The organism is Schaalia georgiae DSM 6843 (assembly GCF_000429245.1).
GTDB classification, from domain to species: Bacteria; Actinomycetota; Actinomycetes; order Actinomycetales; family Actinomycetaceae; genus Pauljensenia; species Pauljensenia georgiae.
Genome location: NZ_AUBM01000007.1, coordinates 103834 through 161504 on the forward strand (window position 1 = coordinate 103834; position 57671 = coordinate 161504).

Annotated in this window: 40 protein-coding genes and 3 tRNA genes (1 of these 43 running past the window's edge); 21 read left to right on the forward strand and 22 right to left on the reverse strand. The window is 70.2% G+C overall.

The features are described from left to right. Positions 1-250 precede the first annotated feature (250 nt). Positions 251-4348, reverse strand: coding sequence for a pullulanase-type alpha-1,6-glucosidase (gene pulA / locus G447_RS0102520; RefSeq protein WP_051226213.1), 4098 nt, complete (start codon positions 4346-4348; stop codon positions 251-253). A 242-nt stretch (positions 4349-4590) separates the two neighbouring features. On the opposite strand from pulA, the gene G447_RS0102525 reads away from it, so the two are divergent. Next, entirely contained in the window at positions 4591-5196 is a 606-nt protein-coding gene (locus tag G447_RS0102525) for a TetR/AcrR family transcriptional regulator (protein WP_026429920.1), read from the forward strand. Positions 5197-5324: 128 nt separating this feature from the next. Then, positions 5325-6194, forward strand: coding sequence for an SDR family oxidoreductase (locus tag G447_RS0102530; RefSeq protein ID WP_026429921.1), 870 nt, complete (start codon positions 5325-5327; stop codon positions 6192-6194). A gap of 215 nt (positions 6195-6409) precedes the next feature. Here G447_RS0102530 and G447_RS0102535 read toward each other — a convergent pair. The 4 genes from G447_RS0102535 to gltX form a co-directional block, all read right to left on the reverse strand. Continuing rightward, a tRNA-Glu gene (locus G447_RS0102535) sits at positions 6410-6482 on the reverse strand. 32 nt (positions 6483-6514) lie between these two features. Beyond that, a tRNA-Glu gene (locus G447_RS0102540) sits at positions 6515-6587 on the reverse strand. Positions 6588-6610: 23 nt separating this feature from the next. Continuing rightward, positions 6611-6685 (reverse strand) — tRNA-Gln (locus G447_RS0102545). Positions 6686-6788: 103 nt separating this feature from the next. Further along, positions 6789-8300: a glutamate--tRNA ligase gene (gltX, locus tag G447_RS0102550; protein WP_026429922.1), complete on the reverse strand. Its 1512-nt coding sequence runs from the start codon at positions 8298-8300 to the stop codon at positions 6789-6791. A gap of 121 nt (positions 8301-8421) precedes the next feature. Here gltX and G447_RS0102555 point away from each other — a divergent pair, with 121 nt between their 5' ends. After that, positions 8422-9603, forward strand: coding sequence for a MalY/PatB family protein (locus tag G447_RS0102555; protein WP_026429923.1), 1182 nt, complete (start codon positions 8422-8424; stop codon positions 9601-9603). Positions 9604-10071: 468 nt separating this feature from the next. Here G447_RS0102555 and G447_RS0102560 read toward each other — a convergent pair whose 3' ends face one another. From G447_RS0102560 to G447_RS0102575, 4 genes are all read right to left on the reverse strand, one after another. Further along, on the reverse strand, positions 10072-10881 hold the full coding sequence (locus G447_RS0102560) for a purine-nucleoside phosphorylase (RefSeq protein ID WP_026429924.1): 810 nt from the start codon (positions 10879-10881) through the stop codon (positions 10072-10074). Beyond that, positions 10878-12380 carry a purine-cytosine permease family protein gene (locus G447_RS0102565; RefSeq protein ID WP_026429925.1) on the reverse strand — a complete coding sequence of 501 codons (1503 nt, stop codon included), beginning with the start codon at positions 12378-12380 and terminating at the stop codon, positions 10878-10880. The genes G447_RS0102560 and G447_RS0102565 overlap by 4 nt, the downstream gene beginning before the upstream one ends. 352 nt (positions 12381-12732) lie before the next feature. Then, on the reverse strand, positions 12733-13500 hold the full coding sequence (locus G447_RS0102570; protein ID WP_026429926.1) for a fumarylacetoacetate hydrolase family protein: 768 nt from the start codon (positions 13498-13500) through the stop codon (positions 12733-12735). Positions 13501-13509: 9 nt separating this feature from the next. Beyond that, positions 13510-15015 (reverse strand): alanine/glycine:cation symporter family protein, encoded by a 1506-nt coding sequence (locus tag G447_RS0102575; RefSeq protein ID WP_026429927.1) that lies wholly within the window; start codon positions 15013-15015, stop codon positions 13510-13512. 178 nt (positions 15016-15193) lie between these two features. On the opposite strand from G447_RS0102575, the gene G447_RS0102580 reads away from it, so the two are divergent. After that, complete coding sequence (locus G447_RS0102580) at positions 15194-17953, forward strand: DEAD/DEAH box helicase (protein ID WP_026429928.1); 2760 nt, start codon at positions 15194-15196, stop codon at positions 17951-17953. A gap of 934 nt (positions 17954-18887) precedes the next feature. Here G447_RS0102580 and G447_RS0102585 read toward each other — a convergent pair. The 5 genes from G447_RS0102585 to G447_RS0102605 all read right to left on the reverse strand — a co-directional run bounded on the left by G447_RS0102585 (position 18888) and on the right by G447_RS0102605 (position 21643). Continuing rightward, entirely contained in the window at positions 18888-19595 is a 708-nt protein-coding gene (locus G447_RS0102585) for a Pr6Pr family membrane protein (RefSeq protein WP_026429929.1), read from the reverse strand. Between the two features lie 43 nt (positions 19596-19638). Beyond that, entirely contained in the window at positions 19639-20073 is a 435-nt protein-coding gene (locus tag G447_RS0102590; protein ID WP_005869647.1) for a bleomycin resistance protein, read from the reverse strand. Between the two features lie 113 nt (positions 20074-20186). Beyond that, on the reverse strand, positions 20187-20630 hold the full coding sequence (locus G447_RS12560; RefSeq protein WP_243442285.1) for a type II toxin-antitoxin system RelB/DinJ family antitoxin: 444 nt from the start codon (positions 20628-20630) through the stop codon (positions 20187-20189). Between the two features lie 95 nt (positions 20631-20725). Then, positions 20726-21235, reverse strand: a complete 510-nt coding sequence (gene ybaK / locus G447_RS0102600) for a Cys-tRNA(Pro) deacylase (protein WP_026429931.1) — start codon at positions 21233-21235, stop codon at positions 20726-20728. Between the two features lie 18 nt (positions 21236-21253). After that, a complete protein-coding gene (locus G447_RS0102605) occupies positions 21254-21643 on the reverse strand; it encodes a YccF domain-containing protein (RefSeq protein WP_005869625.1) in 390 nt (129 codons plus the stop codon). Positions 21644-21963: 320 nt separating this feature from the next. Between G447_RS0102605 and G447_RS0102610 the strand changes: the two genes are divergently transcribed. Both G447_RS0102610 and G447_RS0102615 read left to right on the forward strand, forming a co-directional pair. Beyond that, positions 21964-22656 carry a YggS family pyridoxal phosphate-dependent enzyme gene (locus tag G447_RS0102610; protein WP_026429932.1) on the forward strand — a complete coding sequence of 231 codons (693 nt, stop codon included), beginning with the start codon at positions 21964-21966 and terminating at the stop codon, positions 22654-22656. Positions 22657-22752: 96 nt separating this feature from the next. Continuing rightward, complete coding sequence (locus tag G447_RS0102615) at positions 22753-23373, forward strand: MarC family protein (RefSeq protein ID WP_005869622.1); 621 nt, start codon at positions 22753-22755, stop codon at positions 23371-23373. A gap of 73 nt (positions 23374-23446) precedes the next feature. On the opposite strand, the gene G447_RS10925 is transcribed toward G447_RS0102615, so the two are convergent. The 6 genes from G447_RS10925 to leuA all read right to left on the reverse strand — a co-directional run bounded on the left by G447_RS10925 (position 23447) and on the right by leuA (position 30742). Then, positions 23447-24721, reverse strand: a complete 1275-nt coding sequence (locus G447_RS10925; RefSeq protein ID WP_051226215.1) for a type II toxin-antitoxin system HipA family toxin — start codon at positions 24719-24721, stop codon at positions 23447-23449. Then, positions 24718-26346 (reverse strand): DUF262 domain-containing protein, encoded by a 1629-nt coding sequence (locus G447_RS10930; protein WP_051226216.1) that lies wholly within the window; start codon positions 26344-26346, stop codon positions 24718-24720. Before G447_RS10930 ends, G447_RS10925 begins: the two co-directional genes overlap by 4 nt. Before the next feature lie 155 nt (positions 26347-26501). Further along, positions 26502-27551, reverse strand: a complete 1050-nt coding sequence (gene lplAB / locus G447_RS0102630; protein WP_026429933.1) for a lipoate-protein ligase LplAB — start codon at positions 27549-27551, stop codon at positions 26502-26504. A gap of 224 nt (positions 27552-27775) precedes the next feature. After that, the gene (locus G447_RS0102635; protein ID WP_026429934.1) at positions 27776-28276 is read right to left on the reverse strand and encodes a hypothetical protein; all 501 of its coding nucleotides are present in this window, start codon (positions 28274-28276) and stop codon (positions 27776-27778) included. 141 nt (positions 28277-28417) lie between these two features. Then, entirely contained in the window at positions 28418-28975 is a 558-nt protein-coding gene (locus G447_RS0102640; RefSeq protein WP_051226217.1) for a nucleotidyltransferase domain-containing protein, read from the reverse strand. 54 nt (positions 28976-29029) lie between these two features. Further along, a complete protein-coding gene (gene leuA / locus G447_RS0102645) occupies positions 29030-30742 on the reverse strand; it encodes a 2-isopropylmalate synthase (protein ID WP_207382532.1) in 1713 nt (570 codons plus the stop codon). Positions 30743-30964: 222 nt separating this feature from the next. Between leuA and G447_RS0102650 the strand changes: the two genes are divergently transcribed. The 15 genes from G447_RS0102650 (at position 30965) to G447_RS0102715 (ending at position 53375) form a co-directional block, all read left to right on the forward strand. After that, positions 30965-32635, forward strand: a complete 1671-nt coding sequence (locus G447_RS0102650) for an L-lactate permease (protein WP_026429937.1) — start codon at positions 30965-30967, stop codon at positions 32633-32635. Positions 32636-32792: 157 nt separating this feature from the next. Beyond that, positions 32793-33338, forward strand: coding sequence for a hypothetical protein (locus G447_RS0102655; RefSeq protein ID WP_026429938.1), 546 nt, complete (start codon positions 32793-32795; stop codon positions 33336-33338). A 183-nt stretch (positions 33339-33521) separates the two neighbouring features. Continuing rightward, positions 33522-33794 (forward strand): hypothetical protein, encoded by a 273-nt coding sequence (locus tag G447_RS0102660; RefSeq protein WP_026429939.1) that lies wholly within the window; start codon positions 33522-33524, stop codon positions 33792-33794. Positions 33795-33819: 25 nt separating this feature from the next. After that, a complete protein-coding gene (locus G447_RS0102665; RefSeq protein ID WP_026429940.1) occupies positions 33820-34122 on the forward strand; it encodes a hypothetical protein in 303 nt (100 codons plus the stop codon). Between the two features lie 104 nt (positions 34123-34226). Continuing rightward, entirely contained in the window at positions 34227-35072 is an 846-nt protein-coding gene (locus G447_RS0102670) for a DUF4132 domain-containing protein (protein ID WP_026429941.1), read from the forward strand. 33 nt (positions 35073-35105) lie between these two features. Further along, a complete protein-coding gene (locus G447_RS10935; RefSeq protein ID WP_034476119.1) occupies positions 35106-39653 on the forward strand; it encodes a hypothetical protein in 4548 nt (1515 codons plus the stop codon). Positions 39654-39664: 11 nt separating this feature from the next. After that, positions 39665-40765: an ATP-binding protein gene (locus G447_RS0102680; RefSeq protein WP_026429942.1), complete on the forward strand. Its 1101-nt coding sequence runs from the start codon at positions 39665-39667 to the stop codon at positions 40763-40765. A 10-nt stretch (positions 40766-40775) separates the two neighbouring features. Next, positions 40776-44243: a DUF5682 family protein gene (locus G447_RS0102685; RefSeq protein ID WP_026429943.1), complete on the forward strand. Its 3468-nt coding sequence runs from the start codon at positions 40776-40778 to the stop codon at positions 44241-44243. Continuing rightward, positions 44240-45934: a hypothetical protein gene (locus tag G447_RS0102690; protein ID WP_026429944.1), complete on the forward strand. Its 1695-nt coding sequence runs from the start codon at positions 44240-44242 to the stop codon at positions 45932-45934. Before G447_RS0102685 ends, G447_RS0102690 begins: the two co-directional genes overlap by 4 nt. A 180-nt stretch (positions 45935-46114) precedes the next feature. Further along, complete coding sequence (locus G447_RS10940; protein WP_034476203.1) at positions 46115-46861, forward strand: orthopoxovirus protein, PF05708 family; 747 nt, start codon at positions 46115-46117, stop codon at positions 46859-46861. 727 nt (positions 46862-47588) lie between these two features. Further along, on the forward strand, positions 47589-48176 hold the full coding sequence (locus G447_RS12565; protein ID WP_243442286.1) for a hypothetical protein: 588 nt from the start codon (positions 47589-47591) through the stop codon (positions 48174-48176). A 414-nt stretch (positions 48177-48590) separates the two neighbouring features. After that, positions 48591-49388, forward strand: a complete 798-nt coding sequence (locus G447_RS0102700) for a (Fe-S)-binding protein (protein ID WP_005870922.1) — start codon at positions 48591-48593, stop codon at positions 49386-49388. Positions 49389-49390: 2 nt separating this feature from the next. Then, positions 49391-51019: a LutB/LldF family L-lactate oxidation iron-sulfur protein gene (locus G447_RS0102705; protein ID WP_026429945.1), complete on the forward strand. Its 1629-nt coding sequence runs from the start codon at positions 49391-49393 to the stop codon at positions 51017-51019. Positions 51020-51029: 10 nt separating this feature from the next. Beyond that, the gene (locus G447_RS0102710; protein ID WP_026429946.1) at positions 51030-51683 is read left to right on the forward strand and encodes a LutC/YkgG family protein; all 654 of its coding nucleotides are present in this window, start codon (positions 51030-51032) and stop codon (positions 51681-51683) included. A gap of 240 nt (positions 51684-51923) precedes the next feature. Then, complete coding sequence (locus G447_RS0102715) at positions 51924-53375, forward strand: mannitol dehydrogenase family protein (protein ID WP_026429947.1); 1452 nt, start codon at positions 51924-51926, stop codon at positions 53373-53375. Between the two features lie 185 nt (positions 53376-53560). On the opposite strand, the gene G447_RS0102720 is transcribed toward G447_RS0102715, so the two are convergent. Both G447_RS0102720 and G447_RS0102725 read right to left on the reverse strand, forming a co-directional pair. Next, positions 53561-55930 carry an excinuclease ABC subunit UvrA gene (locus tag G447_RS0102720; protein WP_026429948.1) on the reverse strand — a complete coding sequence of 790 codons (2370 nt, stop codon included), beginning with the start codon at positions 55928-55930 and terminating at the stop codon, positions 53561-53563. A 961-nt stretch (positions 55931-56891) separates the two neighbouring features. After that, on the reverse strand, positions 56892-57671 hold the end of the coding sequence (locus G447_RS0102725; protein WP_026429949.1) for a PTS sugar transporter subunit IIABC. Its footprint extends 1329 nt past the window's final position; 780 of the gene's 2109 nt are visible here — the last part of the coding sequence; its start codon lies beyond the right edge, outside the window; it ends in the stop codon at positions 56892-56894.

Genomic DNA, 57671 nt, shown 5'->3' on the forward strand with positions numbered 1-57671 from the left:
CAGGACGGCATCCCGACCCGGAAGGCGTGGAACACGGAGGTCCCCGGGCGCGGACGAGTATTTTCTCTCTCCCCCCGACCCGGAAGGCGTAGAACACGGAAGCCCCCCTGGCGCGGACGAGCCCCCGACCCAGCTCAACACGGAACGGGGTACGCCCCAGCACGACACAGGCCGGCATCGACCCAGCACGACACAGAACGGGGCCCGCGACCTCCTGGTCGCGGGCCCCGTCCGCCTTCGCACCGGCGTGTCAGCCGATCCACCGCCCTGATGAGGAGAAGCGGTAGGTGGTGCCGTCGATGACCTGGGTTCCGGTGGCCATGACGCCGGAGGCGTGCATGTAGTACCAGGACCCGTCAACGGGGACCCAGCCGATGGCCATCGCACCCGAGTCCGTGAGGTAGAACCAGGAGCCGCGCACGTACAGCCACCCGCGGTCCATGGCGCCCGAGGGGGCGAAGTGGTACCACTGGCCATCGATCCTGGCCCAGCCGGTCGCCATCGCGCCCGACGGCGCCAGGTGGTACCAGGTGCCGCCCAGTTCCAGCCATCCTGTGGCCATGGCCTTGGTGGCCGGATCCAGGTAGTACCAGGAGCCGCCGTCGTGCAGCCAGCCCGAAACAGCGGCACCGGAGGAGCCGTAGTAGCGCCACTGCCCGTCCGTGCTGTCCCAGCCGGTCACCATCCAGCCCTGCGCGTCGAAGGCGTAGTCCTTGCCGTCGATCGTGAGCCGGGTCGACCTCGGGTACGTGCCATCGGAGTAGCGGTACCACCAGCGGGATCCGTCCTTCACCCACTGCCCGGTGAGCGGCTGGGGCCCGACCCCGCCAGTGGCCTGGGTGAACACGGCGACTGTGCGCGCCGGAACAGTCACTGTGCCGGTCGCCGCGTCGAACGTGGCTCCCTTGACGACCTCGTCCGATCCGCCCGCCTGGACGCTGCTGAGCTGGAACGCCCTCCCGGCCAGAGCGCCGACCGTCTGGGTCAGGGGCTTGTCCGAGGCGTTGAACACCGCGAGCACGCCGTCCAGGGCGGGATCGGCGTCGGCCCCCACTGTGTCGTCAACGAGCATCGTGAGAGAGCCGGGCACCGCGCCGCCGCCCGGGAAGGACACCTTCTGCCCGATGAGGTCCGCCGAGCCCAGGGCGAACAGCGGCGTCGAGGCGCGCAGGCGCAGCAGGTCCATGGCTTGGCCGTTGGCCGACGCGATGTCGGCGGGGGTCGGCTTGAGGGAGGCGTTCTCGAGGAGCGGCCTCATGATCGGCCACTTGTCGCCGTTCTTCGAGGCGACGGGCAGGCCCGCGCCGAAGCCGTTGTCCTGCCCGGTCCAGTCGATGGCGTTGAAGTGGTCGCCCGAGTTGTACGAGTCGCGGTCCAGGGACTTCGAGCGCAGGAGCTCCGTGCCCGACGACCAGAAGGAGGGCGACTGGCCGAGGGCCACGGTCGCCAGCGACAGGGTGTTCATGCGCACCCTGTCGCCCATCGGCACGGACGTGGGCAGCTTGTACGTGAGCAGGTCGAAGAGCGTCTCATTGTCGTGGGCATCGACGTAGTTCACGGACTCGGCGGGCTGGGAGGCGTAGCCCGCCCCCTGGCCGTTGTAGTCCAGCTGCTTGCCGGTCACAGAGCGCCCGTCGTAGGTGGTCATCGCGTAGCCCTTGAGGTTGCCGGCGAGACTGAGCTTGACCAGGTCCACCCTGTGCTGGTAATCGGCCTGGCGCTCCGCGTCGCTCCTGGTGTCGAGCCCGTTGGGGTCGGAGAACGCCCCCGAGCCGAATCCCTGGTAGACGCGGTGGTCCTCGTCGAAGGGGCCGCCGCCGTGGACGGCGTCGCGGATCCGGTCGTTGAAGGCGCCGATCCCGGTGCCGTCGAGCTGGCCCTGCGTGGCCTGGGTGAACAGCGCGTTGTTCGCGACCTCGCCGAAGTTCCAGCCCTCCCCGTACAGGTAGAGGCTGGACCCATCGACCCCGTCGGCCTCCAGCGTCAGCTGGGACAGGGCGGCCTTGGCGCGCTCCATGGTCTGGCGCGAGTGGTGGCCCATGAGGTCGAAGCGGAATCCGTCGACGTGGTAGTGGCGCGCCCACATCACCAGGGAGTCGATCATGAGCTGTTCGCTCATCGCGTTCTCAGTGGCCACGTTGGAGCAGCACGTGGAGTTCTCCACCCCGCCCGAGGCGTTGAGGCGCTGGTAGTAGCCGGGAACGATCCTGTCGAGCACGGACTTGGGGTCCTGACCGGAGGCCGTCGTGTGGTTGTACACCTGGTCGAGCACCACCTGCAGTCCGGTGGCGTGCAGAGCGCCCACCATCTCGCGGAACTCGACGGTGCGCCCCCCGCCGTTCTGGTTGGCGTCAGTGGCGTAGGAGCCCTCCGGGGCCATCCAGTGCAGCGGGTCGTAGCCCCAGTTGAAGGCGTCCTGGTCGGCGACAGCGCTCACGGCGGCCTGCTGCTCCTCCGAGGCGGGCCCCGCGCCCTCGGGGATCTGCGGGGTCTTCTGCTCGGCGCGCTTCTCGGGGATGGTCGCGATGTCGAAGGTGGGCAGCAGGTGGATGGTGTTCATCCCGGCCCCCGCCAGTTCTCCCAGGTGCCTCATGCCCGCCGAGCCGGAGACGGTGAACGCCTTGTAGGTGCCCCTCATCTCCTCGGGCACGGACTGGTCCTTGGCGGAGAAGTCGCGCACGTGCAGCTCGTAGATGGCGCGCGAGGCGTCGTTGCGGACCTTGGGAGCGGGGGTGGAGGCCCATTGGGCGGGCGCGAGCGCCCCGTCCGACAGGTCGATGGCCACTGAGCGCGTCGAGTCGACGGTCAGGGCAACGGAGTAGGGGTCGGTGACGGTGTTCGTCTCGACTTTGCCGGTGGAGGGCACGTAGACCTCGACCTCCCACTGGAACTGGGCGCCCTTGGTGATCGCGCCGTCCGCGTTCGCCACCCGCCAGGTGCCGTCCGCTCCGGCTTGGGCCTCGGTGCGCACGGCCTCGCCTGCGGCCTCGGCCGCAGAGCCGGTCGGGTCGGAGGTGTTCCACGTCAGCAGCGACACCTTCCGCGCGGTGGGGGCCCACAGCGCGAAGGAGGGGACGTCGCCGGCCCAGGTGACGCCGAGGGCGCCGTCGCGCGCAGTGGCGGCGTAGAGCTCGTCGAGGACGGGCGCCAGCTGGACGCCGGTGAAGGCGTTGAGCGCGCCACCGCTTCGGGCCTGCGTGACGGCGACCTGGCCGCGCAGCGCCTCGCGCACCTGCTCGGAGGTGAGGGAGTCGCCGATGCCGAGGGCCAGGTAGCCCCGCAGGTTCGGGTGGGCGTCAGTCACCTGAGAAGGCAGGTCCCCGATCACCGTCAGGGGGTGGCTGTCGCCGCCGGTGACCGCGCCCCCGTCCACGCCGGCGCCCCCGTCGGGAGCGGTGACGAGCGTGTAGGCCAGTCCGGCCTCGCCGGAGATCACTTGGTCGCGACTGACGCCGTCGGGCAGCAGGGAGACGGGCCAGGCGAGGGTCTTCTCACCCACCCAGTAGGCGCGCTGCTCGCCCACGCCCTTGAGGGGGGCGTCGGCGACATCGATGTCGAGTTTGTGGGTGGCGAGCGTGTACGTGAATGTCACGAGATTGCCGGCCTTCGTGTTGAATGAGTAGTTCGCGCCGCCCGGGGCGCCATCGACCCCGTAGTTCTCGTTCCACGAGAGCCCGTGGGCGACCTTGAGCTCGTAGGAGCCCGCGGGCAGCCTATCGGTCGAGTAGGTCCACGTCCCGTCGCCGCGCGGCACCATGAGGGGGGCGAGGCAGTCGGGCGCCCAGTCGCCGCCGTTGTCGCCGCGGGTGCAGCCCAGTTCGGACTGGAGGGAGCCGGGCAGAGTGATGACGGGGCCGTCGGTGGTGTTCCACACGCGGTGGGTGACCGGGTCGTAGTAGAAGGTCACCGTGGTCGCCTCGGTGGTGGAGTAGGCGATGTTCGCCCCGCCGGGGATCCCGCCCGCGCCGTAGCTCACATCCCAGGTCCCCCCTATGGCGACCTTGTACTCCCAGTCGCCCTTGGGCAGGTTGAAGGAAGCGGTGTACAGGCCGGACTCGGGGTCGCGCGCCAGGGCGGCGCTGGAGCAGTCGGGCTGCCACTGCGAGGCGCAGCCCATCGCGGTGTTGTGCGAGCCGGGGATGGTGACGAGGTCGGGCGCGGCCTCGGCGGACGCCCCTGATTGGGCGCCGGTGGGCGGGGCGTCTGCCGCCATGGTGGGCGCGCCCAGCAACGAGAGGCCGCCCAGGGCCAGCGAGACCGCGGCGGCGAGGGCGGCGCTTACCGACGCCCGGTGTTTTCTCCTGTGTTTCCAGCGGATGAGAGTGCGCACGAAGACTCCTTCGTCCATTGTGTTGGTCGCCCCGGGGGATGGGGGTGCCTCCACTTTAGAAGCCCCGGATTTGTTTCTGCAAGGTTTCTGCAAAAGTGCGGCACGCCCACCGATAGCGCCTGCCACCTGCGGGAGCGCGCTCCTGGGGCATCCCGGCGGCCGACGACCGGCGATTCCCAGAGCGGCGACGGGGGTGGGAACCCGCCCCTCGGGTAGCCTGGTGCCCAACGACCCGATCCCCACCACTGCGGAGGCAAACGATGGCGCGTCCCCGCAAACCCATCGACAGCGACCGGCGGGGCGCCCTCATGCGCGAGGCGCGCTCCTCCTTCGCGCGCCTGGGGTACGCGGGGACCTCGTTGAGCTCCGTCCTGCGCGCCTCCGGCTTCCCCCGCAGCTCCTTCTACTACTTCTTCGACGGGAAGGAGGCACTGCTCGACGAGGCATTCGCCGATGGCCTGTCCCGCCTCGCCATGTGCGCCCCGCCCCCCAACCCGGGCGCCCTGACCGCCACGACCTTCTGGCCCCGCCTGTTCGGCTTCGTCGACGCGCTGGCCGCCGCGGGCGCCGACCCGGATCTGGCGGCGACCGCGCGCCTCTTCCACATGCCCGACGCCCCCGCCTCAGCGAGGCGCGCGTCCTTCGAGCGCGGGGCGAGGCGGTGGTGCGCCGAGGTCGTGCGCGTCGGCCGCCGCCTCGGCGCACTCGACGAAGAGCTCCCCGAAGAGCTCCACGCCGAACTCGTGTGGGCGGTCGCGGCCGCCCTGGACCGGTGGATGGCTTCGCGCGCCGAGGTGCCCGCCGACTCCCACGCCCTCGTGCGCGCGGTGATGGTGCGGCTCCTGGGCGCGCCCGGCGCCCCCTGAGCGCCCGCGCCCCCCGATCCGGATTCCGGTCCCCAATTCATGGACACACCTGTCCACGAATTGGTAGACTGGGAACGCGCAGACGGCCCCGCACGCGGGCACTCACGACGAAGTGGAGGGAAGAGCAGATGAGCACAATCACAATCGCCGGGGCGACCGGGTACCTCGGGCGGCACCTCGTCGCGGAGTTCCACCGCCGCGGCCACACGACCACAGCAATAGTGCGGGACGCCGAACGCGCGCGCTCCGCCGGACCATGGGGCGCCCCACCCCTGGACGGCCTCGTGGACCACTGGATCGTCGGCGACGTCACCGACCCCCGGACCACGGCCGGAGCCGCCGCCGGGAGCGACCACGTCGTCTCAGCACTCGGTGTGACCAGGCAGAACGCGGATCCGTGGACGATCGACAACCTCGCCAACAAAGCGATCCTCGCCTCGGCCCTGCGCCACGGGGCCAACTCGTTCACCTACGTCAACGCACTCGGCGCCGAGCACTGCCCCACCCGCCTCACCCGCGCCAAAACCGCCTTCGCGCGCGCCCTCGCCGGCTCCAGGATCACCGCGCAGATCATCAACCCGCCCGCCTACTTCTCCGACATGATGGCCCTCCTGTCGATGGCCCGCCACGGCATGGTCGCCGTCATGAGGCGGGAGGCGCGGATCAACCCCGTGCACGGGGCGGACCTGGCCCGCTACATCGCCGACCGCGTGGAATCGGGGGACGCCGGGCAGTGGGACGTGGGCGGCCCCGACACCCTCACGTGGGAGCAGTGGGCGCGCACGGCGTTCCACGTCCTGGGCAGGCGGGCGCGCGTCGTCACCGCGCCCCAATGGCTCGTCGGCCCCGCGATCCGGGCCACAGCCATGGCCAGCCCCCGCAAGGGCGATACCGCCCGCTTCGCGGTGTGGAACATGCTCCACGACTGCGTCGCGCCCGCCACGGGGACGCACCGCCTGGCCGACTTCTACGCCGAGCACGCGCGCGGGCCGCGCTGAGGGCCGGATGCGGGGGCCGCGGCGGAGCCGGAGGGGCAGTAGCGGCCATCCGCTAGCCCGACCGAACACGCGGGCCGGGCGCGGGCGACCACGGCGCACCTGAGGACCGAGGGCAGAATGCGAGGGCCGGGCGCTACACGGGGGCAGAGCGCACACTCCGGGCGCGGCGGCGGGACAACGAGAAGCGGGAGGGCCGCAAGACCCTCCCGCAGGAGTACCCCCAACCGGATTTGAACCGGTGTTAACGCCGTGAGAGGGCGTCGTCCTAGGCCGCTAGACGATGGGGGCCCATCACCCGGAACCCATTCGGGACCGAGTCGTACCCCCAACCGGATTTGAACCGGTGTTAACGCCGTGAGAGGGCGTCGTCCTAGGCCGCTAGACGATGGGGGCCTTCCCGGCGATCACTCGCCGAGTGGCTGGGGTACCAGGACTCGAACCTAGAATGGCTGAACCAGAATCAGCTGTGTTGCCAATTACACCATACCCCAATGTGGGATCGCCGCTTCCCTTGCGAGCCGCGGGCGACAGGTAGAAACCTTAGCGCACCCCCACAGTGAAACCAAATCCACAGGAAGTGGCACCCCTCACGGATCAGGCGAGCGCCTCGCGGAGCGCACGCAAACGCGCCAACGACGACTCCCTGCCCAGGATCTCCATCGACTCGAAGAGCGGCGGGGACACCTGGCGGCCCGTAATGGCCACGCGCAGGGGCCCGAAGGCCAGCCGCGGCTTGATGCCCATCCCATCGACGATCCTCTGGCGCAGCCCCGCCTCGAGGCGGTCCGTGGCGAACTCCTCCGCCCCTATGCCCTCAACGAAGGCGATGGCCTCGTCGAGCACCTCCCCCGCGTTGTCCTTGAGCTTGGCGACCGCCTTGGCGTCCACCTCCAACCCGGAGTCGGCGACGAAGAGGAATCCGAGCATCCCCGGCGCCTCGGAGAGCACCTGGATGCGCGTCTGGACCAGGGGGGCCGCCTCGGAGAGCACCTGCTGCTCGCGGGGGGCCAGGGCCCCGAAGGAATCGGCGGACACGAACCCGTCGCGGCGCAGGAAGGGCACCAGGCGGTCGCGGAAGTCCGCCCCGTCCAGCAGGCGGATCTGCTCGGCGTTGATGGCGACGGCCTTCTTGTGGTCGAAGCGCGCTGGATTCGGGTTCACATCCGAAATGTCGAAGGCACCGACCATCTCCCGCATCGAGAAGACATCTCGGTCGGGGGCGATCGACCAGCCCAACAGGGCGAGGTAGTTGTTCAGGCCCTCGGGGATCATCCCCGCTTCCTTGTGGAGCAGCAGGTTCGACTCGGGGTCGCGCTTGGACAGCTTCTTGTTCCCCTCGCCCATGACGTAGGGCAGGTGCCCGAAGCGGGGCATGGCCTCGGCGACACCGATGGCCTCGAGGGCCCGGTAGAGCGCGATCTGGCGGGGGGTCGACGACAGCAGGTCCTCGCCGCGCAGCACGTGGGTGATCCCCATGAGGGCGTCGTCCACGGGGTTCACCAGCGTGTACAGGGGGTGGCCGTTGGCGCGCACGATGACGTAGTCGGGGACTGACCCCGCCTTGAAGGTGATCTCACCGCGAATCAGGTCCGTGAAGGCGATGTCCTCGTCGGGCATGCGCAGGCGCAGCACCGGCTGGCGCCCCTGGGCGCGGAAGGCTGCGACCTGCTCCTCGCTCAGGTCCCGGTCGAAGCCGTCGTAGCCGAGTTTGGGGTCCTCGCCCTTGGCGCGGTGGCGCTCCTCGACCTCCTCGGGCGTCGAGTAGGACTCGTAGGCGTACCCGGCCTCGAGCAGGCGGGCGGCGACATCGCGGTAGATGCCCATGCGCTCGGACTGGCGGTAGGGGCCGTGGGGGCCGCCCTTGCCGACGCCCTCGTCCCAGTCGAGGCCGAGCCACTGCAGCGACTCGATGATCTGGTCGAAGGACTCCTGGGAGTCGCGGGCCGCGTCCGTGTCCTCGATGCGGAAGACGAAAGTGCCGCCCGTGTGACGGGCGTAGGCCCAGTTGAACAAGCACGTGCGGACCATTCCGACGTGGGGTGTCCCCGTGGGCGAAGGGCAGAAGCGGACGCGCACGTCGGCGCCGGTTGCGGTTGTTTCACTCATGATTGCCCAATCCTACTCCAGCGCCGCCGTCGCGAGGGCCCGCCAGTCGGTTCGGCGCTGCACCGGGTCGGAAGCGGCAATATGCTTGTCGCGCCCGACACCGCCTATCCGAGGAGCAGCCTTGACAGTCCGCACGTTCACCGACTCCCAGCTCTACCGCACCGGCTCCCTCAAATGGACGGGCGTGACGCGTTCGGACGGCTCCCCCACTATTGGCGCGTGGGTCGCGGAGATGGACTTCGGGACGGCTCCGGAGGTGGCGGCCGCCATGAAGGGCGCCATCGACGACGGCCTGCTGGGCTACCAGCCGCGCTGGCTCGAGGGCGCCGTCGCCGAAGCCACCGCAGCCTTCCAGCACGAGCGCTTCGGCTGGGAGGTCGAGCCCGGCCAGGTGCGTCTGGCGGCCTCGGTGCTGCCCGTCCTGGAGGCCATGATCCGCCATTTGGTGCGCCCCGGCTCTCCCGTCGTCGTCCCCACGCCCGCGTACATGCCCTTCCTCACCATCCCCTCCAGGCTCGGCCACCCGGTCATCGAGGTCCCCTCACTGCGCGGGACCCGCGCCGGCGGGCACGGGTGGGCCCTCGACCTGGATGGGATCCGCGCGGGGCTCGAGGCAGGGGCCGGCCTGGTCATCCTGTGCAACCCGTGGAACCCGACGGGCAGGATCCTGCGCGAGGAGGAGCTGCGCGCCCTGGCGGGCGTCGTCGGGCAGTACGACGCCCTGGTTTTCTCCGACGAGATCCACTCGCCCCTGGTCCTCGACGAGACCGTCCCCTTCGTGCCCTACGCCTCACTGGGCGGCTCCTGCGCGGCGCACACGGTGACCGCGACGGCCGCCTCGAAGGGGTGGAACATCGCGGGCCTGCCGTCGGCGCAGGTGATCCTGCCCGACGAGGCGCTGCGAGCCCGCTGGGACGCCTTCCGCGACGAAGTCGCCCACGGCGCCACCGTCATCGGCACCGTGGCCACCATCGCCGCCTACGAGAAGGGCGACGCGTGGCAGCGGGAGGTCAAGGACCTCATCCGCGCCAACATGGATCTCGTGGAGTCCCGCTTGTCCGGCTCCCCCATCGACTTCGTGCGCCCTGAGGCCACCTACCTCACGTGGTGGGGCTTCGAGGGCGTGGACCTGGGCCGCCGCTCCCCCTTCGACGTGCTGCGCGATGAGGCGGGCATCGCCGCTAACGAGGGGCTGACCCTGGGCGCGGACTACTACAAGTGGGCGCGGATCAACCTGGCGTGCGCCCCCGACGTGGCGCGGCGGATCGTGGACGGTGTGCTGGCCCTCGACGCCCTCCGTTAGCGGGGGCCATCCCCGCAACGGTCGCCCGGTGGTCCAAAATGCGTCTGGGCTTCACCCGAGGCGGGCGTGTGCGCAGTGCCCGCGGTTGCCCGGTGGTCCAAAATGCGTCTGGGCTTCACCGCATTCCAGGGGCGCCAGGGCGCACTGTTCCAAAATGCGTCTGAGTTCGACGATATCTGGCCGATTTCTACGATTCCGGGCAGACTCAGACGCATTTTGGACCGCCCAACCCACAAGCCCCCGGAATCACCCGAGACTCAGACGCTTTTTGGACCACCAGGAGTGGCAGACGGCCGAAACTATGGTGCGTGAGAAGCGTCAGCGAAGGAGAAGCTCTCTTATGAGGCATCCTCTTCCCGCTGGGGGAAGGATGGGGGAAGGAATGGGTCGCCCAAGCGCGCGGGGCGGGCCATCGGGCGGGGCAGCCTACTCCAGCGCCGCCTCGATCACTAGACGCACGGAGGCTCCCTACTCCAGCGCAGCCTCGATCCCCATGCGCACGGCCTCCCCCGCCCGCGCTGCCGCCTCGACGACGAGCCCCGGGTCCGTCGGGGAGGCGGCGAAGGACAGGTCGGACACGACCGACATGCCCGCGACCCTCACGCCGAGCGCGTGCAGGGCCAGGGCCTCCATGACCGTGGACATGCCCACGCAGTCAACCCCCAGACCCGCCAGGGCGCGCGTCTCGGCGGCGGTCTGGTACTCGGGGCCGCGCAGGAGGGCGTAAACCCCTTCGCGCTGGCACTGTCCGCGCAGGGCATCGGTCAGTTCCGCGTCCCACACAGCCGAGACGTCCAGGAAGAGCGGGCCGTTGAAGGGCGAGGCTCCCGACAGGTTCATGTGGTCCGTGATCGCCATGACATCGCCCAGCTCCCAGTCGCGCAGGCAGCCGTTCGCGTTGGTGAGGACCGCGCGCTCCACACCCGCGCTCGCCGCCGCCCGGGCGAGGGCTGTAACGGGCCGGGGCCCGTGGCCCTCGTACAGGTGGGTGCGCCCCGTCGCCACGAGGACCGGGCCCGAGGCGTGGTCGTAGAGGCGCACTTCGCCCCCGTGTCCGTCGGCGACGGGAGCGAGGCAGCCGGGCAGGGAGGCCAGGGGCAGGGATGCGCGCGGGGCGGGCCACGCCGTATCGAGGGCGGGGGCGAGCCCCGACCCCAGGACGACGAGCGCGCGGGGCGCCCCTGCTGCGAGGGAAACGAGGGCGGAAGCGGCGGCCGCGGCCTCCTCGTCCACGAGAGCCGAGACGAAGCGCGGGTCCGCGTCCCCGGGGGGAGTCATCGCTCCCCCTCGGAGGCGCCCTGGGCGTAGGTGCGCGATGGCTGGGCCTCCTGGGCGCGCACACGGCCCGCGCTGGTCGCCCAATAGCCTACGAATCCGACGACCAGCGCGAGGAGGATGCCGATGTTGGCGCCCGCCCAGTCGCCCTCGCGCCCGCCGAGGGGGCCCAGCAGGTAGCCCTGCCAGGACAGCCACGAGGCGCTCGTGTTGACCACCAGCCCCCACCCGACGAAGGAGGCGACCGCCAGCGCCGCCACCGCGCCCCAGTTCACGGAGCCGTAGCGCCCGTCGGAGACGAAGAGCGAGGGCTCGTCGTAGTCCTCGCGGCGCAGTGCGATGTCGGCCAGCATGACGCCGCCCCACGCGGCGATGACGACTCCGAGCGTGGTGAGGAAGGCAGTGAAGGGGGTGAGGAAGGAGTCGGCGAAGAACACGACCACGATGGTGCCCACCGTCATGATCGTGCCATCGATGGCGGTGGCGACAGGGCGGTTGACGGGGACTCCCGTGGCCAGCAGCGACAGGCCCGAGGAGTAGATGTCCATGACGATGCCGCCGATCAGGCCCAGGATCGCAACCAGGGCGAAGGGGATGAGGAACCAGGTCGGCAGGATCGTGGTGAGCGCCCCGATGGGGTCACCGCCGATCGCCTCGGAGAGCTCGTCGAAATTGGAGCCCACCAGCAGGACGCCGAAGAACACGAGGACGACCGTGGGCAGTGCCGCCCCGAAGGTCGTCCACCCCACGACGCCCTTGGTGGAGGCGGTGCGCGGCAGGTAGCGCGAGTAGTCGGCGGCCGCGTTGATCCACCCGAAGCCGAAGCCGACCAGCAGCATGCACCCGGCGCCCAGGACCGCTGCCACCGATCCAGCGGGGCGCGCCATGAGCGCGCCCATGTCGATGGTGGGCGCCGCGAGGACCAGGTAGACGAGGGTGAGGACTGCGGTCGCCCACGTGATCCACGTCTGCACGCGCATGATCGCCTCGAAGCCCAGCACGCCCGACCCTGCGGCCAGGACCACCACCAGGATGAGGGCGAGGACCTGGGCGACCAGGTGGTTCTCGAATCCGAGGGCGCCCATGACGGTGGCCGTCGCCTGGACGGCCATGATGCAGAGGAAGGTCTCCCACCCGACGGTGAGAATCCATGAGATCAGCGCGGAGACGCGGTTGCCGTTGTAGCCGAAGGCCGCGCGCGACAGGACCAGGGTGGGGGCGGAACCGCGCTTGCCCGCCAGGGCGACCAGGCCGCACACCAGGAAGGACAGGGAGACCCCGATGACCGAGACGACGACGGCCTGGGGGAAGGACAGGCCGAAGCCCAGCACCCACGAGCCCCAGGAGATGCCCAGGACCGAGATGTTCGCGGCGAACCACGGCATGAACAGGTCCGACGGCCTGCCCTTGCGGTCGCTTTCGGGGATGACGTCGAGGCCCGCCATTTCGACGGCGAGGCCGCCCTGGGCATTGCCCGAAGTGGGCGCAGAGGAATCGGACATTGATTGCTCCTATGGGGAATGGGATCTGCACCATAGAGCATAGTCAGTGCGCAGCCCGCGCAACACCCCCTGCTCCGAGGAGGCCGCGAGCGCCACCGCACCGACCGCGGCGGGGCGGAACACCCCCGCGCGTACGGTAGGGGCCACGAAGCGGCCGTACCCGCCCGGCTCCCCGGGGGCGGAACACCCCCGCGCGTACGGTAGGGGCTCCCATCTGTGCGCGCACGACCGGGAGACCCCTCGAACCGACCACGGCGGGGCGCCCCCTCGCACGGTTGGGAGAGGGCTCCCCCTATACACGGACGACCGCGACGTGGAACGCCCGGGCGTGCCGGTTCGCCGGGGCTCTCCCCTATGCGCGCACAACCGGGTTCGACAGGGTGCCGATTCCGTCGATCGTGATCTCGACGCGGTCCCCAGCCTTAACGGGGCCGCAACCGGGGGGAGCACCCGTGACGATGACGTCTCCGGGCAGCAGGGTGAACGCCGTCGAGGCGTAGGAAACCAGTTCGAAGACGTTCCAGATCATGTCGGCGCTCGACCCGTCCTGCGCGGGCACGCCGTTGACGGTGGAGCGGATCGCCAAGTCAGTCGGATCCAGCCTGGGGTCCACCGTGATCCACGGGCCCAGGGGGCAGGCGGTGTCGAAGGACTTGCCGCGCGCCCACGGCCCCCCGTCCACCGCGTCGCGGGCGGTCGCGTCGTTGGCCACCGTGTACCCCAGGACCACCTGGTGCGCCTCCTCGACGGGCACGTCCTTGGCCAGGGACTTGATGACGACGGCCAGCTCGCCCTCGAAGACCACGTCGTCGGACCACGCGGGGATCGCGATGGGGTCGTCGGGCCCGATCACCGAGGTGTTCGCCTTGAGGAACAGCGGCGGGCGGGTCCTGTCAGCGTCGGGCACGGGCTGGTCGGAGTAGTTGCCGGCGACCCCCACGACCTTCGACCGCGGGATCACCGGGGAAAGCAAGCGGACCTCGTCGAGCTCGAAGATACGGCCCGAGGGCTCCACGGCCGCGAAGAGGGGGTCGCCCTTGAGGCCGACGATCCTGGTGGAACCGTCGTCGAGGGCACCGTAGCAGGGACTCGACCCGTCGGAAAAACGCACGATTCTCATAGCGCGATCCTAACCGGCGCTGCCGGGTTTGCGGGCGCGGGACTTCTTCGGGCGTTTCCACACGCGCCCGGGAACGTCGCGGGGCAGCAGCGGGTTGCCCTCCCCCACGAACACGGGGTCGGCGATCCCCGCTCTGCGCTGCTCCTGGTAGTCGCGCAGCGCCCCCAGGCCCCAGCGCATGAGGAGGACCAGGGCGATGAGGTTGGTGATCGTCATGACGGCCATCGCGATATCGACGGCATTCCACACGACATCGAGGCTGAGCAGCGCCCCAGCGGTGGCCGAGGCGACGCAGACGACGCGCACTCCCCACGTCGCCCACGCCCGGTCGCCGAAGACGAAGGACATGTTCGTGTCGGAGTAGACGTAGGCGGCGATGATCGACGAGTAGGCGAGGACGAAGACGAGGACCGCCATTGGGACGATCGCCCAGGCCCCCAGTTCGTGGGAGACCGCCAGGGTCGTCAGGTTCGACGGGTTCACGCCCCGGCCGCCCCACACCTCGGCCCCGGCGATGAGGATCACGAAGGCTGTGGCCGTGCACACGACGATCGTGTCGATGAAGACGCCGAGGGACTGGATGAGGCCCTGGCGCACCGGGTGGGACACGGTCGCGGTCGCCGCGGCGTTGGGGGCCGTGCCCTGGCCGGCCTCGTTGGAGAACAGGCCCCGCTGGGTGCCGTTGACCATGGCGGCCAGGATCCCGCCGCCGAGTCCGCCCACAAGCGGCTCGGGCGAGAACGCCGACGTGAAGATCTGGCCCAGGACGGTGCCGAACTGCCCGATATTGAGGACGCAGATGACGGCGACCATCACGACGTAGACGAGGGCCATGATCGGGGCCATCCACTCGGTGACCCTGGCGACCGTGCGGATTCCCCCGAAGATCACCATCGCGGAGAAGACGAAGACGAGGCCGGCGACTGTGAGCTGGGCCGCCGAGAAGCCCCCCGCCCCCTCGAGGGGCTGCCGCGTGCCCTCGCCGAACGCCTCGGTGAGGGTGCCCGCGATCGCATTGGACTGGACGGAGGTGATGACGACGCCGCAGGTGAGGACGGTGATGACCGCGAAGACTTTGGCCATCGCGCGGTTGCGCATGCCGCGCTTCATGTAGTACGCCGGCCCGCCGCGGAAGGCGCCGTCGGGGTGGCGGACCTTGAAGATCTGCGCCAGTGTCGCCTCGAAGAACGCCGTCGCCATGCCCACCAGGGCGACGACCCACATCCAGAAGATGGCGCCGGGGCCCCCGAGCAGGAGGGCGGCGGCGACCCCGAAGACGTTGCCGACGCCGACGCGGGCGGCCAGGGAGATGGCGAACGCCTGGAAGGAGGAGATGCCGCCCTTGGCGCCCTGACGGGAGCCGAACACGGTGCGCACCATTTCCGGGAGCATGCGCAGTTGCACGCCCCGCGAGGCGATGGTGAGCAGCAGGCCCACGCCCAGCAGGATCACGATGGTGAAGTGCGTGGTGATCCAGTCGGCGATCTGTTTCTCTGCCGCGGCGAATTCTTCCACTTCGGTTCCTTAGGTTACTGTGCCGGGGCGCCAGGGGAGGCGCCACCGACGGGACCGCCCGCTGGCGCCGCACCCCGGGCGCCGCCCTGATGTGACGTTGACAGCATGCCACACGGGGGCCGGGTCGGGCCCGGGGCGTCCATGCCGGTGCGCCGCGGGGGTCTGGGACAATGGGGGCATGACCGCGATGCTCAACGCCCTCCTCGACGACCTGGAAGACTCCGGGAGCCTCACCGACGACGACGCCCTCTACGAGGCGTTCGCCGGGTGGGCCGAGGGCACCGGACGCCCCCTCTACCCCCACCAGGACGAGGCGCTCATCGAGGTCCTCGCCGGCAACCACGTCATCGCCGCCACCCCCACGGGCTCGGGCAAGTCGATGATCGCGCTCGCCGCGCACTTCGTGTCAATGGCCCACGGGGGCCGCTCCTACTACACGGCGCCCCTCAAGGCCCTCGTGTCGGAGAAGTTCTTCGACCTGGTCGCACTCTTCGGCGCCGACAACGTCGGCATGATCACCGGGGACGTCTCCCTCAACGCCACGGCCCCGATCATCTGCTGCACCGCGGAGATCCTGGCGAACCAGTCCCTGCGCGAGGGGCCCGGCCTCGACTGCGACATGGTCGTCATGGACGAGTTCCACTTCTACGGGGACCGCCAGCGCGGCTGGGCGTGGCAGGTGCCGCTGCTGGAGCTCACGGGCGCGCAGTTCGTCGCGATGAGCGCCACCCTGGGGGACACCTCGCGCTTCGAGGAGGCGTGGCGCGAGCGCACCGGCCGCCCCGTGGCGCTGGTCGACGACGCCGAGCGGCCCGTGCCCCTGGAGTTCGAGTACGTGGTGGACCGCCTGCCGGACACTGTCGAGCGCCTGCTCGGCGAGGGCCGCTGGCCCGTGTACATCGTGCACTTCTCCCAGCGCGACGCGGTGTCCACCGCCAAGTCCTTCGACCGCAACTCCCTGGTCCCCAAGGACCGCAAGGCCCAGATCGGGGCCGCCCTGGCGGGCGTCCACTTCGGGCGGGGCTTCGGCCAGACCCTGCGCTCCCTGCTGGTCCAGGGCGTCGGCGTCCACCACGCGGGGATGCTGCCGCGCTACCGGCGCCTCGTCGAACGCCTCACCCAGCGGGGCCTGCTGCCCATCGTGTGCGGCACAGACACCCTGGGGGTCGGCATCAACGTGCCGATCCGCACGGTCCTGATGACCTCCCTCATCAAGTTCGACGGCGCGCGGATGCGCCACCTGAGCGCCCGCGAGTTCCACCAGATCGCGGGCCGAGCGGGGCGCGCGGGCTTCGACACGGTCGGTTTCGTGCGGGTCCTGGCCCCCGAGCACGAGGTGGACGCCGCCCGCGAGAGGGCGCGCCTCAGCGCGGCGCAGGAGGCCGCCCGTGACGCGCGCGAGGCCAAGCGCGCCGCGAAGAAGGCAGCGAAGAAGCGCAAGGGCCCCGCCGACGGCTCGATCTCGTGGACGCGCTCGACCTTCGACCGCCTCGTCGGAGCGGCCCCCGAGCAGTTGAGGAGCCGTTTCGAGATGACGCACGCGATGGTGCTCAACGTCCTGGCGGGCGCGGAGGACGCCGGGCGGGACCCCGGCGAGCACCTCGTGTGGCTGGCGCGCTCCAACGACGACCCGCCCACCGCCTCGAACCCGCACCTGCGGCGCCTGGGCGACATCTACTCGTCGATGAGGCGCGCGGGAGTGGTCTCGCACGAGTCCTCGGCGCTCGCCGCCTCGCAGGGGCGCCCCCGGCTGCGCGCCGCCACGGACCTGCCCGACGACTTCGCCCTCAACCAGCCCCTGTCGCCCTTCGCTCTGGCCGCCCTGGAGCTGTTGGACCCGTCCTCGCCGGAGTTCGCCCTGGACGTGGTGTCCGTCGTGGAGGCCGTGCTCGAGGACCCCCGTCCCCTGCTCTTCGCGCAGGAGAAGGCGGCGCGGGGCGAGGCCGTGGCCGCCATGAAGGCGCAGGGCATGGAGTACGAGGAGCGCATGGAGGCCCTGGAGGAGGTGACGTGGCCGCGCCCGCTCGCCGAGTTGCTCGAGGGCGCGTTCCGCACTTACGTGGCGGCGAACCCGTGGGTGGGCGCCCTGGAGATCTCACCGAAGTCGGTGGTTCGGGAGATGGTGGAGAACGCCATGACCTTCACGGAGCTCGTGTCCCGCTACGACGTGGGGCGCTCGGAGGGCGTGGTGCTGCGCTACCTCACCGACGCGTACAGGGCGCTGCGCCAGATCGTCCCCGAGTCCATGCAGACCGACGAGGTCCGCTCGATCGTCGAGTGGCTGGCGGCGCTGATCCGGGCGGTGGACTCCTCGTTGCTGGACGAGTGGGAGGCCCTGTCGCAGGGGCGCTCGTGGGACCAGGCGGGCGACGCGGACGCCTCGGCGGGCGCGGAACTGGCGTTCGGCGCCGACGAGGACGGCACCGTGGCGTTCAGTGCGAACCGGCACGCGTTCCGCACCGCGGTGCGCGCCGCGATGTTCGCGCGCGTGGAGTTGATGAGCCGTGACGATGTCGATGGCCTGGCGCGCTTGGACGGCGCCGGGGCGGGGGCTCTGGCCGGGGCGGGCCCGTGGGGCGGGGACGACTGGGACCGCGCCCTGGAGCGCTACTGGGCGGAGCACGACTGGATCGGCATCGACGCCGCAGCCCGCTCGGCCTCGATGTGCGCGTTGAACGAGGCGCCCGCCCGCGAGGACGTGCTGGCGGTCCTTCCCGCCTCCGCCTCCTCGGACGCGGACCGGCGCCTGGCCGCGCGCGCCGAGGCACTGGCGGACCTGGTCGACGAGGCGCCCCCGGGCTCCTACTGGCTGGTCGAGCAGGCCCTCGCCGACCCCGACGGCGACCACGACTGGCGGATCGCCGCCCTGGTGGACGTGGCCGCCTCGGACCGCGCGGGCGCCGTGGACCTCGTGATCGTGACGGTTGCCCCGCGCTGATTGGGCCCACTTCCATGACGCCCGTGCAGGCACAAGCAGGCGCCGAAGCCGCAGCCACCGCCCGGTGGGCGTTGAAGAAGGCGGTGCCCTACCTCCCTGCCCTACGGGGACATCATCATGTGGTCGTCGGGTGCCCTGCCCTGGGCGCTGTTGGCAGCCCGCGCGGCATATCGGGGCCAGTGCGCGTTACTGGCACTGTCGCCGACGCGCGTCATTTGCACGAGCGCGCGTTGTCGACACCAGCGCGCGTTATAACCCCCTCACGATGTCGACAACACGCGTCGGTGTCGACAACCCCCTCACGATGTCGATGACGCGCGTCCACGCTCGCCTCGCACCCGTGTTCCTGCCAGGGGAACATCCGGAGCAGGCCGATGCTCGCGCCTGGGCCGGGCACCCGATCAGTCTCCGGGGTGCGCACACAAGGACTCCGGTTTACGAAACCGTCCGCAAACTAAACGCAGGCCCCAATCCGGGGTACGCACACAAGGACCCCGATTTACGGAACACGCACCGCACACAAGGGCGGAATCAAGACGCTCAGTACGATCCGGTGTTGCCTAATTCCCGCCCTTGTGTGCGACACCAAGGGGAATGGACGCTGAAAACGGACAGGAGCAGGGGCGAACTCACCGGCAAAACGGCAAACCTGCGGAGAAAGGGCGGCTGGTTTCCAGCGGCGCCTATAGAAACCGCGAACCAGAACAGCGCCTGTACCCGGCGGCCAGCACGACGCGGCCGCCCGGAAACCGGCAAAACAAAACGGCGCCCCAGGGGCTTGCACCGGCGCCTGGGGAGACCAGCAAAACAGAACGGCGCTTGGGGCTGGCACCGGCTCCGGGGGCGTTACCCCACGACAACGGTCCCACACCCCGCAGCAAGGCGACCGCGCGCGTCGTCCGGGGGCACTACCCCACGACACGCCCCGCAACGGCTAGGCGCGTGCCCGCGCCGCCCTGCGGAGCGCCCAGTCGACGGCCGCGAAAAGGCCCAGGAACGCCATCGCCCCAGCCAGGATGGCGCCGATGACGACGAAGGCCTGCCCGTAGCCGATCCGCGTGACGTTGAGGAACGCGTAGGGGTACTGGTGGACGAGCGCGCCCCGGGCCATCGTGTAGGCGACCCAGGCGACAGGGATGGCGAGCGCCCGGGCGACCGTGCCCCACGTGATGCCGCCGCGCGGGCCGAAGCCGAAGGCGGCGGCGACCATGGCCGCGGGGACGACGACGTGCTGCAGGGGGTTCGTGATGATCCCGATCCCCCGCAGGGTCTCCGAAGGGGCGATCAGCGCCGCGTAGACGATGGCGGTCACCGTGATCATCATGGTGGCGCACAGGTGGATGGCGCGCGTCCACCGCCCAGCCGGTCCGCGGTCCCTGGCCAGGCGGGTGGCGATGACGGCCACGACGATGTTCGACAGCTCAGTGAAGTAGGACAGGCACTCGACGAGCCTCTGGGGTGCTCCCGCCCACCCGTCGGGAGCCCCGGCGAAGAGGCCCGGCTCGTAGAACGCGGGCGGCGGGTACCCCCCGGCGGTGGCGATGGAGACGGTGGCGGCCGCCCCCGCCCACGCGAGGACCGCGACCACCGCGTAGGCGGCTCGGCCGCGCCGGGAAAGGGATGGGGCGCTAGTGCTGGTCATGCGCCCCACTGTAGTGGTTGCGCCAGTGTCCCGGCCGGGGCGGTCACGCCCGCGCGGCAGGCGCGGGCCGCTCGCCGATCTCCTGCTGGAGGCGCAGAAGGTACCCGTCGGGGTCCTGGACCAGGAACTGGCGGACGCCGATCTCGATCCCGCCCGCCCTGTACCACTCCTCCTCGGTCTCGACGAAGACGGGCCACTGCGCCTCGCGGATGCGGCGTCGTGCGGCGTCCAGGTCGGCGACCTGCACCTCGAGGTTGATCCCCCTGCCCAGGGGAGGCTCGAGGTCGGCGGTGGCCCACGTCCGGGCGGCGTCGATCTGGTCGAGCATCACGTGGGCGCCGCCCAGGACGAGGTACCCGAACCCTTCCTCGGGGCGCTCGTACTCGACGGAGAAGCCGACGAGGCCGCACCAGAACCGTTTGGAAGCCGGGTAGTCGGTGACGGCTAGCTCGGGCACGAGGGCTGGTCCACTGGTCATGGGTTCACTGTAGCGGGAGGGCGCCGAATGCCCGGGCGGCCGCCCATTAGTCGAGGATGTCCGAGTGCGATCCAGTCCGAACCGCAACGAGCGCATACAGTGAGTCATCCTCGTCAGTCATCGCCGGTGTCTGCCATCAGTTCGCCAACGCTCGCGTAACGGCGGGGTACGACTCTTCCAGCTGCTATCTCGCGGGCCTCATGCATGGCCGCCTCGGTCTCCGCGTTACAGCGGGGCTGGCGCAGGTTGAAGGGCAAGCCGCCCTCCAGGATCGACTTGTGCAGGAAGACGTTCACCGCGTCAGTGAGGTTCATGCCGAACTGGGCGTAAACCTGTTCGGCTTGCTCCTTGACTCGCGGATCGACCCGCATATTCAGGGTTGCTGTCTTTCCCATCTCCGCTCCTCTCACCTCCAGTGCACAACTTTTGCAACACATTGCCCCCACTATGCGCGTCTTCACCGCAGGATGGAACCACGCGCTCCAAGTCCCAACGACGGCAGTCGCCACCGACACCAGCACCAGCACCAGCACCAGCACCAGCACCAGCACCAGCATGCGTTATAGCCCCTCACAGTGTCAGCAACGCGCGCCCGCGCAGCGGCCCATACCCGAGCGCGCCTGCACCGCTGCGCGCCCACGGCGCGCGGGTCCTACTGGGCGCACAGGGGGACGACCTCGGCGCCCACCAGCTCCGCCAGGTCGAGGGGGCTGAGCTCGACGGAGAGCCCGCGCCTGCCGCCCGACACGACCACGGCCTCGTGGTCCAGGCACGACTCATCGATGAAGGTCCTGTGCCGCGTCGTCTGCCCCAGGGGGCTGATCCCGCCGACCACGTACCCGGTGCGCCGCTGCGCGAGGGCGGGTTCGGCCATCTCGGCGTGCTTGGCGCCCGCCGCCCTGGCGATGAGCTTCATGGACAGGCGCGCCAGGGCGGGCACGCACCCGACGACGAACTCCCCTGTCGGCTCCAGGCGGACCATGAGGGTCTTGAAGGCCCGTGCGGGGTCGATGCCCAGCTTCTCCACGGTCTCCTCGCCGAACGCCCGGGCGGCGGGGTCGTGCTCGTACTCGTGGACGGTGAAGGGCGCGCCGGCCGCCGTCAGTTCTTCGATGGCACGGGTGGGGCCGCCGCCTTGCCCCTTGCCGTGTTTGCGAGCCATAGCGCCCAGTCTACGGCGTCATAGGATCGAGGCGAAGCGGTCATCGATGATCGCCTTCCCGAAGGGGAAGCAGGTCACTGGGATCATCTTCAGGTTCGCGATGGCCAGGGGGATGCCGATGATGGTGATGGCCTGCAGGAGGGCAGTGGCCATGTGCCCGATCGACAGCCACAGCCCGGCCACGACGAACCACACGAGGTTCATGAGCGCCGAGCCGGCCCCCGCCCCGGGCAACGGGACGACGCGTCTGCCGAAGGGCCAGATCACGTAGGCAGCGATCCTGAAGCAGGCGACCGAGGCGGGGATGGTGATGATGAAGAGCATAGAGACCAGGCCGGCCAGGACGTACAAGACGAAGAGCTCGATACCGCCGAAGACCAGCCAGATGACGTTGAGGATAATGCGCATCGCCTAAGCCTTTCAATGCGGGGGCCGAACAGGTCAGTATGCCAGGCGTCCACCCCCGGAGCCATCGCACGGGCATCGGGATCCTCCCTGGAACACCCATGATTACCGACCACCTATGCGCGGGCGGGCGCGGGGAGCGCGGCCCCGCACACGCCCCGCCCAGCGCCGCGGTGGCCCGGTGGTCGCCCCGTTACCGGGAGCGCCGCCCCGCACACGCCCTGCCCAGCGCCCGCGTCGATGTCCATTACGCTAGTGTGTGGAAGCGCCCCGCACACCGCCCTTCCCGCTGCGGCTGCCGAGCGGGCGCGTAGGATCGGGCCATGACGATTTTCGAGGCGATCTCCGCAGCCAGGCGCGCCATCGACGAGGCGGCGCGCACGGCGGGCCGCACCGACCGCGTCACCCTGGAGCTCGCGGCCAAGACCCGCACGCCCGGGGAGTGCCACGAGGCGGCCGCCTGCCTCGCGCGCCTCGGCGGGCCCGTGCTGGTCGGCCACAACCGCGTCCAGGAGGCCCGCACCACCGCCGAGGCGATACGCCGCGTGGACGGCGCCCGCATCCACCTGATCGGCCCCCTGCAGACCAACAAGATCAACCAGGCCCTGGCCTGCGTGGACGCCGTGGAAACCCTGTCCAGCGCGGAGCTCGCCCGCAAGATCGACGCCCGCGCCACGCGTCCGCTCCCCGTGTTCATCCAGGTGAACGTCTCGGGCGAGGCCACCAAGAGCGGATGCGCGCCGGACGCGGTGGCGCCCGTCATCGACGCGGTGTCCGAGTGCGCGAATCTGCGGCTCGCCGGGTTCATGACCGTCGGCCTCAACTCCCCCGACGAGGCGCCCGTGCGCCGCGCCTACGCCCGCCTGCGCTCCATCCGCGACGATGCCGCCGCCCGGACGGGCGTCGGCGCCGCGTCGTTGGAGTTGTCGATGGGCATGAGCCGCGACATGGCGTGGGCCATCGCCGAGGGCGCGACCATCGTGCGCTTGGGGAGGGCGGTTTTCGGCGCCCGCTGAGAGCGCGCGGGACAGCGTTGCGCACTCCCCAGCGCCCGCCTCGTCCTGGCTCCGCAGCTGCCGGAGCCGGATGGGACTCGCACTAGAATGGGATCCATGACCACCGTGCTCGCAGGTTTCACCGCGGCGCTCCTGGCGCTCGCCCCGATCACCAACCCCATCGGCGCGCTCGCCGCCTTCGCGGGCCTGACCGCAGGCGACAACCCCGGCTCAGTCCGTTCCCAGGCATGGAAGACCGGGATCTACGTGTTCGGCATTCTGACAGCCTTCGCGGTGAGCGGCTCGCTCATCATGCGCTTCTTCGGCTTCGACCTGCCGGCCCTGCAGATCGCCGGTGGCATCGTCGTCGCCCACTCGGGCTTCTCCATGCTGGAGAACAAGCGCCGCTCCACCGGCGCGGAGGATCAGCACGCCGCCACTAAGGAGGACGTCTCCTTCTCCCCCATGGCGCTGCCGCTCATCGCCGGCCCCGGCTCGATCGGCGTCGTCATCGCTCTGGCCGCCCGCGACCCTTCCCCCGCCTTCCACGCGGGCATCATCCTGGGCGTCCTCGTGGCGTCAGCGGCCATAGCCCTGCTCCTGCGCTACGCGACACCGTGGATCGACAAGCTCGGTGCCACCGGGGTCGGCGCAATCGTGCGGATTATGGGTTTCCTGATCCTGGTGATCGGCGTGGAGCTCATCATCCACGGAGTGCGCTCTCTCCAGCTGTTCTGAGCCAAGGGCACGAAGACCGCGCGTCCGGCCACGCCCCGTGCCCGACGAAGAGACGGCCGACGAGCCCCACTGCCTACGATAGGAGCGACACGGACAGGCGCTGATACCTCTCTCGGAGCCATGGACGCAGGTCGACGCTCTCCCCCCTGATCTTCATATCTGTCAGACGAGTGGGCACTTCAACCCGGTCGAGAGCAGCTCCGTACGCGGCGATCATGGAATGAACGGCCTCTTCCACGAGGTCACGTTCAACGCGGCACAGGTCGGCGATGCTCAGCAGGTCGCACAGGCGCACGTCCCCCGCGACCTCCTTGCCGCATAGCTTGAGCGCCATGTCCTGCGGCCGGTTGAAATAGATGGCCGTACACACCAGATCGTAGGCGGGTGACAGCGCACTATTACGACGGTCCCGGTAAATCAGGCTCCAGTTCTTCAAATGCGCATCGTCGTTTCCGCACAGCATGTTGAAGACCGTACGGCGCACGCACTCAACAAGTGAGCCACGGTCGTAATTGCGGTACGCCATCTTCATCACGTACTCGACCGACCCGTGGTACTTGCCGTCTCCGCGACCGGAGAAGTTGCCCGCCTGGCAGAAATCCTCCATGTGCACGCGGCCCTCAGCGCTCCTGTCGAAGCGCTCGATGCTGAACGCGTGCTCCTCGGATGTCGCCCATGCGTAGCGGGGAATCGCCACATCATCTCGCTGGACAACACAAAATTCGGGGACTTCGATACCGCACGTCTTCGCCAGCGACATCACATAGGCCTCGTTGTGGACGAGCGCGTCGTACTCGCCAGGAGGAGGCAGCTTGACGATGCGGTCCCCGAGCTCGCCTCTCTCCGGGAGGGTCAAACGCTTATCGCGGGACTTCAACGAGAACTTCAGGACGTTCCCCGCGATGGACGCCCGGAACATCGGAGCCGGGGAATGGGCAGTTCCGTCGTCGGACAATGAGGTTCCAACTCCTGAACTGCTGGCACCGTCACCAGTACGGCGCACCGTGATGGCGCCGGGCAGGTCATCGCCGAGCGCGGAGAGAATACCGGGTTCATCGGAGTCGCTCAACCCGTGCTGCTCGCAGACGAGGGTGCGCAACAGGCCCTCTGGGAGGAGGTTGGAGAACCAGAGCGGCAGGACCGACTGCCCTCTGCTTCTCGCTTCGCGCCGCATCCCGTTCTCGAACCAGAAGCCCAGAACGGGCCGGTCCGAAATCCAGCAGTACTCGTCCGAGAAACGAAACGAACTCATGGACGCGTAGCAGGAGACTGTTCCGATCTCAATGCCGTGCAGGAAAACGTGGAACCCGAAATCTGGCGAATACGACGACATCCACTGCCCCTTCACTTGAACTCCACCGGGGCAAAGGACTCGTAATCCCACGCCATCATCAGGTCGAAAAACTCATTGACTCTCGCGGACAGGAGCTCCTCGCGCCGCTCCAGAGTGTGAATGGTGTCCCCGGAAGACCCGGCGCCACCAGTGCCATCGGGAAGAATAAGCATATCGGGGTGCGAGTCCATGAAGGACCTGGCCGCGTCCGCATCCTGGTGCGCCCGCTCATCAACCAGAAGAACCTTGTTGGCGAGCGACGAATAGAGCTCGTTCTCCCTATCGGAGACACGATGAGGATCTACGTAGTCGACAAGGAGCTCTGACGCGCTCCCGGAGTCTCCGACGAGCGAATCGAACAGCTCGATGGAAGCAGCGCCCTCATAGTCCTTCGCGCGCACGTAGTAGGACCACATGGCGCACACGCACGCTTTCGCATCCGAGCGGTTCATTCGCGCAATGGGGATCGCGACGCGTTCTCCTACAGATCTCTCGCCGATGCTTTCCAGCAGCCGCTGAATAGAGCCCGATTCGTCCCCGCGGCGCACGCTCTTCAGGAAAAAACGGGTCTGAACGCCCGCGCCGCTCATGCCGCCATCGATCATCTTGGACACGGTCCGCCACACCCAGCGTTTCAGCAGCTCCTTATTCCGCCTCTTCGGCTCCGGGAACAGCGCGAAGAACCTCGACACAACGTACAGTACCGCCCCGTACGGCAGCAGCGTGACGTGGGGAATGCAGCAGCTATCTTGCAGGAATCTCACGGCCTGAATGATCACACGTTCTGTTTCGGCATACGCTGCGTCCTGGTCCTCATCTGGAAAATCGGACACTCTTCTTCTCTCATCCGCGAACTCCGTGCCCGCGTCGCGAATATAGTCCGGATGCCTGCGCGCCTTCATAACGTTGAGCACGTACTCTTCGGAGATCTCTCCGAAGCCCGTCACGCGCGCAACAGTATCCGAAATCGACCGCAGGGTACGCCCAGTGGACGCGGAACCATTGAGCGCGTCGAACACCTCGGATGCTTTGAGTCTCTTGCCGCTTTTATTGATGCGAGCAAAGATGACGCGGAGCTTCCCCGCGTCGGCATCCTCTAGCACGGTGGCCGGGACGCTCACTGCGTTAAAAGTATTAAACGCCTCCATATACCGGCCACGCAGGGGCTGAGATTCGGCGTGGTCCCCGAACCACTGCCACGCGCCCTCGAAGTCGAAGAGGAGGCAGAGCGGCATCACGGTCCGGGCATAGCGCCCCAACATCGAAACCACGCGAGCGTTTTCCAGGTCATACCCCACAGCGAAGCGAGCGTCCCCGGCACTACGCGCATCCATCGCGTTGACGATACTCGTCACGCGCTGCTGACCGTCCACCAACCACAGTGCATCCGGGCGCGCAGGCGCATCGATGATGATCGAACCGACAACGACTCTGTGCGCCGACGCTTCCCGTTTCCACATCAGCAGATTCCCGATTGGATACCCCTGGTGCAAAGAGTCGAAGAGCGCGACAACGTCCTTGTTCTCCCACCGGAAGGAGCGCTGAAAATCGGGGATCCTCACGCGACCCGTCGCCACCAGGTCGCGCAATTCAGCGAGCCTGTAGGCTTCATGTTTCGGCTGCATCGCTTCGTTCGACATGGGTCCATGTTACTCCAACACCGATTCACAGACGACGCCCAGGCGCGCACAAGGAATGCGCTTCTGCCCAACTCGCCCCGGCCTCGTGCCCCGGCGAACCGGCCCCACCCCGACCGCGCCGCGCGAACGGCGGGGAGCCGGCGCTCAGAGGATGCTCAGGGGATGCGGTGCACCCACTCGGGGCGGGCGAACTTCGTCTCGCACCGGGCTCGGGCGACCTCCAGGTCCTCCTCGGTGATCGTGCCCTCGGTGGCCTGGTACTTGTCCTTGAAGTGGTCGAAGAACACCCGCATGATCTCCTCGCGGGGCAGGCCCGTCTGGGAGCGCATGGGATCCACGCGCTTGACCGCGCTGCGCGTCCCCTTGTCCCGGATCTTCTCCATGCCGATGCGCAGGACCTCGTTCATTTTCACGGCGTCGATGTCGTAGGCCATGGTCACGTGGTGCACCATGTAGCCGTTCGCCCAGCGCTTCTGCGCGGCGCCGCCGATCTTGCCCGCCTCGGAGGCGATGTCGTTGAGGGGCACGTACTTCGCCTTGATGCCCAGCATGGCCAGGACCTCCATCACCCACTGGTCCAAGTACGGGTAGGCCTGCTCGAAGCTCATCCCGTCCACCAGCGCCGTGGGGATCACCAGCGAGTAGGTGATGCAGTTGCCGGGCTCCATGAACATGGCGCCGCCCCCGGTGACGCGCCGTGACACCGTGATCCCATAGCGCTCCACCCCGTCGGGCTGGACCTCGTTCTGGTAGGACTGGAAGGAGCCGATCACCACCTGCGGCCCGTTCCACTCCCACAGGCGCATGAAGGGCTTGCGGCGCCCGGCGGCCACATCCTCGACCAGGGTCTCGTCCAAGGCGACGTTCACCATGGGATCGACGACGGGGCCGTGGATCACCTCGAAGTCGATGTCACCCCACGACAGGGCCGCGCCGAGGGCCCGCCGCACCGCGATCCCCACGGCCTCCGGATTCACGCCGATGAGAGTGTCCCCGCCGTGGAGGGCGGCTGCGACCAGAGCGGACAGCTCCTTCGCGCTCGACGAGGCGGGCGCCCCCTCCAGCGCGCCCGTGATGCGGGTGAGCGCGTCGTCGGGGTCGAGGAAGAAGTCACCGGAGACCTTCACGTCGATGAGCCGGTCCTGGTCGACCTCGAGGTCGACGACAACGAGTTTCCCGCCGGGGACTTTGTATTCGCCATGCATGGGCCGATTCTCTCACATGCCCGGCGGCGTCCGCCGCACGGCGACTGGTGCCAGCAGTGGGCGCGCCCCGGCCTCGTGGCGCGGGTCCCGGGGTTCGAGGAGCCGCCGCGGGCCCCGAGGGGAGGGCCGCGCCCGGGAGCAGGGCCACGCACCGGGGAGCGGCGCCCGCCTCGTGGCGCCAACGGGAGCACCGGGACTGGGCCGCTGGTCCGGGGGCCGGGGGCTCAGACGTCGAGGCGGCGCAGCAGCTCCGCAGGCGGGAGGCCGCCGTTGACGATGTAGTCGTGGAACACGGGCGAGGCCTGACATCCGGTGAAGACCTCCTCGGGGTGCAATTCGGCGGTGAAGGGCTCCCCGCCGCCGAAATCCCATTCGACCTCCACCCAGGCGCCGGGGTCCCGCACGGGTTCGCGCGCGACCCTGTAATGCTCGTAAGCGCCGTCCGGGTGGGTGACGCGGATCTCGACGGTCATAGCCGCCGCCGAGCCGCCGCACTGGATGTAGTTCCTGCGCGAGTAGTGGTCCAAGGGCACGTCCTCAGGGTCCTCGGCTCCCGGCGGCAGCGCCCACAGGATCAGCGCGTACCGGCGCGAGCCGTCGAAACGGCGGGGCGACTCGAGTGTCGCGCGGACCCAGTCGGCGAGCGCCCCGGGCGCCTGGGAGGCGTCGAACCTCTCGACCTCCCCTATCCCCGCGATCAACTCACTGCAGACGAACCGCCTCATCTCTCCTCCTGCACGGTGCCCGGCCCAGTCGTCCCAGCGTATCGGGCACCGCCCCGGCTGCGTCAAGGGACTGCAGCGGCTCCGGGCCTGCGGAGCGGGGCGGGCCGCGCGGGGGAACGGACGCGGCGCAACGGGGCCGCGTCAGGCGGGCGGGGAGCCGACCGGCCCTGCGGATGATCCGGCGCGCCCCTCCTCCAGGAGGCGGCGCAGCAGGGCCATGTCGTGGAGGTCCTCGGGGCGCGGATCGTAGCCCTCGTGGAGTTCCATCAGCCGGGAGGCGGTGGCGACCACGACCGAACGCCCGCTGATACTGCCGAGCGTGCGGTCGGCGGCGCGGTGGGCGAAGACCTGTGAGCCGAAACCCGCTTGCAGGCCGTCGCCCCTTTCGTCGACGTCCATCGGATGCAGATCGACGCCGAGGTCCCCTTTCCTGAGCTCCACGCGGATCGGCAGCCAATCCACGACCACCTGGTAGCCCCGTCCGCGCAGCCACTGGGACAGTTGGTCGCACGCGCCCGCCTCGACGATGACATCGAGGTCCCGGTGGCGGCGGGTGGCGCGTCCGACCAGCGCGTCGACCGCCCAGCCTCCTGTGATGACATGGACCGCCCCGTGCTGCTCCAACCAGTCGACGACAGCGATCACCTCATCGGCGTGCATTCCCCCGTCGACACCGTCGTTCCCGTTGGCCCGCATCATGGCTCCTCCTCCCGCATAGGCACGGCCGCCAATGCGCCGCCGTGGCTCCGGCCATCAGCGCAGCGCCCTGTTGACGGCGGAGATGACGGCCTTGTAGGAGGCGCGGGAGATGGACGGGTCGATGCCGACCCCCCACACGATCTGGCCGTCTATGGCGGCCTCCACGTAGGCGGCGGCCTTCGCGTCGCGGCCCTGGCTCATGGCGTGCTCGGAGTAGTCGAGGATGCGCACGTCCAGGTCGAACTCGTGGAGCGCGGAGACGAAGGCGTCGATGGGGCCCGTCCCCTTGGCGTTGACGGTGACGGGCGCGCCGGAGTCGATGAGGACCGTGGTGAGTTCGACGTGCTCGTCGTCGATGGTGCCGACCTGGCTGGAGCGCAACTCGAAGCGCCCCCACGGCTGCAGGCCGGGGGCCGCGGAGGTGGGCAGGTACTCGTCGGCGAAGACCGCCCACAGGGTATCGGCATCGATCTCGCCGCCGTAGGTGTCCGTGTGGCGCTGGATGATGCGGGAGAACTCCACCTGGAGGCGCCTGGGCAGCTCGAGGGCGTGGGCAGTGGACATGAGGTAGGCGACGCCGCCCTTGCCGGACTGGGAGTTGACGCGGACGACCGCCTCGTAGGAGCGCCCCACGTCGTGCGGGTCGATGGGCAGGTAGGGCAGCTCCCAGGGGACGGCGTTCTCGTCCCCGCCTGCAGCGGCGACTTTCGCGGCGCGGGCCGCGAAGCCCTTCTTGATGGCGTCCTGGTGGGAGCCGGAGAAGGACGTGTAGACGAGGTCTCCCACGTAGGGGGTGCGCGGCGGGGTGTCCATCTGCGTGCAGTACTCGACGGTGCGCCGGATGGCGTCCACGTCGGACAGGTCGACGCCCGGGTCGATGCCCTGGCTGAACAGGTTGAGCCCCAGGGTGACCAGATCGACGTTGCCGGTGCGCTCGCCCTGGCCCAGCAGGCAGCCCTCGATGCGGTCGGCCCCCGCCATCACCGCCAGCTCGGCGGAGGCGATGCCGGTTCCCCGGTCGTTGTGGGGGTGGGCGGACAGGGCGATGTGCTCGCGCCGCGACAGGTTGCGGCTCATGTACTCGATCTGGTCCGCGAACACGTTGGGGGTGGCGCGCTCGACGGTGGCGGGCAGGTTGAGGATGATCTCGCGGTCCGCGCCCGGCTGCCACACGTCCATGACCGCCTCGCAGATCTCCAGGGCGAAGTCGCGTTCGGTGTCGACGAAGATCTCGGGGGAGTACTCGAAACCGAAGACCGTGTCGTCGCCGAGGCGCTTCTCGGCTTGGGCGACGACCTCGCGGGTGCCGGTGACGGCCAGGTCGACGGTGGCGGCGCGGTCGGCCCGGAAGACGACCTCGCGGAAAACGGGGGCGGTGGCGTTGTACAGGTGCACGGTGGCGCGCGGGAACCCGACGATGGCCTCCACGGTGCGCTCGATGAGCTCGGACCGCGACTGGGTGAGCACGGAGACGGTGACATCGCCTGGGACGGCGTCGTCGTCGATGAGGGAGCGCACGAAGTCGAAGTCGGTCTGCGAGGCCGCGGGGAAGCCGATCTCGATCTCCTTGTAGCCCAGCCCCACGAGCAGGTCGAACATCCGGCGCTTGCGCGCGGGGTCCATGGGCTCGATGAGGGCCTGGTTCCCGTCGCGCAAGTCGGTTGACATCCAGCGCGGCGCCTTCGTGATGCGCTTGTCGGGCCACGTCCGGTCGGGCAGGCCGACGGGGTTGACGTCGAGGAAGGCCCGGTACTTCGCGGCGGGCATGGGAGAGCCGGAAGGAACGGGGACGCAGGATGTAGTCTTCACGCCGTGCAGTCTATCGGCGCGCCTTCGCCCGGGAGCAGGCGCTGCGCATGCTGGACGTGAGATACGGCGCGATCACCCCCGGACACGATGTGGCCGCCGAGCTCATAACGTGTGCGCAAGCCCATTCATATGTCATGATATTTGGGTCCAATGTCCCACACACCGACGCGCGGAGCATCAATGACACCCTTATTAGTCCCCTCGTCCTTCACCCCGTCGACGACGGCCGTCGCGGACAACGTTTTCCTCACCGCCATCGTGGGGCTCCTCCCCCTCGTCGTCTTCTTCGTCCTCATGGGCGTGTTCAAGGTGGCGACCCACTGGTGCTCACTCATCGCGCTCGCGCTCTCCATCGTCATCGCGGCCTTCGCCTTCCACATGCCGATCAGCATGACCCTCCTGGCCGGCACGCAGGGCGCGGCGATGGGCTTCATGCCGATCATCTACATCATTATCGCCGCCGTGTGGCTGTACAACCTCACCGAAAGGTCCGGACGCAGCGCCGACCTCAAGGCGGTCTTCAACACGATCGGACGGGGCGACCAGCGCGCCCAGGCCCTCATTGTCGCCTTCTGCTTCTGCGGCCTCCTCGAGGGCCTGGCCGGCTTCGGCGCCCCCGTCGCCATCACCTGCGCCATGCTGGTCACCCTGGGCGTGCCCAAGATCAAGGCCGCCGTCGTCACCGTCGTCGGAAACGCGATCAACGTCGGCTTCGGCGCCATGGCGATCCCCACGACGACAGCCGGGCGCCTCGGCGGCGGCGATCCGACCGTCGTCGCCACCGACATGGGACACCTGACCTGGGTCTTCTGCCTCTTCATCCCCTTCCTCATGCTCTTCATCCTGGACGGGGGCAGGGGCGTGCGCCAGCTGTGGCCCCTCGGCCTCGTCGCGGGCGCCGCAGCCGGAGCGGGCCACTTCCTCACACCCTCCGTCTCCTACGAACTGACCGCGGTCGTCGCCTCCCTGCTGGGCTTCGCGGCCTGCTACGTGTTCCTGCTGCTGTGGGGCCCCGCGACGCCCGAGGAGTGCGCGACCTCCACCGACGAGTCGGACAAGCCCACCGGGTCCCGCATCGGCCTGGCGCTCATGCCCTATGTGCTGGTCGTCGCCATCATCGCCGTCACCAAGCTGTGGAGGATCGGCGTGAGCCTGCCCGATCTGCTGAAATCGACAGACCTCGACATCCCCTGGCCGGGACTCTACGGCCACTTCCTGGCAGCCGATGGATCGGTCGTCAAAGGCCCCTACTACAACCTGCAGATCCTGTCCAACCCCGGCACCTGGATCTTCGTCGCCGGCATCATCGTGGCGATCGTGTACGGTCGGAACTCCTCCGGCGGCCGCTTCCAGACCTCGGTGGGCGAGATGTTCGCCGTCCTGCCGCGCACCATCTACTCGCTGCGCATGGCGATCCTGACGATCGCCTCCGTCATGGCCCTCGCCTTCGTCATGAACCTCTCCGGGCAGACCACCTCCATCGGCGCCGCGCTGGCCACGACGGGCGCGGCGTTCGCATTCCTCTCCCCCATCCTGGGGTGGATCGGCACGGCGGTCGCAGGTTCGGCGACCTCAGCGGGCGCCCTCTTCGCGAACCTCCAGTCCACTGCCGCCGCGGGCGCTGGCCTGGACCCGCACATCCTGCTGGCCGCCAACACGATCGGCGGTGGCATCGGCAAGATCGTCTCGCCCCAGAACCTGGCGATCGCGGCGACCTCGGTGGATTCGGAGGGATCGGACGCGGAGATCCTCAAGAAGGCCGCGCCCTACTCGATCGGCCTGCTCCTGGTCCTGTGCTCCCTGGTGCTCATCGCCTCACAGGGATGGCTGGGAGCGTACATGCCGCACTGATCCGCCTCAGATCGTCCTGTAGCCCCGAGAGACCCGCGTTTCTCGGGGCCTTACCCTGGTTGCCTCCTTATTACCCCCGCTTGTACCTTTGAAGCAGATGCAGGCTCCAGCGACACCCCATCGCCCTGCTATGCGCCCACCAGAAAGGCATGATCGGATGAAGACTCGTCTCCGCTTGCTCATCACGCTCGGAGCCGTCGCAGCCCTCACGGCCGCCTGCAACCCCATCGGCGCGAACTCGAGAACGAAGTACCCCGAGGACCCGCGCTTCGCGGAGTTCACTTACCAGACCGATGGCGAGATCAAGGTCCAAGAACGCACCGACTCCCTCAACGAGCGATGGCCGGGACTGAAGGCCACCGAGGGCCACGTGACCGTCGAGTACTCCCCGTCGGGGCTTCTGCCCAATCCCGATCCTGAGTTCTGGCTCACCGGCGTCGCCACCGTCCCTGACGACACGATCACCGCACTCATGGAGGGCACGACCGACTCCACCCTGCTGCCCGGCATCTACCCCGGCCTCTACCAGTACGTGCCCCAGGACTGCCACTTCTCCACCATCGACCCCACCCACGCGGAACAAGTCCTCGAGGGCGACGACATGCAGGTGAACAAGGAGTTCGGAACCCTGCCGATCAAGGAACTCGCAGCGTCCAGCGACTGCCACCTCGTCGTGGTGACGGGCAAGGGCCTCTCCGACTGACGCCGCGGAACTGCGGGCGGCGGACCCTTGTCAGAGAAGCCGCGGAGGAGTAGCCTCCGTGGTACCTGCGCTCCAGGACGGCTCCCGTGTTCCCGCCCACCGCTGATGGGCAGAGAGGCCCCTCCGATGACGACTACCGACGTTTCCGCGCCAACCCCTCCAACGCGACTGGAGACCTCGATCATGGGACCGACGTCCCTGGTGGTGGGGCTCATCCCCACCTGCGCCATGCTCCTCGGGCCCCTGGTGGCCCGAGGGCCCCTCTTCGAGGTTGTGCCGCTGGCCTTCTTCCTCGTCCTCGCCGCGCTCCCCCTGGCATTCGGCCTCGGCGTCGCAGCCCTTTCCTTCGACGTGCGCCGCGGGCGCCGCTGGGCGTGGGCGGGCGCGGGCGGCCTCGTCTTCGCAACCGCCCTGCCACTCATCACCTCCGCCATCCGCCTCCTCGGCGTCCGCTAGCGCCCCTCCACGAAGGAACCATCCAATGTCCGCCGCAGACCGGGCGCCCTCCCCGGGCACCGCACCCGCCTCCCGCCTCGCCGTCGCCGCCCTGGCCCTCGGCGCGGTCGCGTTCACGTTCCCGTTCCTGGAGGTGTTCTGGAACATCTCGTTGGTCGGGCCGTTCCAGTTCCCCTGGGTCGCGCTGCCCCTGAGCTGGACCGCCGTCGTCGTCGGCGTCACGGCGATCATCACGACCGCGCGAGGAGGCCGCCGGGGCATGTGGATGCCGGTTCTGGGAACGATCCTGGGCCTCGCGTTTCCCATCCTCGTCTCCATCGCCCCGTAATGGTCCACTCCCCGATCCCTCCGGCGCTTTGTTGTTGCGTATCCGACTCCATATAATTCCCGTGACCCACGGCACGCGGGTGCCAGTACGAGGGAAGGACGACGATGGAGTGGATTCCATGCGGGAGCGGGCATGAGCTCAGCATCCAGGACGGCGCGGTCGTCGCACGCAACTCCAAGGGCAGGGTCCTCAAATCCGTGCCCGCCGCGGCGAAGAAGACGCGCGAGTGGGAGGACTTGGACGCGGCCCTCGTCTTCCTCCACCAGCACGACGCCGAGGCGGGGGACGCGGTGCAGCGCTGGTTCCTGCGCTCCCTGCCCGTTCCCCGCGCCCTGCTCGCCGCCGTGTGGCCCGACGAGGCGTGGCGCTCGTGGCTGACCGACCTGGTCGTGTCCACCCCCGACGGCCGCCTCGCCGGGTTCCTGCGGGCCGCCGACGCCGACGGCCTGGGCGTGGTCGACCTGGACGGGGAGTCCGTGCGGATCGACGCCGAGCGCGTCCTCATCCCCCACCCCGCCATCATCCCCGACCTCGACGACCTGCGCGAATTCGCGGCCGAGCTGTCCCTGTCCCAGCGCTTCGACCAGCTGTTCCGGGAAGTCCACCGGCCGGATCCCGCCAACGCCGAGCGCACGCGGCTCACCGACTGGTCGGGGGGAGCCTTCGACCAGCTGCGCTTCGCCACCGGGCGCGCCGCCTCCTCCGGTTTCAAAGTCTCGGGCGGCTACGCCGTGTGCCCCGTGTACGAGGACGGGGCGCTCATCACCGCGCGCTACTGGATCGGGGCCGACGCCCCCGACTACGAGACCGAGACCGGGGACCTCCACTGGGTCCGCTCCGGCGACCCCGTCCCCATCGGGCAGGTCGGCCCCGTCGCCTACTCCGAGGGCGTGCGCATGGCCACCCGCATATACGCCGGCCGCAAACCCGACAAGACGGAGGGCGCCTGAGAACGGCGCCCGTTCTGGCAGTGAGGATCCGCAATGATCAACGACTCCACCATCGCCGCCCTGGGGGGCGTGGCCGCTTCTGCCGCGCCCGGGGCGTCCCCCGCACAGGCGCGCGCCTACACCCACCCCGCACTTCCCGGGCGCACCGTCGTGCGCCTCACCACCGACGCCCTCGCCCAAGTCGAGGACACCACCCTGGCCTCCCTGGGATTCACACACACCGGCACCCCCACCCCCGTCGGCCACACCCGCACCAGGACCACCGGCTTCCCCGAATGGCCCATCCTCACCGACCCCGCCAACGCGCGCCACGCCCTCAACCTGGTCGGCGACCTGCGCCGGATCGAGAAGACCGCGCGCGCGAAACCCGGCAACGCGAAGAAGGGGATCGACGAACTGGCGAGGATGCTCGACGAGTCGGCGCCGCACTTCCTGCCGACCTTCCTGGAGGAGGCGGCCCGGATCTTCCTGCGCAGCGACAACCGCGCCTACGCCACCCAGTACTTCGGGAAAGCCCGCGAGGCCGAGCGCGCCCACAGCCTCAACATCGACGAGGAGCGCCACCGCCAAGTGTTCCTCGAGTTCGCCCTGGCGGGCGCCGTGTCGGCCAAAGAACTGAGCGCCGAGGGCAAGGCCCTGCTGGAGCGCTACAGCGCGGGGGTCGCCCTCGACAGCTTCCTCACCCTCAACATCGAGCGCGTCAAGGGCGGTATGCCCCCTTATGGGGGGTTGGCCGCCGACGTGAGGCGCCTCGCCCAGGAGGCGGGAGCGGACCTGCTCGGCACCCAGGTCCACCTCCTGCGCCAGATCCTGTCCTCCCCCTCCGTCGAGCAGTCCTCCGCCGCGTTCTGGAAGCAGTTCCGGCGCGCCCTCGTGGAACTGGCGCGGAGCGACGAGGAGGCGAAGACAGTGGTAGCCCGCCTCGCTCCCCCATCGGTGGCGCCCGACGACTGGGTGGGCGTCCTGGATGACCTGGGGATCACCGGGGAACTCGTGGACGGCCGCCTCGACTGCCGGGAGTGGGTGGAGCGGTATACCCGGATGCTCCAGGGGACGTGGCGCGCGTCCTACCCCCGTGCGCTGTGCCTGCTGATCCGCCGTATGAAGGGGCTGGCGGGCAAGACGGTGGCGCTGTCCACCGGTTTGTACTCCCTGGAGCCGGAGATCCTCGACGCCATGCTGGAGGCCGGGGCCCGCGTCGTGTTCGACGCCGAACCGCCCTTCTACTCGTTCCTCCGCCTCGACCGGTGGGCAGCCTCCCCGGACCGGCCCGACCTGGACTTCCTCGCCGACTCCGACATGGTGCCCCTGGTCGTGCGGGGAATCGAGTCCGCGATGCGCTCCCACCTCGACACCCTCATCGCGCACTCGGGAACGCGGCGAATGCTGGGAGTGTGGGCCCAGCCCAGGCTCGGCGATGAACCGACCGCCGCCCAGGTCCTGGCCGAGGCCAAGCGCCTGTCCAAGCTGCTCACCCCCGTGGGGGCGCGCTCCTTCCCCGACCAGCTCGCCGCACTGGCCGCCCATCTCGACGGCCCCCGGTTGCTCGCCCGGACCCTGCGCGACGGCCTCGTCACGGAACTCACGTGGCCGGCGCTGGAAGCCGCCGCAGCGGAGTCCGGCGACGCCTCCCCCACCCTCCACGAGTCCTTCCCCGCCGTCGGCGTCGCGTCGAATGAGCACATCGTATGGGTCGATGGGGACCAGCGTGTCGCCGAGGCGCGATTCACCCCGAAGGCGGGCACCGCCCCGCAGCGCTGGGAGTACCTGCTGGTCGAGGGCGAGACTGCCTACCTGTGCCGCCACGACGACGGCACCACCGAGCTGACGTGGTCCAACAACCCGGGAGCGCAAGCGGACCAGGGGTACGTCTACTGGTGGCGGCCCTCGTGGGAATCCACCATGCTGCCCGTCCCCGGGGGCCGCCTGGTGGGCGAGCGGGTCGTGCGCGTGGGCGACTCCGAACAGCCCTTCAGCAGCGTCCGCCCACTGCTGAGCGAGGACGGGCACTACTGGCGCGTGGAGAGCAACCACGTCAACGAGGTCGATCCCCAGACCGGTGCCGTGGGACGCGAGTCGCTGCCCGGACCGCTGGCCGACCTCATCGCCCCCTACCTGCGCGACGGGTGGGAGCTGCAGCCCCACTCAGTTTCCTGGTGCCCGACCACCCCCACGACCGAGAGGTCCCTCGTGTCCACCGCCCAGGGCCGCCACGCGTGGGTGACCCTGAGCCGTGACGGCGAGTTCCTCCACCTCGACGCCGACGGGCACGTGTGCCGGGCCGGCTCCCGGAACACGATGGGGAGGATCAGCAGGCCGGGCGGGGGGCACTGGCTGGTCTCCGACGGCGCCCTCGCGCGCGAGGACGGCTCCCCCCTGCTGCGCACAGCGGGCGCGAACGGACTGGCCCACCTGCTCCACCGGGTCCCCCGCATCGGCTGGCACCAGTTCCGCGTCCGCGACGCGGCCGCCAGCGGGCGCCTGCGGGGCACCACCGAAGAGCAGGCGCAAACCCTGCTGGCGGCTGTGTCCGCTGCCTCCAGCGCCAACCCCGCCGAACCGGCAAATCCCCCGCAGGACCCGGCCGAAGTCCTCACCGACGCCGCCCGGGCCGCCGCGCGCGCCTTCTTGGGATCCGAGGACCCGGCACTCGTCGATGCCGTCGTGTGGGCGAGCGCCGGGGTGAAGAGGATCCTCCTGCTGGGGGCCGTCCCGGACGCCGCCGCGCCCGAGGCCCCGAGGAGCTTCCCCGGCGCGGAGGCGTCGTGCGTGGCACTGCGGTGGGCGACCGGGGACTGGGGGCGCGCGACCAGCCGCGAGGTCATCGGCAACGCAGTGCGCCGCCTCGCGGGCGAGAACGCCGCATCCGCCTACGCCGAGCAGTCCCTGCCCGTGGTCCTCGCCGAACCGCTCACACTGCTCTTCTCCGCCGCCCGCCCACTGGCACCGCGGGAGTTCGTCGAAGCAACGGCCGCGGCCTTCGGCGATGTGGCCGACCTGGGCCTGTACTCCCCCTCCTGCTGCGTCTTCGACATTCCCGGACTGCGCCAGGCCCTCCTAGGACGTGCCCCTCTGCCTGTCGTCGACACGCCCGACGGCCCCGCCGTCATGCTCGGCAGGTCCTCCTTCAACGTGACATCGAACGCTTCGGAGCGCTTCTACTCGCCCTCGGGGGGCGTGCCCTCAGCAGTTCATGGCATCGCCCCCCAGGTCGCCATGCGCGGGTGCGGCATCGACGCGGACACCATCATCGGGGCGCTCAGGACCCTCCTGTCCGACGGGGTGCCCGAATGGGACCCGGAGGCGGTGCGGCGCCTCGCAGAGGGCACCGGGTGGTCGCCGGCGGCCGCGGCGCTCTTCATGGCGGGGCTTCCCGGCGTCCAACCCTTCTCCGCGGGACCCCTCGCCAAGGACCTGCGCGCGCTCCTGGGCTTGAAGGCGAAGGAGGCGCGGGAGGGCCAGGAGTTCCTCATGGGCCTGGGATCAGCCGCACTGAGGCGCCTCGTCGCAGCGGCCGCCCACGACCCCGTCCGCTTCGTGCGCGAGGGGGCCGACGTCGACGCGGTGGTCGAGGCGTGGCGCCGTGAGGACGACGGCTCCTTCCATCTGCCAGGCCACCTCCTGGACGAGGCGGGGCGCGCCTTCCGCTACGGGGGCCGAGCCGCCCTCCTCGGGCTCGGCGGCTCCCCCGACGAGCAGAACCTGGACGCCTGGCTGTGGGCGGCGGCGCTCGCCCACCGCGACGACCCGCTGGCCGAGTGGCTGGTGGACGCCTACGAGTCGATGAAGCGCGCCTGCGCGACCACCCCCCTGACATGGTCGGTGTACGACCGGGGCGCGGCGCTGCGCCCCCTCCTGGGACTGCCCCCGGCCACCGAGGACCCGCCGAGGGGCCGCGCCGACTCAGCTGGGGCGTGGACCCTGACGGCTGACGGCTACAGCACGGCCATCACGTGGGATCCAGCCGCGTGCGCGGACATCCAGGCCGAGGCCCGCCTCGTGCGGGCACTGCCCTACGACGACGGGCACTACGAGAGGATCCGCGCGCGCCTCGACATCCTGTCGGGCGTGTACGACGCTGTGGCGGAGGATTTACGAGTGGTGCGGCCCGGCGCCCCCAAGGACCCCCTGTCCAGCGCGCCCCACGTCGTCGCCGACGTCCAGAAGGCCCTGGGCCTGCCCCAGGACGCTGCCCGCTACTGGCTGCAGATCCTCGCCCTGGCCGACCCCACCGACGCCAACATCCACACCTGGAACACCTGGACCCGCAAACAGCGCCTCAAAGCCACCGGGCCCCTGCTCGAAGCCGGACTGCTCGTCCAGGCCAAACGCGCACGCGCAGGGCGCACCGCCTTCCTGCCCGGCGGCTGGCAGGAGGCCACCAGCCCCCACAAACCCATGGAAGTGTGGAAAGCCCCCTTCTACGACCTCCTCAACACCCCCAAAGTCACCCCACGCCACCACACCGTCACACCCCTGACCACACTCGCCACCCTCTACGAGGACGCCTGGCACCGCTACACCACAGGCGACACCCCCGGATACACCGAACTCCGCACCACCCCCTACCGCAGACGATGATGGGAGGACCCATGGACACACCCCCCGAGCCCGGCGCCCAGCAGGTGCCGCCCCCGGAAGCGCGCTACGCCGACGAGCTCGCCCGCCTGGCCGAGGTCGACGGGCCCAGGCCCCCCGGATGGCTGCTCACGCCCTCGGCCGTCGTCTCCTTCGTGTGCGGTAACGCGCGCCTGGGTGTTTCCCGCAAGTTCGTGGGGGACCGGGCGCTGGTGGAGCGCTGCGTCATCACCCTGGCCGGGGAGCGCGCTCTGCTGCTGGTGGGCGAGCCGGGCACAGCCAAGTCGATGCTCTCCGAACTGCTGGCGGCCGCGATCTGCGGGACTTCGGGCCTGACGGTGCAGGGCAGCGCCGGGACCACCGAGGACCAGCTGCGCTACGGGTGGAACTACGCCCAACTGCTGGCCCGGGGCCCCAGCGAGGACGCACTGGTCCCCTCCCCCGTCCTCGCCGCCATGCGCTCGGGGCGGGTGGCCCGCGTCGAGGAGATCACCCGCTGCCTGCCCGAGGTGCAGGACGCCCTCGTTTCCGTCCTCTCCGAGCGGCGCCTCGCAGTGCCCGAACTGGGCGAGTACGCCATCCACGCCGCGCCCGGTTTCTGCGTGATCGCCACCGCGAACCTGCGCGACCGGGGCGTGACGGAGATGAGCGCCGCCCTCAAACGGCGTTTCAACTTCGAGGCCGTCACCCCGATCGCGAGCGCCGAGGAGGAGGTCGCCCTGGTCATGGAGAAGACGGAGCGCGCCCTCGCCGCCGTGGGCGCGCCCGCGAGCGCCGACCGCGTGGTCGTGGAGGCCCTGGTCACCGCCTTCAGGGACCTGCGCGGTGGGGTCAGCCAGGAGGGGTGGTCCGTGGAGAAGCCCTCGACGGTCCTGTCCACCGCCGAGGCGGTCGCCGTCTCCGGGTCCATCGCCCTGGCGGGCGCGTTCTTCCCCCACGCCAAGGACGGGGTGCGGTTGATCCCCGGCCAGCTGCTCGGCGCGGTGCGCAAGGACGACTCCGACGACGGGGCGCGCCTGTTGGCCTACTGGGACTCTGTCGTCAAACGCCGGGCGGCGCAGGGAATGCGCACGTGGGAGCAGCTGTGGGAGCTGCGCGGCGCGCTCGAGCAGTGACGGGGGCGACGTGGGTGTGAACGCGGACGGGGAAGTCGCGGCGCTGGCGGCCTCGCGCGCCCCGTTCCTGATCGGGGTGCGCCACCACTCGCCCGCGCTGGCCGTCGCCATCCCCCGACTGCTCGACAGTTTCAGCCCGGACGTGCTCGCAGTCGAATTGCCCGCGCAGGCGCGGGCGTGGGTGGATTGGCTCGCCCACCCGGAGACGGTGGCCCCCGTTGCCCTGGCGTTCAGCCGAGGCGAGGGCATGAGTTTCTACCCCTTCGCGGACTTCTCCCCGGAGTTGGCGGCACTGCGCTGGGCGCGCGGCGCGGGCGCCGAGGTCGCGTGCGTCGATCTGCCCGTCGGCGCCGGTCCCGGCGACGGGGGCGCCGAGGCGGGGGACGGTAGCCCCGGCCCGGCGGGGGCGGAACCGGGTGGCGGCGGCCGTCCAAGCCCGGCGGGGGCGCACCCCAATAGCGACCGTCCAAGCCCGGCGGGGGCGCACCCCGGTGGCGGCGGCTCCAGGGGGCCGGGCACGGCGGAGGCCGGCCCGGGCGACCCCCGCGGGCGCCTCGCCCTCGAGGAGCGCGCGGGCTGCGGCCCGGGGGACGCGCAGGAGGCGTGGGACAGGCTCGTCGAGGCGCGGGCGCCCGCCTCGTCCCCCGAGCAGATCCGCGTGGCCGCCCTGGCCAACGGGTGGGCGATGCGCGCCGACGAGGGGTCCGTGGACGCCCGGACTGCGGCGCGCGAGGAGTGGATGCGCGCCGCCGTGGCCGCTCTGGTCGGGAGCGGTCGCAAGGTGGCGGCCCTGGTCGGTGCCTTCCACGCCCCCGCCCTGCTCCGGCTCGAAGCGGACGGGGCCCGCACCCTGCCCGAACCCGACGAGGTCCGCGCCGCCCTGGTGGGCTACTCCTTCGACCACTTGGACTCCCGCTCTGGGTACCCCTCGGGCATCCGCGACCCCGGGTGGCGCCAGCTGGTCCTCGACTCCGGACTGGACCCCGCCGCCCTCGAGTCCGGCGCCGTCGGGGTCATCACCTCCATCACGCGGGCCCTGCGCGCGGCCGGGTTCCCCGCCGGCCCCGGGGAGGCGGCCGAAACGGCGCGGCTCGCGCTGGACCTGGCGGCGCTGCGGGGGCTGGCCGCCCCCTCGCGGCGCGAACTCATCGAGGCTGTGACCAGCGTCCTGGCGCAGGGGGAGGTGCTGGGGCGCGGGCGCGCGGTGGCCGACGCCCTGGAACAGGTCCTGGTGGGCACCCGGACGGGACGGCCCGCGCCGGGCGTGCCCGCCTCGCCATTGCGGGAGGCGGTCGCCTCGGAGCTGGCCTCCGCGGGCCTGCCCACCACCGGTGGCAAGCGCTTGTCCCTCACCCCGGGCCGGGGTGGGGCGGACCTGGCGCGCTCGGTGCTCCTGCGGCGCCTGTGCGCCGGGGGCATCGCCTACGGCCGGCCGCTCGGGGCGGCGACCACCCGGGGCGCCGAGGCGCTGGCGGAGCCGTGGGACGTGTCGTGGAGCGCGGCCACGGACGCCAGCATCGAACTCGCTTCCTCCCGGGGGCTCACCCCCGAACAGGTGGCGCGCACGGCCCTGCTCACGCGGGGGGTGGAGGAGCCCGCCAACGTGATCGCCCTGCTGCGCGAGGCCGCCGCCTGCGCCTGCCCCTCCGCCGTGGAGCGGGCGCTGGCCGCCGCCCAGGCGATGGCGTCGACCGTTGGCTTCGCTGACGCGGTCGCCCTGGGGACGGCCCTGGCCGACGTGTCGCGCTGCCACATCCCCGCCTCCTCGCTGCTGCCCGCGCGGTGCCGCGAGCGGAGCGAGGAGTTGGGCGCGCTCCTCGCATCGGCTGCGCTGCGCGAGATCCGGGGCATCGAGGGGTCGGACGACGTGGCCGACGCCTCGGCGCTGGCGGCCTTCGCCTCAACCGGGGCGCCCCAGGGGCTCTCCCTGGACCACGCGCTGCGCCGCTTGGCCGCAGTGGGCTCCCCGCTCATGCAGGGCGCGGCCGCTGGGCTCCTCATCGACCAGGAGGGGGCCGCCTCGCGGATCGCCTCGTGGTTGGACGCCCCGACGGCGAGGGCGCGCTCGGCCCTGCGCCGCAGGGTCGCCGGCCTGCTCGCCGCCGCAGGCCCGCGTTTCGACACCGCGCCCGCCGCCCTCGCCCTCGTCGACCGGGTGGGTTCCATGCCCGACGACACGTTCACGGCGCTGCTGCCCGCGCTGCGCGGCGGCTTCGACGTCCTGGAGGAGGAGGCGCGGGAGAGGCTGCTCGTCGACCTGGCGCCCTCCTTGGGGCCGGGGCGCGCCCTGGTGCTCTCCCCCGATGACACGGTCGCCGTGGCCCGCCATGACGCCGGGGCGCGGGCGCGCCTGGAGGCGCTGGGCCTGGCGGACCTCGTTTTCACTCCGCCGCAGCGGTGGCGCCTCGTCCTGGGGCTCCGCCGGGGGGACGAGGGCCCCCGCGAGCTCCGCCTCGCCTCGGCGCTCGACGAGCTCTACGGGCGACCCCGCTCCGACGCCCTTGACGGGCGGTCGCGCAGTGCGGGCCTCGGCCCCTCCCAGTTGGGCGTGCGCCAGTGGGAGCAGGAGATCGAGGCCCTGTTCGGGCGCGGCGAGGTCGAGGAGATCTTCGGAGAGGCCGCGCAGCGGGGGCGAGGCGATGTCCTGGAGCGCCTCGACCCCGATTCGGTGCGCCCCTCCGTGGAGCTGCTCACCACCGCCCTGTCCCTGGCGGGGGCACTGCCCGAGGCGCGCCTGGCGAAGCTGCGGCCCCTGGTCGCCCGCCTCACCCGCGACCTGGCCGAGGAGCTGGCGGTGCGGATGCGCCCGGCCCTCAGTGCCTTGGCGTCGGCTGCTCCGACGCGGCGTCCCAATGGGCGCCTCGACCTTCCCCGGACGCTGCGCGCGAACCTGCGCCACGTCGCCGACCTCGACGGGCGGCCCCAGGTGGTCCCCGTGCACCCGGTGTTCCACGCGACTCGGGCCCGCCAGGTCGATTGGCGGCTCGTCCTCCTCGTCGACGTGTCGGGCTCGATGTCGCAGTCCGTGGTCTACAGCGCGCTGACGGCGGCCGTCCTGGCGCAGTCGGGGTGCCTGTCGGTGGACTTCCTGGCGTTCAGCTCGGAGGTCATCGACTTCTCAGGCCGGGTGGACGATCCTTTGTCGCTGCTGCTGGAGGTGGAGATCGGGGGCGGCACGGACATCGCGGGGGCGATGCGGGTGGCGCGCTCGCGCCTGCGCGTCCCCTCGCGGACCCTGGTGGTCGTGGTCTCCGACTTCGAGGAGTTCGGGTCCGTGGACGCCCTGGTCGGGGAGGTCGAGGCGATGCGGGCCTCGGGCGCGGTCCTGCTGGGGTGCGCGGCCCTCAACGACTCGGGGGAGGGCGTGTACAACGCGGGAGTCGCCTCCCGGGTGGCCGCGGCGGGTATGCGCGTGGCGGCGCTGTCCCCCCTGGACCTGGCGCGCTGGGTGGGGGCCGTTGTGAGGGAGGCGCCATGACGCGGATCAGTCCGGGCCTGCTGGCCCGGATCGTCGACGCCCTGGCCCCCCGGGTGCGCAAACGCGTGGACGCCTATCTGGCGGAGGGGGTCGAGGCGGGGCCCGCGACCCGGGTGGCGGGCGCCACCGTGCGCCTGGCCGATGTCGGGGTCCTCACCGAGGAGGACCAGATCGTCTGCGATTGCCTGTTGGCTCCCCGCTGCGCCCACCGCGCGGTGGTGGCCCTGTCCCTGGAGGTCGCCGGCGACGGGCCCGAGGCGGGCGGTGGAGGGGAGGAGCGCTGCGCGAACAGCGGACCGGCGCCCGGGGAAGACCCCGCCGCGTCCGGCGACAGTCCAGCACCCGGGGAGGCGCCGGCCGGGGCCCCGGCGGGCGGCTCGGGGACCGGGAGCCCCACGGCGCCGGCCGGCAGCGGCGGAGGAACGGGCGGCGGACCTACGGGAAGCGGATGCGACGCGGCGACGGGGGGCGCGCCCCTCAGCGCCGCCCAGCGCGCCACCGCCGACGCGGTCCTGGATCACCTCGGCGAGATCCTGCAAGTGGGGGCCGCGCGCATGGGCTCCCTGCACCGGGCGATGGTCGCCAAGGACCTCCACGCCCTGCGCCTCCGGGGATTCGTCACCGCCGACCGGGCGCTCACCGCCTTCCTCTCCTCCCTGGGCGCGGCCCCCGCCCCACGCGCCGCGGCATTCGCCTCGGCCGCCCTCAACCTGCACCTCCTGACACGTCCCGGCGCCACCGCCGACCCCGCACTCCTCGGCCGCGCGCGCCAGGGGTACAGGGAGGTCGGCGGCCTTTCCCTCACCCCCCTTTACGCCGAACCGGTCCTGGCAGCGTCGGGGTTCGCCGGGGCACAAGCGGTCTTCACCGACTCCTCGGGGGCCACGTGGTCGGTGGCGCGCGTGCGCCCGGGGGATGCCTCGTCGGTCCCCGCCGCGTACGCGGCCGAGCCCGTCTGGCGGGAGCTCAGCGCCCCGATCCGGCAGTTGTCGCGCCACCGGCTGCTCGTCGCGCGGGCCAGCGCCCGAGGCGACGGCCGCCTCAGCGCGGGGGCCGCGGTCCGCGCCTCGATGGGCGCCGCCCACACCGGTTGGGAGGGCGTGCCCGGGCCCTTCGAGGTCGTCGAGGGGCCCGTCAGCGGCGGCGACCGGCGGGGCATTGTCGTCGCGGGCCGCTCCCTGGCGCTGAAGGAGGCGGCCCGGGCACTGGGCGCGGGCTTGGCGGCCGAGCTGTTCGGGCTGGCCGTGGGCGCGCGCGTGCGCTGCCTGGTCCTGGGCGGCGAACTGCTGGGCATGACCGCGCGCGAGGGCGCCATCCACGTGCCGGACGGCCTGGGGGGCGTGTGGTGGCCCGGCCTCGACCGCGTCACCCGTTCCTGGGTGGGGGCCCTGCCCGAGGGGGCAGGTGTGCCGCGCCCGGGGGACGGCGTGGGCGCCTCCGGGCCGTCCCAGGTCCGCGAGGTCGTGGGGCGCTGGTGCCAGCGGGTCCTCGACGCGGGGCCCAGCGTGCTCGCCTCCCCCGCGCTCGAGCGGGACCGGGCGTGGGCGGTGGCTGCGGGGGCGCCGTTCGCCTCCCGACTGCTGGGGGGCATGGAGGCGGCCACCCACCAGGGGAGCCGCCGTTTCGACGGGACGTGGGAGGCGGACGCGCCGGCGCTCTTGGTCGCCTGGCTGGCCGCCAGCCAGTACTAGGGCCACCGTCCAAACGTGGGTCGTGACATCACACTCCACCAATGCGTATGATCTAATTCATAAAAATCGATATTGACACAGTTATCAAACAACTTAGGATTACCTTATGGGTTTGACTCATAGTAGTAGCGTCCTGTGTAGGAGCAGGATCGACACCATCACGCCGAAGGCCCTTTGATCATGACGCACCGTTTCCGCGCACTTTCAATCAGCATTATTTCCACTGCGCTCGCTTTCACGCTTTCAACGCCAGCAGTCGCGACGCCCGAAGACACTGTCGCTCAAATCCTTCAGATCACCCCCGGGATCTCCAGAGACGAACTGATCCACGCCGCGAACGACTGGGCATCGGAAAACGGAACCACCTCGGAAGAAGCGCTCCGAATGGCCCTGGACCAACTCCTCGAAGAGCAGAACTCAAACGCTACCGCACACACAGGTTCCAGCGGAGCGAAATTGAACTCAAGCTCCCTCGGCGCCGCCACAGGAAGCACTTCCACTCTCCCCAAGTCATGGTACAAAGGCGACGTCTACTACACTCCGACAGGAGCTCCGTGGGCGCACGTTGGAATCTACGGCGGCACCTGGTGGGTGGTGGAGGCCAGTGGACCCGGTTACAAATCCGACTGGTACCGACACACCTCCATCACAATACGCTCCGGCGCAAAACAGGTCTACTACCATGTTCCACAAGCAGCACAGGACGCCGCAGCCGATTACGCCTACAACAATCTACGCGGTTACAGGTACAATCTGAATTTCGCTTTCAACAAGTCGAAGAATCCGTGGATGCTGAACTGCTCACAGCTCGTCTGGTACGCATACAAGTATGGAGCAGGAGTGGATATTGACAGTAACGGCGGCCCCGGCGTGTACCCGCATGACATCGTGGAAGGGCCACTCGCCCACACCTACGCGAACCTCTAGGAGGCGCTGATGCTGTCCCAGTCCCCCCGCGCCCTCGCGGCACCATCGGCGGGCATCGCGGCTCTCGCGCTCGTGTGCGCCTGCGCCCTGCCGGGGTGCTCGTCGAGCACGGCATTTCCCAAGGTCGGCCAGGACCGCGCAACGACAGCGAACTCGGTTCTGGCGCTGCGCATCGGGAACTCCCCCGGAGTCGGCGCCGACGCGTACAGCACTGGAGTCGGCAGCCTGCTGCTGGTGGACGGGGCGGGGACTGGGAATAGCGTCGACGTGGGCGCCATGATCGATGCCGGACTGGTGTGGGACGCCTCCGGCCTCCACTACGGGACGTCGGGGGCCGAGGTCGCAGTGTCCGACAGCGGGACGACCAGCGTCCCGCGCGGCAAGGACGAGCGCCACGAGCTCAGCCGGTACTCGATCGACGACGGCGCGGCCTCGCTCGCCTTCTACATCGACGGCGACCAACAGGACGCGGTGGCGGTCACCGCCGACGGCGGCAGCGCAGTCGCATCGATCCCCGGCATGCACCCCTTCAACTCCGTCTGCGACGGCCGCCTTTACTCCATGACCTCGACGCGCTTCCCCGGGAACGGGTCCCTGCCCGCCCAGTTGGACGCCTCGAACCTTCAGGCGGACACCCGCCCGGATGGCCAGGACCCCGCGGACATGCTCATCCGCGTGGACCCGCATGATGACCCCCAGGCCACCATCGTCGGCATCGCGCCGATTGATGAGGGGCTCGACACCCCCCCAGAACGAGGCGCCCTGCTACGACGGCAAGATCTACGTGCCGACATTCCACAAGACGTACCCGGGGGCGAATCCCGACAACGGGCAGGACCCCACCGCGGGCGAACCTGTGCTACAGGTCTGGGACACCACCAACGGGACGCGCGACCTGGTCCCCATGGTCGGGGACGACGGTTCGCCCATCGCCCTCTCCCCCGGACGCCTCGATTGGCTGGTCGGGCATCTATCGGGATCGGCGTACACCTTCGTGACCTCGTACGGCGAGGTCTACAGCACCGACTTGGGCACCGGGACCACGCGACCGCTGTTCACCGTCCCACTGACCGACCCCGATAGCCAGGCATCCCGTTTCATCGTCGACGCCCAGAACGTCTTCACACTGGATGTCCCCGCCGACTCCGACGCCCCCCTCGCGCTCCGCCGGGACCCCCTCGACGGCAGCGGGGGCGAGGCCCTGTTCACAGTGGACGCGTCTCCTGTCCGCAAGGGCACGTTCCTCACCGGCGGCCCGCTGATGGTGCAGGCCTTCGCGCTGCGCCCGGCCTACATGGAGGGCTTCGCGCGCTGACGCCCCGCAACCAGCGGACACCAAGAACGCGCAGACCCCCGCGCCCGGACCCGCCCCCGCCTCGCGCCCACGACCGGCACCCCGCGCCGTGCGTGCGCCGTCCACATCGCTGATCCGGGGGAAGGAGACGGCATCCCGCTCCTCCGCCCCGCGTTCCTGGCAACCCTCCCGGCCCGCACCCCGGAGGGCGACAGCCCCCAGTGATAAACGCAAGCACCGCCTTGGCTAAGTCGTCCCCGCGAACGGCTCGGCGACAGTGGATCCGGCTCCGGGGAAGCAGCCGGCGACGGGGACTTTCCGGCACGAATCCGCCGTTCCTGCCATTGAGGTGGAAATACCACGACAAAGGCGTGGTGGGACCTCGGACCCACGCATATGCTGACAGCACTACGCCCCTCCGAGGAAGGACACCCTATGCGCATCGCCCTCTTCGCCACGTGTCTTGCGGACGTCATGTTCCCGCAAGCCGCGCAGGCCACCGTCACGCTCCTCGAGCGCCTCGGGCACGAAGTCGTGTTCCCCGAGGGCCAGGTCTGCTGCGGGCAAATGCACGCCAACACCGGTTACTTCGAAGACGCGGCGAAGATCACCCGCAACCACGTGAAAGCGTTCGAACCCGTGCTCGACGGGCAGTGGGACGCGATCGTGGTCCCCTCCGGGTCCTGCACGGGCGCGGCCCGACACGAGCAGAAGGTCGTGGCCGAGCACGTCGGCGACCACGAACTGGCCAAGCGCTCCGCCCAGATCGCCGCCCACACCTATGACCTCACCGAGCTCATCACCGACGTGCTGGGCATGGAGGACGTGGGCGCGTACTTCCCGCACACCGTCACCTACCACCCCACCTGCCACTCGCTGCGCATCGCACGGGTCGGCGACCGCCCGTACCGCCTGCTGCGCGCCGTCGAGGCGCTCACCCTGGTGGACCTGCCCGACGCCGAGGTGTGCTGCGGGTTCGGCGGGACGTTCTCGATCAAGAACGCGCAGACCTCCACGTCGATGCTGGCTGACAAGGTCACCAACGTCATGTCCACCCACGCCGAGGTGCTCGTCATGGGCGACTACTCCTGCCTCATGCACGTGGGCGGCGGCCTGTCACGCCTCCAGTCGGGCATCCGCCCCATGCACCTCGCCGAGATCCTCGCCTCCACCAAGGACCAGCCGTTCCTCGGGAACATCTCCTTCGCCCCAGAAAGCGCCCAGGTGATCTGACAATGACCGCAACATTCATCGGGATGCCCGCAGTCGCCGACTCGGCCTCCTCCGACGTCCACACCGGCGGATGGCGCACCACCGTCGATATCCCCGAGGACACCCTGCGCTGGGGCACCACCTTCCCCGAGGGAGCGAAGAAGACCCTGGCGAACACGCAAATGCGGCGCAACCTGGGCCACGCCACGCGCACGATCCGCACGAAGCGCGGGCAGCGCGTCGAGGAGATGCCGGACTGGGAGGACCTGCGCAATGCCGCCGAGGCCGTGAAGTTCGAAGTCGAATCGCGGCTGCCCGAATTGCTCGAAGAGTTCGAGCGCAATGTCACCGCCCGCGGGGGCATCGTCCACTGGGCGCGCGACAAGCACGAGGCGAACCGCATCATCGCGGGCATCATCAAGTCCAAGGGCGTCGACGAGGTCGTCAAGATCAAGTCGATGGCCACCCAGGAGACGAACCTCAACGAGTACCTCAAGGACCAGGGGATCTCCGCGCGCGAGACGGACCTGGCCGAGATGATCGTGCAGCTGGCCGACGACATGCCCAGCCACATCGTGGTCCCTGCCATCCACCGCAACCGCTCCGAGGTGCGCGGCATCTTCCTCGACCGCATGGACGACGCCCCCGAGGACCTGTCCGACGACCCGACCGAACTCACCGGCGTCGCCCGGGCGCACCTGCGCAAGAAGTTCCTGCACGCCAAGGTCGCCGTCTCGGGCACCAACATGGGCATCGCGGAGACGGGCACCGTCTCGGTCTTCGAGTCCGAGGGCAACGGACGCATGTGCCTGACGCTGCCGGACACCCTCATCACCCTGATGGGCATCGAGAAGCTGGTCCCCCGCTTCCAGGACGTGGAGATCTTCTCGCAGCTGCTGCCGCGCAGCGCCACCGGCGAGCGCATGAACCCGTACACCTCCATGTGGACGGGCGTCACGCCCGGCGACGGCCCCCAGGAGTTCCACCTGGTGCTCATGGACAACGGGCGCACCAAGACCCTGGCGGACCCGATCGGCCGGCAGGCCCTGGCGTGCATCCGCTGCGGCTCGTGCATGAACATCTGCCCCGTGTACCAGCACACCTCCGGCCACGCCTACGGCTCCGTGTACCCCGGGCCGATCGGCGCGATCCTCACCCCCCAGCTCACCCAGGGCATGGCCCACGACGACCCGGTGCACACCCTGCCCTTCGCCTCGTCCCTGTGCGGCGCGTGCGGCGACGTGTGCCCCGTCAAGATCGAGATCCCCACGATCCTCATCCACCTGCGGGCCCGCACCGTCGACGAGAAGCACGCAGTGCTGCCCGACGTGTGGGACCTGGCGATGGGCTCGGCCACCCCCGTCATGTCGAACGCGAAACTGTGGACCGCGGCGGGCATGGCTGTGAAGACGACGCGGCTCATCGGCGGCAAGAAGGGGCGCATCGGCGCACTGCCCTTCCCTGCCTCGTTGTGGACGGGGGCGCGGGATCTGCCCACGGCGCCGAAGGAGACCTTCCGGCAGTGGTGGAAGCGGACCCACCCGGACTCGGACGCCTCGTCGACCCGCTGGGACGCTCCCGTCCGGGGGATCCCGCTGGCCAGCGAGCACGGCATGACGACCCGCACGAACGACGACACCACGGAGGACTGACATGGCTCCCATGGACGCGAAGACCGCGATTCTGGCCCGCGCGCGCGACGCGATCGGCCGCTCCCAGCAGGGCCGCCCCGTGCGTCCCATCCCCCGGGACTACATCCGTTCCACGTCGGACGCCCCCGGCTCGGACACCGTGGTCGAGGAGATGATCGAGAAGCTCGAGGACTACTCGGCGAAAGTGGTCCTGGCCCCCACCGACGCGGAGGTGGCCGACGCCATCGACTCCTTCCTGGAGGGCCTGGGCTCCGTCGTGGTCCCCACCGGATTGGACGCGCCCTTCAAGAAGGCCGCCGCCCGGTCGGGCCGCACTGTGCGCGAGGACTCGCGGGAGAAGGCGATCCCCACCCTGGAGCTGGACACCATTGACGCGGTGGTGACGCGCTCGCGCGTCGGCATCTCGATCTCCGGCACAATCGTGCTGGACGGCGAGCCCGACCAGGGGCGCCGCGCGATCTCCCTGGTGCCGGACACGCACGTGGTAGTGCTGGAGCGCTCGGCGATCGTCCCCACCGTGCCGCAGGCGGTCGATGTCCTGGGCGAGAACCCCCTGCGCCCGATGACGTGGATCGCGGGCGGCTCGGCTACCAGTGACATCGAGCTGGTGCGGGTCAACGGCGTGCACGGCCCCCGCAACCTGCGGGTCGTTATCGCGCACTGACTCCCGGGTCCCGCTTTTCCGGCCCCCGTCCCGCCCGCCATTCGGTGGACGAGGCGGGGGCCGGACCGTCGACGGGTCGGGGCCAGGAGCACTGTCCTGGCCCCGACCCGCTCATACGAGCACCCCTGTTCGACGGCGCCCCGCAGTGGGACAATGGGGATGGGCACCGCCCGCGGACGCGCCGCACCCACAGCCGCCCCGCGTTCGTTCCAACCGCCGAGAACCACCCAGGAGCCCCTCATGACAACGTTGTCCCAATCTGTCCTCGCCCCCGACTACGACCGCTCGCGCATCACGACGGGCATCATGCACATGGGCGTCGGCGGCTTCCACCGCGCCCACCAGGCCGCCTACCTCGACGACCTCATGCGGCGCGGCGAGGCACTGGACTGGGGGATCTGCGGCGTTGGCCTGATGCCGCGGGACGCGCGCATGCGGGACGCGCTGCGCGACCAGGACTACCTGTACTCCCTCACCCTCAAGCACCCGGGAGGGCGTGCCGAGTCCCGCGTCATCGGGTCGATCCACGACTACCTCTTCGCCCCCGACGATCCCGGGGCCGTCCTGGCCGTCATGACCGCGCCGACCACGCGCATCGTGTCCCTGACGGTGACGGAGGGCGGTTACAACGTCGACGACGCCACCGGCCTGTTCCGCACCGAGTCCGAGGGCGCCGCCCGCGACGCCACCGACCCCCACCACCCGACGACCAGTTTCGGCTACATCGTGGAGGCCCTGCGCCGACGCCGTGATGCTGGCGTCCCCCCGTTCACGGTGATGAGCTGCGACAACCTGCCAGGCAACGGGAAGGCGGCGCGCACGGCAGTCGTGTCGCAGGCGCGGATGAGCGACCCCGGTTTCGCGCAGTGGATCGACGACAACGTCGCCTTCCCCAACTGCATGGTCGACCGCATCACCCCGCAGACAACGCCCGCGGACATCGAATCCGTCCGCCAGCGCTTGGGAGTGGAGGACGCGTGGCCCGTGGTGTGCGAGCCCTTCACGCAGTGGGTGCTGGAGGACCGGTTCACCGACGGACGCCCGCCTTTCGAGCACGTCGGCGTGCAGATGGTGTCCGACGTGGTGCCCTACGAGCTCATGAAGCTGCGCCTGCTCAACGCCTCGCACCAGGGCCTCGCCCACTGGGGGCGGCTGCTGGGCATCGAGTACGCGCACGACGCCGCCGCCGACCCGGACATCGCCGCATGGGTGCGCGCCTACTTGGAGCGCGAGGCCCGCCCGACGCTGCGGCCCGTGCCCGGTATCGATCTGGACGGGTACGTGGACGCGCTCTTCGAGCGGTTCACGAACGAGGCCATCGCCGACACGCTGTTCCGTTTGGCCCAGGACGCGTCGAACAGGATGCCGAAGTTCGTGCTGGGCACTGTGCGCGACAACCTGGCCTCCGGGGGCCCGATCCGCTTGGGCGCCGCGATGGTGGCTGCATGGGCGCTGGGCGATGAGGGCGTCGACGAGGCGGGCGCCCCGATCGCGGTCGACGACCCTGCGGGCGCGCGCCTGCTGGAGCTGGCAGCGGCCCAGAAGGACGGGGACGACCGCGCCTTCGTCTCCGACACCGCGGTGTTCGGCGACTTGGCCGGCGAGGAGCGCTTCGTCGAGGAGTTCGCCTCGCAGCTGAAGGCGCTGCGGGCGGAGGGAGCCCGCGCCCGGATGCGGGCGCTCGTCGGCTGAGCGCGGGCCCGGTGATCCATTTTGCGTCTGAGTCTGACGGTTTCGAGCGGATTCGCGCGAATCTGGGCAGACTCAGACGCTTTTTGGAACAGCCACCCTTTTGCGTCCCCGTTTCCGCCCGGATTTCAGACGCATTCTGGGACTCGGGATGCTCCGCGGGCCGGGTTCCAGTCCCGTGCCGCGGCCTACCCCAGGATCCCGGGCCGGGCGGCGCGCAGGTAGCGGCCCGTCACCGAGTCCGGGCGGGCCGCCACGTCGCGGGGCATGCCCTGCGCCACGATGCGCCCGCCGTCAGCTCCGCCGCCGGGCCCCATGTCGATCACCCAGTCGGAGTTGGCGATGACATCCAGGTCGTGCTCGATGACGACGACGGTGGCACCGCGGTCGATGAGGCGCTGGAGCACGTCGAGGAGGACCTGAACGTCGTCGGGATGCAGGCCGATGGTCGGTTCGTCGAAGACGAAGAGCGCTCCGTCCTGGCGCCGCCCCATCTCCGAGGCGAGTTTGAGCCGCTGGGCCTCGCCTCCCGACAGGGCGGGCGTGGCCTCGCCGAGCGCCAGGTAGCCCAGCCCCAGGCCCGACAGTGTGCCGAGCAGTGCGCCCGCTCTCTTCAGGCCCCGCACCGCGCCCCGCGCGTCGTCCACGCTCATGGCCATGATGTCGGGCAGGGTGAGCCCATCGCGCCGGATCCCGTGGGCCTCCTGGCCGTAGCGGCTCCCCCGGCAGTCCGTGCACTCGATGTCCACGTCGGGCAGGAACTGCACGTCGAGGGTGATCTGGCCGGTCCCGTCGCATGTGGGGCATCGCAGCGAGCCCGTGTTGTAGGAGAAGGCCCCCGCCTTGAGCCCCACTGCCCTCGCCTCCTCGGTGCGCGCGAATGCCCGGCGCAGCTCGTCCAGGACACCGGAGTAGGTGGCGACTGTGGAGCGCACGTTGACGCCGATGGGCGTCGCGTCGATCAGGTTGACGCGCGAGATGCCCGCCGGGTCCACGTCCCGCACGTGTGCGGGCAGCGCTTCGCCGACCAGGGCCGCGCGCAGCGCGGGCACCAGGGACTCCAGGACCATTGTCGTCTTCCCCGACCCGCTGGCGCCCGTGACCACCGTGAGCGCCCCCACTGGGATGTCGACGCCCAGGGGGTGGACCGTGTGGATCCGCGAGGTCTCCAGGTGGATGGCGCCGCGCCCGTCGGCGCCCGCGCCCGGTCCGATCTCGATGAGGTGGTCGGCTGCGGCCAGCACCCGGGTGTCGTGGTCGACCACGATGACGGAGTTCCCGTCGGCGATGAGCTCGCGGACGATGTCGAGGACTCCGTCGACGTTGGATGGGTGCAGGCCGATGGTGGGTTCGTCCAGGACGTAGAGGACGCCGGTCGTGCGGTTGCGGACCGCGCGGGCCAGTTGCACGCGCTGGCGCTCGCCGTTGGACAGGGTGGAGGAGGCGCGGTCGAGCGAAAGGTAGGACAGGCCCAGGTCGGTCAGGCGCTCCATGGGCTCGGCCATCTCATCGACGATGACGCGGGCCATGGGCGCGACCTCGGCGGGGACGAGGCCGGGCACGCGCGCCACCCACTCGCGCAGCCCGCTCAGGGTCAGGCGCGAGGCCTGACCAAGGTCGATGCCGTCGATGAGGGTCGAGCGAACCCGTTCCCCCAGGCGAGTGCCATCGCAGGCGGGGCACGTGCGCGTGATGAGGTACTTGCCGACGCGGGCGAGGGCCTTCTCGTCCTTGGCCTTGGCGAGCGCGTTCTCCACAGTGGCGACCGCGTTGAAGTAGGTGAAGTCCAGTTCCGCCCCGCCCGTCTTGGTGGAGACCACGATGTGGCGTTTCTCGGCGGGCCCCTCGTAGACGATGGCCTTCTCCTCCTCGCTGAGGTCGCGGAAGGGCACGTTCGTGCGCACGCCCATCTCGCGTGCGACATCCTTCATGAGCTTCCACATGAGGGAGCCCCAGGGCGAGACGGCCCCCTGGTCGATGGTGAGGGACTCGTCGGGCACCAGGGCGGCGCGGTCGACGACGCGTTGGACCCCGGTGCCCTCGCACACGGGGCAGGCTCCGGTGGAGTTGAATGCCATCTCCTCGGCGCCCAACCCGTGGAAGGATTCGCCGCACTGCGGGCACACGAGCGGCACTTCCAGGGCCACGTTGCGCGAGGGCGGCACGCGGTGCCCGCTGGGGCACAGGTAGGAGCCCGCGCGCGAGAACAGCAGACGCAGGTGGTTCGCCAGCTCCGTGGCCGTGCCGAATGTGGAGCGCACGCCGGGCGCGCCCGGCCTCTGGCGCAGGGCGAGGGCGGCGGGGACGTGGGCGACCCGGTCGACCGGCGCCCTGGCGGCCTGGGAGAGGCGCCTGCGCGTGTAGGTCGCCAGGGACTCCAGGTAGCGGCGGGACCCTTCCGCGTAGAGGGTGCCCAGGGCCAGGGAGGACTTGCCGGACCCGGACACTCCCGCGATGGCGACGAAGCGGTTCAGGGGGACGTCGACGTCGAGGTCCTTGAGGTTGTGGACGCGCGCTCCGCGCACTTGGATGCTGGAGGGGGTTGCGCGGTGGGGCATGTGCTTCCGTTCAGGTCGACGAGGCGGGGGCCGGTCCGCCTGGTCCCACAGTAGCGCCGCCCGTGGGCGCGGGGGCAACGCGTCACGCACGCGGCCTGCGTGTGGGCCGACGGGCGCCGCCTGTGGGCGCGGGGGGCAACGGCATCCATTCCGCCGCCGACTGACAAGCCCTCCCCAGTGCAAGCCCACCAAGTCGTGCGCGGGGAGGCGCGGGCGACCCCCCGTTCCGCCAGGGGTTCGCACGAGCACCAACCCGTGCGCGCGAGACGGCACACCTGAGGGGGCAGGCCCCACTCCAACGGAAGGACACCAACCCGTGCGCGCGAGCCGGCAAGGCGGCACCACCGGCCACGCGGAATCTCGCGCCACCGGGAACGTCTCTCCACCTATGCTCTGCGATGCCCCCGATTGCCCAGTCTTCTGGGGGTCTAAGTGGTGCGAACGCGGTCTAAGCCGCGCAGTGGCACCCCTATGGGAAACTCAGTGGTCGGAAGTCGCGCATCGGGGCAGGTTACGGCAGCAAGCGCATCTCCTCGACGTCCTCCCGCAATCGGTGGGCCGCGCATCGGGGCATCTTACAGCGCATTGGGGTAGGTTACGGTGCATTGGGGTAGGTTATTAACCTGCCCCAATGAGGGTTAACCTACCCCAATGGGGATTAACCTGCCCCAATACTCCCCCACTTCATCGAGTTCCTGGCTGAGGAGTTGTTCAAAGGCGCCATAACCTTCAAGGGCACGAACAACGGAGCACGCGCCCCGGCCACGCGTCAAAAGCTGAGCGCACACAGACCCCGAGGACCCCAGTAACGGAGCACGCGCCCGGCCACGCGTCAAAAGTTGAGCGCGCACAGGCCAGGAGGGCACTAAGAACCCGCAGACTGGCGGGCCAATAGCCGGGCGCGCGGGCGGCCCCAGGCCTGCCCGCGCGCCCTGCCGCGGTAGTCGTAGTAGTGGGGCCGCTACTCCTTCTTGGCGGCCTCCCGGTTGCCCAGGCGGACCTTCTCAACGGTCCTGCCCTGGTCGAAGTCGCTCTCCTTGAAGCCGAAGAAGTAGGTGCACACGAAGGCGACGGCGAGCGCCACGAAGGACGCGATCCAGAAGTTGACGGCGGAGGAGGTGTCCTTGCCGTTGGGGTCCACGAAGGACGCGAATCCGGTGAACGCCCCGGCGAAGCCGTACATGTTGATATTGAGCAGGCCGGTGACCAGGCCGCCGGCGGCCCCGCCGACTGACGCGGTGAGGAAGGCGCGCCCGTACTTGAGGTTGAGGCCGTACATGGCGGGCTCGGTGACCCCGCAGAACGCGGAGATCGTCGCGGGGCCGGCCAGGGAGCGGATCTTCGCGCTGCGGGCCTTGATCCAGAAGGCCAGGGCGCCGCCGCCCTGCGCGATCATCGTGGCGGACACGATGGCGTTGATCGTGGAGGACTGCCCGTGGATAGCAAGCTGCTGGGCGATCACGGGGATCACGGCCCAGTGCAGGCCGAAGATCACGAGGCACTGGTAGAAGGCGCCGATGACGAGGCCCGCGAAGGCGTAGTTGATGGCCAGCACCCAGTTCAGCCCGGCCGCGACGCCGCCGGAGACGAACATGATGATGGGTCCGAAGACGGTGAACAGCAGCGTGGAGATCACGAAGATCTCGATGAGCGGGGCGAAGATGGAGTGGACCACTGCGGGCACCCACTTCTTGAGCAGGGGCTCGATCTTGGACGCCAGCCACGCCCCCACGATGATCGG

Excerpts from the sequence above, each read along its gene's own strand:
- pulA (WP_051226213.1), bottom strand. The coding sequence starts at position 4,348 with ATGGACGAAGGAGTCTTCGTGCGCACTCTCATCCGCTGGAAACACAGG.
- G447_RS0102525 (WP_026429920.1), top strand. The coding sequence starts at position 4,591 with ATGGCGCGTCCCCGCAAACCCATCGACAGCGACCGGCGGGGCGCCCTC.
- G447_RS0102530 (WP_026429921.1), top strand. The coding sequence starts at position 5,325 with ATGAGCACAATCACAATCGCCGGGGCGACCGGGTACCTCGGGCGGCAC.
- gltX (WP_026429922.1), bottom strand. The coding sequence starts at position 8,300 with ATGAGTGAAACAACCGCAACCGGCGCCGACGTGCGCGTCCGCTTCTGC.
- G447_RS0102560 (WP_026429924.1), bottom strand. The coding sequence starts at position 10,881 with ATGACTCCCCCCGGGGACGCGGACCCGCGCTTCGTCTCGGCTCTCGTG.
- G447_RS0102565 (WP_026429925.1), bottom strand. The coding sequence starts at position 12,380 with ATGTCCGATTCCTCTGCGCCCACTTCGGGCAATGCCCAGGGCGGCCTC.
- G447_RS0102570 (WP_026429926.1), bottom strand. The coding sequence starts at position 13,500 with ATGAGAATCGTGCGTTTTTCCGACGGGTCGAGTCCCTGCTACGGTGCC.
- G447_RS0102580 (WP_026429928.1), top strand. The coding sequence starts at position 15,194 with ATGACCGCGATGCTCAACGCCCTCCTCGACGACCTGGAAGACTCCGGG.
- G447_RS0102585 (WP_026429929.1), bottom strand. The coding sequence starts at position 19,595 with ATGACCAGCACTAGCGCCCCATCCCTTTCCCGGCGCGGCCGAGCCGCC.
- G447_RS0102590 (WP_005869647.1), bottom strand. The coding sequence starts at position 20,073 with ATGACCAGTGGACCAGCCCTCGTGCCCGAGCTAGCCGTCACCGACTAC.
- G447_RS12560 (WP_243442285.1), bottom strand. The coding sequence starts at position 20,630 with ATGCTGGTGCTGGTGCTGGTGCTGGTGCTGGTGCTGGTGCTGGTGTCG.
- ybaK (WP_026429931.1), bottom strand. The coding sequence starts at position 21,235 with ATGGCTCGCAAACACGGCAAGGGGCAAGGCGGCGGCCCCACCCGTGCC.
- G447_RS0102605 (WP_005869625.1), bottom strand. The coding sequence starts at position 21,643 with ATGCGCATTATCCTCAACGTCATCTGGCTGGTCTTCGGCGGTATCGAG.
- G447_RS0102610 (WP_026429932.1), top strand. The coding sequence starts at position 21,964 with ATGACGATTTTCGAGGCGATCTCCGCAGCCAGGCGCGCCATCGACGAG.
- G447_RS0102615 (WP_005869622.1), top strand. The coding sequence starts at position 22,753 with ATGACCACCGTGCTCGCAGGTTTCACCGCGGCGCTCCTGGCGCTCGCC.
- G447_RS10930 (WP_051226216.1), bottom strand. The coding sequence starts at position 26,346 with ATGTCGAACGAAGCGATGCAGCCGAAACATGAAGCCTACAGGCTCGCT.
- lplAB (WP_026429933.1), bottom strand. The coding sequence starts at position 27,551 with ATGCATGGCGAATACAAAGTCCCCGGCGGGAAACTCGTTGTCGTCGAC.
- G447_RS0102635 (WP_026429934.1), bottom strand. The coding sequence starts at position 28,276 with ATGAGGCGGTTCGTCTGCAGTGAGTTGATCGCGGGGATAGGGGAGGTC.
- G447_RS0102640 (WP_051226217.1), bottom strand. The coding sequence starts at position 28,975 with ATGATGCGGGCCAACGGGAACGACGGTGTCGACGGGGGAATGCACGCC.
- leuA (WP_207382532.1), bottom strand. The coding sequence starts at position 30,742 with ATGCCCGCCGCGAAGTACCGGGCCTTCCTCGACGTCAACCCCGTCGGC.
- G447_RS0102650 (WP_026429937.1), top strand. The coding sequence starts at position 30,965 with ATGACACCCTTATTAGTCCCCTCGTCCTTCACCCCGTCGACGACGGCC.
- G447_RS0102655 (WP_026429938.1), top strand. The coding sequence starts at position 32,793 with ATGAAGACTCGTCTCCGCTTGCTCATCACGCTCGGAGCCGTCGCAGCC.
- G447_RS0102660 (WP_026429939.1), top strand. The coding sequence starts at position 33,522 with ATGGGACCGACGTCCCTGGTGGTGGGGCTCATCCCCACCTGCGCCATG.
- G447_RS0102665 (WP_026429940.1), top strand. The coding sequence starts at position 33,820 with ATGTCCGCCGCAGACCGGGCGCCCTCCCCGGGCACCGCACCCGCCTCC.
- G447_RS0102670 (WP_026429941.1), top strand. The coding sequence starts at position 34,227 with ATGGAGTGGATTCCATGCGGGAGCGGGCATGAGCTCAGCATCCAGGAC.
- G447_RS10935 (WP_034476119.1), top strand. The coding sequence starts at position 35,106 with ATGATCAACGACTCCACCATCGCCGCCCTGGGGGGCGTGGCCGCTTCT.
- G447_RS0102680 (WP_026429942.1), top strand. The coding sequence starts at position 39,665 with ATGGACACACCCCCCGAGCCCGGCGCCCAGCAGGTGCCGCCCCCGGAA.
- G447_RS0102690 (WP_026429944.1), top strand. The coding sequence starts at position 44,240 with ATGACGCGGATCAGTCCGGGCCTGCTGGCCCGGATCGTCGACGCCCTG.
- G447_RS10940 (WP_034476203.1), top strand. The coding sequence starts at position 46,115 with ATGACGCACCGTTTCCGCGCACTTTCAATCAGCATTATTTCCACTGCG.
- G447_RS12565 (WP_243442286.1), top strand. The coding sequence starts at position 47,589 with ATGAGGGGCTCGACACCCCCCCAGAACGAGGCGCCCTGCTACGACGGC.
- G447_RS0102700 (WP_005870922.1), top strand. The coding sequence starts at position 48,591 with ATGCGCATCGCCCTCTTCGCCACGTGTCTTGCGGACGTCATGTTCCCG.
- G447_RS0102705 (WP_026429945.1), top strand. The coding sequence starts at position 49,391 with ATGACCGCAACATTCATCGGGATGCCCGCAGTCGCCGACTCGGCCTCC.
- G447_RS0102710 (WP_026429946.1), top strand. The coding sequence starts at position 51,030 with ATGGACGCGAAGACCGCGATTCTGGCCCGCGCGCGCGACGCGATCGGC.
- G447_RS0102715 (WP_026429947.1), top strand. The coding sequence starts at position 51,924 with ATGACAACGTTGTCCCAATCTGTCCTCGCCCCCGACTACGACCGCTCG.
- G447_RS0102720 (WP_026429948.1), bottom strand. The coding sequence starts at position 55,930 with ATGCCCCACCGCGCAACCCCCTCCAGCATCCAAGTGCGCGGAGCGCGC.